Genomic DNA, 57671 nt, shown 5'->3' on the forward strand with positions numbered 1-57671 from the left:
GTAGCCAGAGTTCTTTGGGATTGTAAACCAGATCTTGAAGTTGCTGCTACAGCATGGATTTTAGCTGGTGGGGCTCATCATACTGTTTATACGCAGGCGTTAACTACTGAATATATGGAAGATTTTGCCGATATTGCAGGAGTAGAGCTTCTTGTTATAGATGAAGATACCAAAGTAAGATCTTTTAAAGATACAATTAATGCCAATGAGGCATATTATCATCTCTTTCAACATAAAATGTAATAGTACACTTAAATTATGAAAAAAATAAAGCATACGGTATACTTCCTATGTCTTTTCAGTTTTCTGTTTTCCCTTACAAATTGTAAGGGAGACGGAAAGTCTGACAAGGAAAAAGAAGAGTTAACCACAACAGTATCCGAAATCGATTTCTTAACCAAGGAAGATTACGGAACTACCGCCGATGGTGAAAAGGTAGAACAGTATACCTTAACCAACGAAGCAGGTATGGAAGTAAAAATTATTACTTATGGTGGGCGTATAACTTCACTAAAAGTTCCCAATAAAAATAACGAATTTGAGGATGTAGTTTTAGGATTTGATTCTATTAGCCAATACACTTCAGATCATCCATATTTTGGAGCTTTAATTGGTCGTTATGGAAACAGAATTGCCGGCGGTAAATTCAGTTTAGATGGTGAAGATTATCAACTTCCGCAAAATGATGGCGAAAATTCGCTTCATGGTGGGGATAAAGGCTTCGATAAAGTAATCTGGACGGCAAAATTACCTTCTGATAGTACTTCTTTAGTTCTAAATTATAAAAGCAAAGATGGTGAAATGGGGTATCCAGGAAATCTGGATGTAACAGTTACTTATACTCTAAATGACGATAATTCTTTAGATGTAGCTTATGAAGCTGAAACAGATAAGAAAACCATCGTAAATCTTACACAACATGCTTATTTTAATTTAACTGGAGATTTTAATAAAACTATTTTAGACCATGAAGTGGTTTTAAATGCAGATGAATTTTTACCTGTGGATGAAACTTTAATTCCTACTGGAGAATTGAGAAGTGTTGAAGGAACTCCGTTTGATTTTACTGAAGCCAAAAAAGTAGGTAAAGAAATTGAAGCCGAAAATGAACAATTAGAACTCGGTTTAGGTTATGATCATTGTTGGGTGTTAAACGATCAATCTGATGATATGCATTTTGCAGCTTCAGCTTATGATCCAGAGAGTGGACGTTTTCTTGAAGTTTCTACTACAGAGCCAGGCATTCAGTTTTATACCGGTAATTTCCTAGACGGCACTTTGCCACAACAGGGAGGTGAAGGAACTTATGCACAGCGTTCAGGATTTTGTCTAGAAACTCAGCATTATCCAGATTCTCCAAATCAGGAAAAATTTCCCTCAGTAGTATTAAATCCTGGAGAGAAATATAGCACGAAAACAAGTTTTAAATTTTCAGTAAAATAAGAATATGCAAACATTCGATACTTTAGACTGGATCGTTATAGGTGTTTTTTGTCTTATGCTTATTGGTGTAATTCTTTATGTAGTAAGACAAAAATCTAACGATTCTGCAGATTATTTTCTTGGAGGTAAAGATGCTGGCTGGATTGCCATTGGTACATCGATATTTGCTTCTAACATAGGATCTGAACATTTAATTGGTCTGGCAGGCGCAGGAGCTTCAAGCGGTATGGCCATGGCGCACTGGGAAATCCAGGGATGGATGATCCTTATTTTGGGTTGGGTTTTCGTACCTTTTTATAGTAGAAGTATGGTTTATACCATGCCCGAATTTTTGGAAAGAAGGTATAATAAACAATCAAGAACCATACTTTCAGTTATTTCTCTTATAAGCTATGTTCTAACCAAAGTAGCCGTAACGGTTTATGCTGGTGGACTTGTTTTTCAGGAAGTTTTTGGAATAGAAAAATTATGGGGAATCGATTTCTTCTGGATTGCAGCGATTGGTTTAGTATTAATAACTGCTCTTTATACCATTTTTGGAGGTATGAAATCGGTTTTATATACTTCAATTCTACAAACACCAATCTTACTTTTAGGATCTGCCATTATTGTGGTTTTAGGTCTTAAAGAATTAGGAGGATGGGATGAGATGATCGCCATTACAAGTGCTGTAGAAGTTAATGATTATGGTGATTCTATGGTTAATCTTATAAGAAGTAATAATGATCCAGATTTTCCCTGGCTGGGGGCTTTAATTGGTTCTTCTATTATTGGATTTTGGTACTGGTGTACAGATCAATATATCGTTCAGCGTGTACTTTCAGGAAAGAACTTAAAGGAGTCACGTAGAGGTACCATTTTTGGTGCTTACTTAAAATTATTACCAGTATTTCTATTCTTAATTCCTGGTATGATTGCTTTCTCAATTCATTATCAAGATATTTCAGCAGGAGGTGAAGGATTCTTACCATTTTTAGACAATGGAGTTGCAAATGCAGATGCTGCCTTCCCAACCTTAGTGGCAAAATTATTACCTGCAGGGGTAAAAGGTTTAGTGGTTTGCGGAATTTTAGCGGCTTTAATGAGTTCTTTAGCGTCGTTGTTTAATTCTTCAGCAATGCTGTTTACAATAGATTTTTATAAAAAATTAAAACCAGAGACACCAGAGAAGAAACTTGTTAAGATAGGACAGGTTGCTACCCTTGTAATCGTGGTTTTAGGTATTTTATGGATCCCAATTATGCGAAGTGTGGGTGATGTACTTTATACCTATTTACAAGATGTACAATCTGTACTTGCACCGGGTATTGCTTCAGCATTTTTATTAGGGATTACCTGGAAGCGTACCAGTGCTAAAGGAGGTATGTGGGGATTAATTTCTGGATTAATTATAGGATTAACCCGTCTTGGAGCAAAAGTTTATTATAGTAATTTTGCTGATGCTTCAGATTCTTTATTTAAATACTTATTCTATGATCTTAACTGGTTATATTTCTGTGGTTGGATGTTCTTATTCTGTATTCTTGTAGTAATTGCAGTAAGCTTAGCTACTGAAGCTCCTGAAGCTTCAAAAATTAAAGGATTAGTTTTTGGAACAACCTCTAAAGAAGATCATGAAGAAGATCGTAAAAGTTGGAATAAATGGGATGTTGTGCATTCTGTGATCATTTTAGGTCTTACAGGTGCTTTTTACTGGTATTTTTGGTAATAAACTAAAGAACAGTTTTTATATAGGGCCGATAATTTTAATTATCGGCTTTTTTTATAATAAGAAACAATATTAGCTAAAAGGATTAACTTAAAATTTTATATTTTGTCTTGAAATTATAGAATATCAATATTTGATAATTTTTTATCCTTTTAGTTTAGAGTTGTTTAAGTTGAAAAAATATAGTTGCTAAATTGATAAATTTAAATGAAGTAAAAATGACTATATTGCAACGCGTCAAAAATATGAATTAATCGTAGGCGACTGTATTTTATATTGATTCATCTGCTAATAATAAATGATTAGCATTGGATGAATTTAATTAATATTATAAAGAAAACTTAGATTTTTTTTAAATGTGAGTTTTGTAATAGGAGAGAATAGCTTTGGCATTTTCCCTGATCTAAGAAAAATAGAATTTTGTGTAATGGCTTAAAAATGTTTACTTTTAATAAGTAGGCTAGACATTTTTGAGCTCACTGGCGGAGTGAGAAAATATTGTAATTTTTAAATGAAAAAAAAGCGTTATTCTTTAAAAGATATAGCCAAAGAATTTGGTGTTTCTTCAACAACTATTTCCTTCATATTAAACGGAAAAGCAAAAGAGAAAAGAATTTCAGAAGAATTAACTAATAAGGTTTTAGAGTTTACTACTAAGATAAATTACCGTCCAAACCAACTGGCACAAAGTTTAAGGACGGGAAAAAGCAAGATTATCGTTGTGATGCTTGAAGATATTTACTCTAGAATAGCCAGAATTATTGAAGATCAGGCGTACAAAAAAGGATACAGGGTTTTGTTTTGTAGTAATGATAATGAGGATAAAAGATCTATAGAATTAATTAACCTTTTTAGAAACAGGCAGGTAGATGGTTACATTATTGTGCCTTCACCTGGTATAGAAAAGGAGGTGAAATCTCTTGTAGACGAGGGTGTTCCTGTTATTCTATTCGATAGATATTTTCCTAATTTAAATGCCTGCCATGTGACCTCTGCGAATATGCAGGCAACCTATACAGGTGTGAATAATCTTATTCAAAATGGATATAAGAACATTTTGTTTGTTAGTACAGATGTTAAACAAACACAGATGCTTGATAGGAAACAGGGTTACGAATCTGCCATAGCTGAGAATGGATTAACTCCCAATATCCTGGAAATTCCATACAGAGAAAAAGATATGTCTAAGAGGAAACAAATGTTTAGACAAAAAGTTGAGAATTCGGCTAGTTTTGATGCTATTTTCTTTGCAACAAATTATTTGGCAGTTAATGGCTTAGAATTTTTGCAAGATGAATTCCCAGATTATATTGATACCAAAGGTTTCTTTTCATTTGATGATGTTCCACTTTTTAAATTATTCAAACCATCTATTTCAGCAATATATCAACCGTTGGAAAAAATTGGTGAGCAGATCATGTCTTTGATGTTAGAAAAACTGAAGTCTAAAAATGGAGAAGAAATTATAAGAAAAATAGAACTTGATTGCGATATAAGGTATAGAAGCAGTTCTTTACCAAAAACTTAAACCAACTAACTACTACAATAGATACTAACTAAACAACCAAACCAACTAACATGAAAAACAAAAGACATTCTATAAAGGATATTGCGGCTGCCCTTAATGTCTCGGTAACTACAGTTTCTTTCGTATTAAACGGAAAGGCGAAAGAGAAAAGAATTTCAGAAGAAGTTACAAAAAAGGTTTTGGAGTATGCAAGATCCATTAATTACAAACCCAATCAACTTGCACAAAGTTTAAGAACTGGTAGAAGTAAGATTATTGTAGTAATGGTAGAAGATATTTCTAACTATTTCTTCTCTAAGTTGGCCAGGATTATAGAGGATATTGCTTATGATAAAGGCTATAAAGTGCTATTTTGTAGTAATGAAAATAAGGACGAACGTTCTAGAGAATTAATTAACTTATTTAGAGAACGCCAGGTAGATGGTTATATCATCGTGCCTTCACCAGGAATTCAGGAGGATATTTCTGAATTAGTTACAGATGATATTCCTGTGATTTTGTTTGACCGTTATTTTCCTGAAATCGATACCAATTATGTGATTATAGATAATTCTGAAGCAGTTCATAATGCTAGTCAGCATCTGGTAGATAATTCTTATAAAAAAATAGGCTTTATAACTATTGCTTCTAATCAAACACAGATGGAAGCCAGGCAACGTGGGTATCGTGATGCGATGAAAGAAAACAACCTGGAAGAATTTGTTTTAGAAGTACCTTTTTACGAAAAAAATACAGGTAAAGTAAAAGCGCTAATTGCAGAGTACCTGTCAAATAATGATTTGGATTCTATCTTTTTTGCAACCAATTATCTTACTCAAATAGGTTTAGAAGTAATTAGAGAATCTTTTCCTGATAAAATAAACGAATTAGGTATCATCACCTTTGATGATAATGATCTATTCAAGATTTATTTTCCACCAATAACCGCGGTTTCTCAACCATTAGAAGAAATAGGAAAGGAATTAATGAATACTGTACTTAAAATGTTAAAAAGTACACCAGAGAAACCTTATAGAAATCAAAAAATACTTCCTGCTTCATTAATTAAAAGAAATTCATCATTTCCAAATAAAAGGCCTTGAGGCAAGGCAAATCCTGACTTTTATGTCTGAATTAATATTTATTTAATAATTAATTCGGAATAAAATAACATTTTTATTTTTTAGCTAAATCGTTTTATTTATATTCGCATAGTAATAAAGTGTGAATTCTAACTAAAAATTAGCATTAATGAAAAAACAAAAACTACATTATGCTAAATCGATTTACGGAAAACGATTTAGTAAATTATCCTTTGTTTTAAAATCTTTACAAATGCTTCTGTTGGTTGTTCTTTTTTCAGCTTTTAGCACAAAAGCTGTTGCACAAACAACTGTAGAAGGAAATGTAACGGATAGCGATGGATTGCCTTTACCCGGGGTGACCGTAAGGGTAGAAGGTACAAGTATTGGTACACAAACAGATTTCGATGGAAATTATGCTATCGATGTACCAGAAGATGATTCGGTTTTAATATTCTCTTTTGTGGGGATGACGACCGTTAAAAGAACTTTTAATGGTAATACTACCATTAATGTGACTTTAGAAAACGACCAACAGGCTTTAGATGAAGTTGTAGTTGTTGGATATGGTACACAAACAAGAAAATCTGTAACTACGGCAGTAGCTAAAGTTTCTGAAAAGGATTTTAATCAAGGTGTAGTAACATCTCCTTTAGACCTCGTACAGGGTAAAATTGCTGGTTTATCTGTAACAAGAACTGGTGGCAATAACCCTAATAGTAGTGCTTCCATTCAATTACGTGGATTAACTTCTATTACTGGAAATACAGATCCTTTAATTGTAATAGATGGTATTCCTGGTGGTAATCTTGATCTTATTCAGCAAAATGACATTGAATCTTTTGATGTCTTAAAAGATGGAGCGGCTTCTGCAATTTATGGTACTCGTGGTAATAATGGAGTTATCTTGATAACTACCAAAAAAGGTAAAAAGGGAGTTTCTCAATTTGAATATTCTTCTTATGTTTCAAGAGATTATGTTCAAAATAAGCCTAATTTTCTATCTGCCGCGCAATATCGCAAAGCTATTGAGGATGGCGTGTCATCTAAATTAACAGATGCTAGCGATTTCGGGTATACAACAGATATTTATGACGAATTAGTAGATGATACAAACCTAAGTCAATACCATAATTTTGTAGCTGCTGGTGGTGGTGAAAAAAGTAATTACCGAGCTTCCTTATATTATCAGAAATTAGATGGTATAGCCTTAGAAAACGATCGTGAAGAGTATGGTTTTAGAATTAACTTTAATCAGTCCGCTTTTGATGATAAATTCAACTTCCAATCGAGTGTTGCCACTAACTTTAACAATGCTAATCTGCAAGGGGGTGGTCAATTTGGAATTATTACAGATTGGAATCCTACAACTCCTATTTATGCTGAACCTGGAGGAGATTTAAATAATCAAGGTCAATTTGGGTATTATCAACCAAGTAATTTATATAATCCTTTTTCAGAGTATGCTAATCGTTTCAACCTAAGGAAACAATATACTTTTTCTGGAGATGCAAAAGCTACTTACGAAATTGTAGAAGGATTAAAGATAGCAGCTTTTGGTTCATACCAAAGAAATGTATGGAATGATAGATATTACGAGTCTACTGAAGATTGGGGAAACATAAATGGTGATTATCAAGGTACAGGATATGCTAGAAAAGGAAATCATGTAGATTTCACTAAAACTTTTGAACCAACAATTACATTCGAAAGGAATATAAATGATCATTCTTTCAATTTATTGGGAGGTTATAGTTATCAATATAGTACAACAGAAGAATATTCTATGAGTAATAGTGGATTTAACACAGATTCATTTTTGGATTGGAATATGGGATGGGGTAATGCTATAATTGATACAAACTTACCTAGACCAGGTCTTAGTAGTTTTAAAGAAGATAATACATTAATAGCTTTTTTTTCAAGAATTAATTATTCTTACCTAGATAGATATTTCCTAACGGCTTCTATAAGGCGTGAAGGTAGTTCTAAGTTTGGGGAAAATAACAAATGGGGTAATTTCCCCGCAATATCGGGTGCTTGGGTAATTTCTGATGAAGCATTTATGGATAGGCAAAATATTTTCTCTAATCTAAAACTTAGAGTAGGTTATGGTATAACAGGAAATCAAGGAATTCCAAATTATCAATCGCTTGTAACTTTAGGTACAGGAGGGAAGTATCCAATTTTTCTAAATAACTCGTCAGAGCCTACATATTATCAAACTTTAGGTGCAGCTAAAAATCCAAATCCAGATCTAAGATGGGAGCGTAAAAAAGAATTAAACCTTGGTATTGATTTTGGTTTCTTGTCTAATAGAATTACGGGTTCTTTGGATATTTATAGAAGAACAACTGAAGATCTACTTTATAACTACACTGTTCCTCAGCCACCTTATGTTCGTAGTAATATTTATACAAATGTAGGAACCATTAGAAATAGCGGAGTAGAACTTGCTTTAAGTGCAGCCGTTATTAATAAAGGAGATTTTAAATGGAATGTTGATGCTACAGGTAATTATCAAAAAAATACCTTAGTAAAGCTTTCTAATGAGCAATTTATAGTGGCACAAATTGATGGAGGAAATATTGGAAATCCTGGTAATTTGGGAAATGCTATTAGAAATACTGAAGGTGGCACTATCGGGAATTTTTATGGTAAGCGTTTTGCAGGTTTCACTCGCGATGGGGACTGGTTATTCTATAAAGCAGATGGTTCTGTAGGCACTTCAGATCAAATGGCTGAAGAAGACAAAACTATTATAGGAAATGGAATGCCGAAATATTATGCTTCTTTAACAAATACATTTACTTATAAAAATTTTGATTTAACAATATTTTTGAGAGGTAAATTCGACTATGATATTCTCAATACTGTAGATCTCTTCTACGGCAACCAAGAGTTATTGCCAGCAAATGTATTAACATCAGCCCTTGGACAATATAGTCAAATTAAAGAGGCTCCTCAATATTCAGATTATTATTTGGAAAGCGGAGATTTTATAAAGCTGGATAACTTAACATTAGGGTATAATGTTAATCTTCCGAAAGAAGGAAACTTTAAAAGATTAAGGTTATATGCGAGTGCTAGAAATTTAGCTACAATAACCGGATATAATGATGGTAATAGAGATCCAGAAGTTCAGGATACTGGATTATTTCCTGGTATTGATTATAGAGATTTTTATCCTAGAACAACAACTGTTTCTGTAGGGATGAATGTTAATTTTTAAAAAATAGAATTATGAAAAAAATAATATATAATAAATTCTTTATATCTTTTTTCGTTTTTATTGGTATTGTTAGCTGTACGGATCTAGATGAGACAACATATTCTGAACTTTCTAAATCTAATTTTTACAATAATAAATTAGAGATTATTCAAGCAACCTTACGCCCTTTTACACATATGCAGGCATGGCTTGCATTTACTGGGCAAAATGGTTATTATTATCATAATGAACTTTCTGCAGATCAAGTTGCTTGGCCTCAAAAAGGACGTCACGCTTATGATAATGGGGATCATATTAGACAACATTATCATACCTGGACCACAGAGGAAAGTAGACTGTTAAATACTTGGTCTTTGATGTGGACTGGGTTAGGATATGTTAATGCAGCTATTGAGGATATCCAAAGTGTGGATCCAGAAGCCGCAGGTATCACTCAGGAAGAACTAGAGTCTTTTATAGCTGAATCTAAAGTATTAAGAGCGTATCACTATATGAAGATTATGGATCTTTGGGGTAACGTACCGATCGTAACTCAGGTCGGTATGCCAGAAAATCCTGAAACGCAAAATAGAGAAGAAGTTTTTGCTTTTGTAGAAAAGGAGCTATTGGAAAATGTTGAAAAACTTCAGCCTTTATCACCTCAATTATTAGGACGTGTTTCTAAAGCTGTTGGTTATGCAATGCTTTCAGAGTTATATTTAAATGCGCAAGTATGGTCAGGAGAGGCTAGATGGGCAGATTGTGTTGAATATTCTAATAAAGTAATTAATGGTGATGGTGGTGCTCTAGCAGGTTCTATGATGTTAGATCAGGATCCATTAGGTCCATACAATAACACAAATGAAAATTCTCCCGAAAATATTTTTCAATTTCCATTTAGTAGACAAAATGACTTCGGTTATAGTTGGGCTTCATTTTACATGGGTTTCAGTAATATGAGAGATGCTCTTAATGTAACTTATTCCGGAAATAATGCATTTGTAGTAATTCCTTCCGCATTTGATGCTTATCAGGAAAGTGATATTCGTAAGCAGGAATGGTTTTTATTCGGTCCTCAATATGAATATGGTACTACAGTGCCTATATTAGGAACAGAGGAATATCGCGGACAGCCCTTAGTTTATGTGAACAATATTCGCAGAAATACTGAAGGTCAGACAGGAGAAGGAAGCATGACAGATGGTGAAGAAAATAGTGGTGCACGATTTCATAAATATCGTTCAGGAACTCAGGATGATGAAAACTATCTTGAAAATGACTTTGTGATCTATCGCTTAACAGAAATGTATTTTAACAAAGCAGAAGCTTTAATGAGACAAAATGGTGGAGTAGCAACTTCAGAAGCGGTAGAACTTATTAACGAAAGTAAAAGCAGATATTTCACTGAAGAAGACTGGCCAACTGAGATGTACACTGCTGCTAGTTTAACTTTAGATGAATTATTAGCTGAAAGAGGTAGAGAATTTATTTTTGAAGGAAAACGAAGAACCGATTTAATACGTTTTGGGAAATTTACCACAGGTTCATGGTGGGATAAAATACCAGATTCAGATGATCATGTTACCATTTATCCAATTCCTTACAGGCAGGTTCAAACGAATCCAAACCTTGAACAAAATCCAGGATATTAATTTCAATATTATGAGAATAATGAAACTTTTAAATATAAAACCTTTGTTATTTGCTCTTGGCCTATTGTTGTTAGGAGCTTGTGACGGAAGAAGAGAATTTCCATCACTTACAGAAACGGGTGTAACTATCGATCAGGATATTATCTTATTAATATCTGGCGAAACCTTAGATGTGAATGCTCGATTTATTCCAGATATCTTCCCAGCGCGTGATTATACCTGGGAAGTAGACGATCCAAGTGTGGCAGATGTAATTACAAACGAAGATCAATCTGTATCTTTAACAGCAACAGGCTCTGGTGAAACTTTATTAAGAATTACATCTTTAGATGATGATGCTTTAACTGCATCTGTGCGTCTTCAGGTAATTTCTTCAGCACCAATCGATATTACAGATCAGGCTACCTTAACTGTTAATAGAGAAAATAATGGCGGACCAGACGCAGGAGAAGGATCTCCAAAACTTGTAGATGGTGATACTTCTACAAAATACCTTTCAGGATACTTAACTCCTTTCTATTTAACGTTAGAGTTTGATTCCCCTAGGGTAATCAACATTTATAGATTTACTTCAGCTAATGATGCTGCAAGTAGAGATCCTAGAGACTGGCAAATTTCAGGATCTAATGATGGTGAGAATTGGGAAGTATTAGACGAAAGAACAAATGAATTTTTTAATGATCGTGCTATGACAAGAGAGTTCTATTTCGATAATAATACTGCTTATACTCATTATAGATTAGATATCATCAGCAATAATGGAGCATCATTATTCCAGATGGCTGAATGGGGAGTTTTCGAATTCCCAGAAGATTAGAAGAATCAAAATCCGATCCTAACTAAATCCTGTGGAAACAGTTAATTTCTAAAGGTTCAAATTGTATAAATTTGAGCCTTTTTTTAAATTAATTTGCTAAAACGATTTAACTTTACTATTTTCATTGAAATTATAACTATTTTAACAAATTAGCAGTCTCATGCTAGAAATAGCGATAACGATTGCATTTTATTCTTATCCGAAAAAATGAATATTCAAAAATTAAGTTTAATCGCTTTATTTTTTACAGGATTGCTACACGCCACCACAGATCCTGTAAAAGATCCTGTAGAGTATGTAAATACTTTGCAGGGAACAAATTCGAAATTCGAATTAACAAGAGGAAATACTTATCCCACAACAGCATTACCTTTTGGGATGAATACCTGGACACCGCAAACTGGAGTTAATGGTGATGGTTGGAAATATCAATATTTTAAAGAAGAAATTAGAGGCTTTCAACAGGCACATCAGTGCAGTTCGTGGTCTAATGATTACGCCGTATTTTCCTTAATGCCGGTAACTGAAGATTTAAAGCTAAATGATAAAGAGAGAGCCAGTAAATTTAGCCACGATAATGAGACAGCAAAGCCATATTATTATCAGGTTCAATCAGAAAATGGAGTGAATACTGAAATTTCACCCAGTGACCGTGGTGCACATTTAAGGTTTAGTTTCCCTAAAAATAAAAATGCCTGGATTGTTTTAGATGGATATACAGGAACCAGCGAGGTAAAGATCGATAAAAAGAATCGAAGAATTACAGGTTTTGTACGCAATGGAAGAGGTATGGATCGTATTGAAGGTATGAAGAATTATTTTGTTATTCAGTTTGACAAAGACTTTCAGGCGTCCGGCATCTGGGAAAATAGAGAAAACAAAAAATGGGAGAATAGTAATCATAAAACAGGTGAAGGTATTGGAGCCTTTATTCAGTTTAAACCAGGACAGGTAGTTCAGGCTAAAGTCGCTTCATCTTACATAAGCGTATCACAGGCTGAACGAAATCTGGAAACAGAACTTGGTAAAGACAGAAAACTTGAGGTTACTAAAAATAAAGCTAAGAAGATCTGGAATGAACATTTAAGCAAAATACAGGTAGAAGGAGGTTCAGAAGAGCAGTTAAAAACCTTTTATTCTTGTTTTTTTAGGGCAAGTTTGTTCTCAAGAAAGTTCTATGAAATTAACGAAAATGGAGATCCATTTTATTATAGTCCGTATGATGGGAAAGTCCATGATGGTTATATGTACACCGATACTGGATTTTGGGACACTTTTAGAGCACAGTTTCCTTTAAATATCTTGCTTTATCCAGAAATGCAGGGACGTTATGTATCGGCGCTATTGGATGCTTATGAACAATGTGGATGGTTACCTTCCTGGTCATTCCCTAGTGAAGCCGGTAGTATGGTAGGGAATCATGCTATTTCTTTGCTTGCAGATGCATGGGCAAAAGGTATTAAAACTTTCGATCCTAAAAAGGCTTTAGATGCCTATTGGCACGAAGCCACGAATAAAGGACCATGGGGACCTGCTAATGGAAGAGATGGATGGAAAGATTATTATACCCTTGGTTATGTGTCGTATCCATCAACAAGAGAAGCTACAGCAAAAACGCTAGAATACGCCTATGATGATTTCTGCGGATATACTTTAGCCAATATGACCGGTAACACATTCTATAAGGAACGTTTTGAAGGTTCAATGTATAATTATAAAAATGTCTTTAATCCTGAAACAGGTTTTATGCAGGGAAAAGATAAGTCTGGAAATTGGAACGATAATTTTGATCCTTACGAATGGGGAGGACCATTTACTGAAGGTAACGCGTGGCATTACTTATGGTCTGTTTTTCAGGATCCTCAGGGATTGATCGATCTTATGGGAGGAAGCGAAAACTTCAATAAAAAATTAGATTCGGTTTTTAGTGTTTCTAATAAAGTAAACGTAGGAACTTATGGCGGAAAGATTCATGAAATGACTGAAATGCAAATGGCCAATATGGGGCAATATGCACACGGTAATCAGCCAATTCAACATATGATCTATCTTTATAATTATGCAGAACAGCCCTGGAAAGCCCAATATCACGCCAGAAATGTAATGGAAAAATTATACGATTTTACTGAAAATGGTTATCCAGGAGACGAAGACCAGGGGCAAACCTCTTCATGGTATGTGTTAAGTGCACTTGGTTTTTATAGTGTATGTCCGGGGACAGATCAATATGTTCTAGGAAGTCCTGTTTTTAATAAGGCAACCATAAACTTAGAAAATGGAAATAAGTTTATAATTAATGCTCCAGATAATGATATGGATAATGTCTATATTCAATCGGCTTCATTAAATGGAGAGACTTATACCAAAAACTTCATCACTTATGCAGATATACTAAACGGCGGAAGCTTTGATCTAAAAATGAGTGATTCCCCCAATAAAAATAGAGGAATAAACGAAAGTGATAAACCCTTTTCACTTTCAGCAAATAAATAATAAACCCCAATAATTAAAATGAAAAAAATTGTAATTGCAGCCGGCTTACTAATAAGTACAATGGGATTTTCTCAGCAACAAGAAACGTTCAAGAAAAAAGGAAAGGTATTAATTTTTACCAATCACGATCCTAATTTAAATCAGGATACTAAAGACGGTTTGGTAAAGACCTTCTTTAAAGTATATCCAAAATTAATAAAGGATTTTAATCCTGAATCTATGGATACCATCAGGGTGAAAATCGATACTGAATATGATGGTGTTGCTTATGCACACAATGGTCGTATAACGATTAGTTCAGATTGGTTAGAGAAAAAACCGGGAGATATCGATGTGATCACTCACGAGGTAATGCACATTGTACAATCGTACCCGCCAAATAGTGGCCCGGGATGGTTAACCGAAGGTATCGCAGATTATGTTCGGTTTAAATACGGTGTAGATAACGAAGGCGCAGGATGGAGCCTACCAGATTATAAACCAGAAAATTCATATAAAAACAGTTATAGAATTACAGCAAGATTCCTGTATTGGTTAACTAAAAAATATGATAAAAAAATTGTTCAGAAATTAGATAAAAACATGCGAAATAAAACCTATTCTGCAGATCTATGGAATCAATATACAGGGAAGTCTTTAGATGAACTGTGGGCAGAATATAGTGAGTCACCGCAAATAAGTTAAGAAACTATGCAAAGAAGAAAATTTATCCAAAACTCGGCTTTATTTGGGTCGTTAGCAATGATCAGTCCAAAAGTATCATTCGCATCCAGCTTAGAAAAATATCCTGTGGTTAGAACACCAAAAGGACAGCGAAATTTTGAGAGTAAAGCAATCGAAAAAGCCATAAAAGAATTTGGCAAAAAAGTAGATGATGAAGAACTGGCCTGGTTATTTAATAACTGTTTTCCTAATACTTTAGATACTACAGTCACCTATACTACAAAAAACGGAAGACCAGATACCTATGTGATTACAGGAGATATCGATGCCATGTGGTTAAGGGATAGTTCTGCACAGGTATGGCCTTATATGGCATTTGCAGATGAGGATAAAGATCTTCAGCATTTAATTGCGGGAGTGATCAATCGCCAAACGCAGTACATTCTTAAAGATCCTTATGCGAACGCTTTTTATGATGATCCTTCAAAAAAAGGGGAGTGGACAACAGATCATACAGATATGAAACCTGGTGTACACGAGCGTAAATGGGAAATAGATTCTTTATGTTATCCTATTCGCTTAGGTTATAATTACTGGAAAACTACTGGAGATACGGCACCTTTTGATGCGGAATGGCAAAAAGCGATAAAAGAAATTTTAAAGGTTTTTAAAGATCAGCAAAAAAAGAAGGATCGTGGTTCTTACCATTTTCAAAGAGAAACGGCAAAAGCCACAGATACTCGTGCATTACATGGTTATGGTTACCCGGTAAATCCTGTAGGATTAATTTGTTCGGCTTTTAGACCTTCAGATGATGCAACAGTATTTTCATTTTTAATTCCGTCTAACTTTTTTGCAGTAGTGAGTTTAAAACAGGCTGCAGAAATGATGACCGAATTGGCAAATGATAGCCAAACTGCCTCAGAATTATTAAGTCTGGCAAAAGAAGTAGATAGCGCCTTAAAAAAGCATGCTATCGTAGATCATCCAAAATACGGTAAGATCTATGCATTCGAAATCGATGGTTTTGGCAATCATTTATTAATGGACGATGCCAATGTACCTAGCTTACTTTCCCTTCCTTATTTAGATGCCATGCCGGTAGATGATGAGATTTATCAAAATACCAGAGCATTTATCTGGTCTACAGATAATCCGTTTTTCTTTAAAGGAAGCGCTGCAGAAGGTGTTGGTGGGCCACACGTAGGGATGGATATGGTTTGGCCAATGTCTATTACCATGCGAGGTTTAACCAGTACCAGTGATAAAGAAATTAAAGACTGTATTAAAATGCTTAAAGCTACGCATGGCGATACCGGATTTATGCACGAAACTTTTCATAAAGACGATCCTACAAATTTCTCAAGATCATGGTTTGCATGGGCAAATACACTTTTTGGCGAATTTATCTGGAAAACCTATAAAGAAAGTCCAGAGCTTTTAGGATAATACTTAAAATTTATACTGAATGAAAGTCTCCCAAAACACCTCAGTACAACTGATAAAATATAGCCTGATATTATCGATTTTGGCCGTGCAATTTGGTTGTAAATCCAGAACAGGAAAAACTGAAGAGAAAGCAAATCTTACCAGTTATGTAAATCCTTTTTTGGGTACGGCACCACTAACCGATACTAGTATTATTGGATATACTCCACCAGAAGGCTGGCGTGTTTGGGCAGGCTTAACTTATCCTGGTTCGTCTCTGCCCAATGCAATGGTGCAACTTAGCCCAATTACAGAATTTGGGAGTGGTGCCGGCTATGAGTACGAGGATAACGAGATCTATGGTTTTACCCACACCAATAAAGGACATTGGAATCTTTGTAATTTGCCTATTTTACCTGTTTCTGCGGAAGCAAAATTTCCGTTTAAGTCGAAGTTTTCTCACGCAAATGAAGAGGCCTCGCCAGGATTTTACCAGGTGTTTTTAGAAGATTACGGAGTAAATGTAAGATTAACTTCAACCTTAAGAGGAGCCATTCACGAATATACCTTCAATAATAATAAAGATCGAAGCATTGTTTTTAAACTTGGTAAAGCTAATAACGGAGTGTCAGATTGGGATATTAGTACCAGTAACCGAAACCAAATTTCAGGATATCAACGAGTAGGCGGAGACAAGGTTCATTTTTTTGCGAAACTGAGTCATGATATTAAAAACATAGCGATCGAGAATCAGGGAGCGCCAGAGGGATATGCAAAAATTGAACTCGAAAATGGCAAATCTGAGGAAGTGATCTTAAAAGTTGGTATTTCTTATGTGAGTATAGAAAATGCTAAGAATAATCTTGAAAAAGAGATCGCAAATAGAAGTTTCGATGAGGTTCACGAACAAGCGATCGAAACCTGGGAATCTTTACTGGGTTCCATAAAAGTTAAAGGAGGAACCAAAAAACAAAAGCAAATTTTCTATTCTTCTTTGTATCGCGCCTTTCTGTGGCCAGCTTTACGAAGTGATCTTAATGGCGAGTTTAGCGATGCTAAGGGCAATATTAAAAAAGCCGATTTTCGATATTATACGCTACCATCTTTTTGGGATACCTATCGTAATAAACTGGTGTTGTTAAATATGCTTCAGCCAGATGTTGCTAAAGATGTGATAAGCTCGGTAATCGATAGAGGTAAAAATAACGGATTTATGCCTACATTTTTTCATGGCGATCACGCTGCTTCATTTATTTCCGCAGCATACAATATGGGAATTCAGGATTTTGATGTTCAAAAAGCTTATCAATTATTACTGAATAACGCTTACAAAGAGGGCGGAACACGACCTTATATTTCAGAATATATCGAAAAAGGATACATCGCTACTCCGCAAATCGAAAATCCGCATGTAGAAAGTAAAGCAAAAGCTGGAGTGTCTAAAACCTTAGAATATGCGCATGACGATTATTCTTTGGCACTATTGGCAGAAGCACTTGGTGATAATAGCCATTTTGAAGATCTTATGAAACGTTCTAAAAATTACCAGAATGTGTTTGATAAGAAGACCAATTTTATGCGAGGAAAATTAGAAGATGGCAGCTGGGTAAGCCCTTTTGATGCAGAATATCCCTACTACGAATATATGTATCGCGAGGCTAATGCATGGCAGTTATCTTTTTACGTTCCGCATGATATGCCGGGATTGGTTAATCTCTACGGAAGGGAAAAATTTGAGGAAAAATTGGATTCACTTTTTACTACACCGTGGAATCCTAAGCATATTGCCAGAAATGTGTCTGGTTTTATGGGCTTATACAGCCAGGGAAATCAACCCGATCACGAGACACCTTTTGCCTATTATTTTATTGATAAGCCAGAAAAATCACAGGCGATTTTAGATAATTTGATGCAAAATTATTTTGGTATTGAAGAAGGCGGGAATGCATTATCTGGAATGGACGATGCCGGGGAAATGTCTTCCTGGTACGTTTTTGCTGCCAGTGGAGTGTATCCATTATCACCAGCAGATGCCGAATTTCTGGTGACTGTGCCTATTTTTGATAAAGTTACCTGGACGATGCCCAATCGTAGTACACTAAACTTTACCCAAAGCGGTAAAGGCAGAAATCTTGAAGGAATCAATGTAAATTCAGATGTTTTGGAGGATTATTTTATTCCTTTTCAGTTATTTAAATCTGGAGGGAACGTAGTGATCCAAACTACTAAAGAATAATTTCGGAGAAAATCATCCTAACCAATCAATCTTCGAAATAACAGGGAACGTCTTGCGTTCCCTGTTTCATTTTATTGGCACAGCCAAAGGGTATATTACTCTTAGGCTTGCCTCGAAATTAAAAAATTGTTTCTAGTGAATGCCACGTGGGCTTGCCCCGAGGTAGTTTACTAAAATTATAACCGATTTTATATAATTTCAGCACATATTTTTAAGTGGATATTCATTATCTTTTCTGTCTAAATTCAGAAAATCAAAATTAAGTTAAAGCCAGGTTTATTAATGTATGTAAACGAAGCAATGATTTATATTTGTCTTTCAAGCTTAGTCATTTTTAAATGAATTTTCATGATCTGCCAAAACAACCAAGTATTTTTCTATCGTACTGGAATGTAGGAAAGCTGTTGTATGGCGCATTACTTCTTTTTATTATCGAAACCTTGTTTTATTACGCAAAGTTTAATGAATCGCTTGTAGCCAATGATTTGCTTATCATTGGCTTTTGGCTTTGGTGTTTACTTTTCTCTTTTATTCACATGTTTTTGGTAATGGCCGATGTTTGGTCGCGATTTCAGAATTATAAAAGAGCTAAAGATCAAATGTTTCAGCATGGATTTAAAACAAAGATCGCTATAAATTATACCGGTAGTAAATGCCAGCGAATGGCGTTTATGGCCGCAGCCAAAGAGTTGGGAATCGATAAAGATGTGCAGCGATTTTATCAGAAAATGGGAATTAGCTGGTATCATTTTATTCCGACTTTTATGATAAAAGATCCATTATTTCTCTTCCGTAATTATTTTTGGTCACGTACTTTTTTAGAGCGCTACTATGCGCCAAAATTCGATTTTAGAAATCAGCAAAAGCTACTTTCGTGATCTTAGAGGCCAATAATTTAACCAAAAGCTACAAATCTGGTAAAGCAGTAGATCATATTTCTATGCAGCTTAAAGCCGGTAAAATTTACGGGCTACTAGGTAAAAATGGTGCGGGTAAAACCACCTTGTTTAAGATATTGTGCAATTTGGTAACGCCAGATTCTGGTACGCTAAAAATTTATTCAGAGAAACGAAAGTCTATAGGTGCGATTATCGAAAATCCCGGATTGTATGGCTATTTAAATGCCTACGAGAATCTAAAGATTTTTGCTGAAATTCAGAATGCACCCCGGGATAGAAAAAGTCTTCAGGAATATTTGAAAAATGTAGGACTTCCGTTAGAGCGAAAAGATGCAGTACGTAATTTCTCGATGGGAATGAAACAACGCCTGGCTATCGCGATTGCCTTGCTAAACGATCCTGAAATTATCATTCTGGACGAACCATTTTCAGGATTAGATCCTACGGGTGTTTCAGCATTAATTCAGCTTATAAAATCATTAGCGGTTCAGCATAAATCCATTTTAATTTCCTCACATTTAATGACCGAATTGCAGAATTGCTGCGATTATTTATACGTAATCGATAGTGGGAAATTGGTAAATCAGGGCGAAACCAATGCGCTTTTTAATAAGCATATTTCCAGGTTTACAATAAAAGGAATCGGAGTAGGGCAGGCGAAAAACGAATTTCCAAATATCATTTTTGCTGAAGATCATAGGATCGATATTCAATGTAATTCTACTGAAATCTCTAATGTTTTAGAAAAATTGGTTCAAAAAGGATACAAAATCACTGCCTGCGTTCCCCAGCTTACGTTGAACGAACTTTTAAGTCCGCTACCACATGATGTATAAAATTTTAAAGGTAGAGCTATTTAAGTTGTTTCGAGAAGCAAAAACCTGGTATGCGATCGCGGCAGTTCTAATAATCGAATTTATCATTTTGTTTGCCGCATATTACCAGGGAAAAACCATTTTAGAGCTATTATTGGATAATTTAAGGCAATCTTTTTATTTCGAAGGAAACCTGCTTAACGGTAATTTATTGTTATACATTGTTTTAAACTCACTTTGGTTTAATTTACCTTTAATTTTAATGATCGTAAGTTCAGCTTTAATTACTGAAGAATACAAAACCGGAACTTTAAAAACTCTGATGTTGCAAGCGGTAAGCAAAAAGAAATTGATCACCGCAAAATATATTACGTCTGTAATTTTTACAATATCGATCTTAGCGCTTTTAATGCTTAGTAGTTTTTTATTGGCTTACGGTATTTTTGGAGATGGCGATTTGGTAGTGTATTTGGGAACTTTAAATTTTTTCCCTGCGGAAGAAGCCTTCTGCAGGATTTTATGGGCCTTTGCGTCTGGCACTTTAAGCATGATCTTTTTTACAACAGTAAGCGTAACTTTAGGAATTATCCTGAAAGAACCTACCAAAACCTGGATTGCTTCAGCTTTGTTTCTAATTTTAAGTTCGTTATTTATAAAAGCCGATTTTGGTAATTTTGGCGACTATTTTTTTCCGAAGTTAACTAATTCATGGCAGCGATTTTTTGCGTACGATCTGGATCATTATAGTATTTGTCAAGACAACATAATGCTTTTAGGATATACTGTTTTATTTGCTTTTATTGGAATTTATAAATTCAGTAAAACCGATATTGGATGAAATTAAGGATCATTTTTTTGCTGATTTTAATGCTAAGCGTGAGCTTACAGGCGCAGGAGATCGATAAAGATTTATTGCGAATTAAAGAGAGAATGGAAGAGGTTTCACATTTCACCGCAGATATTGTGGTAGATGTGGAAGCGCCCTTTATAAATATGCCTCCAAAAACGGCCTCGATGGAATATAATCGAGGCGAGAAAATAAAGTTTAAGAGTAAAGATTTTTTAATCTTTCCAAAACGCGGACTAGATTTTACGTTTTCTGAACTTTTTGAGCATCCTTTTATCAGTGTAGATCGTGGTTTTAAGACGATCGATAATCAAAATTTGAAAGTTTTAAGCGTGATTCCAAAAGATGAAAAAGCCGATATGGCGATGGCGACTCTTTATCTGGATATTGAAAATGATCATATTATAATTTCTGAAATTACCACTAAAAATCAGGGAAGCTATACTTTACAAATGCAGTATAATGCTACTGAAATATTACCAGAATATATTGAAGTTTCTTTTGCGATCGAAAATCTAAAAATTCCACTTAATTTTATGGGAAGCGATACCAAGATCGATCGTAAAGCGATGAAAAGCAATGAAACCAACACCGGCACGGTGAAATTACAAATTAAAAATTACGATATAAGCATTGCACGCTAAGGCGAATAAAAAATTAATGATGAGAATATTGACTTTTTTGCTGCTTTTAATTTTATCTATTTTTAAAAATCACCGATAAAGAATGCGACGGAATTATGATTATTCAACTAAAGAAGGAAGAATCATTTTAAAAAGGTGAGGTTTATCTAAATCCGCTTGAATAAAAAAAGCGATCCAGATACTATCCAGATCGCTTTTTTGATAAATATATTGAACGATATTAGTTCAGTTTTTCAACTAAAATTTCAGCAACCAGTTCAGATGATGCTGGATTTTGCCCGGTGATCAATAAACCGTCTTCAACAGCATAAGGAGCCCAGTTTTCTTTTTTAGAATAAATACCACCATTCTTTTTAAGCATATCTTCCACTAAAAAAGGAACTACATTGGTAAGTTGAACCGCTTCTTCCTCTTCGTTAGTAAAACCGGTCACTTTTTTACCTTCCACTAAAGAATTTCCTTCAGCATTTTTAGTGTTCTTAAATACACCTGGGGCGTGACAAACGGCAGCAACTGGTTTGTTATGCTTATAAAAATCTTCAATAAGGGCAATAGAATGTTTATCTTCAGCTAAATCCCATAAGGGTCCGTGACCACCAGGATAGAAAATCGCATCAAAATCTTCCTGATTTGCATTTTCTAACTTCATAGTGTTTGCCAAAACCTTCTGCGTTTCTTCATCATTATAAAAACGTTCTGTCGCTGGAGTTTGCGCATCTTCGCTTTCACTTTTGGGATCTATAGGAGGCTGCCCACCTTTTGGAGAAGCTAAAGTGATCTCAAAACCTTTATCTTTTAAAAAATAGTAGGGAGCTGCAAATTCTTCGATCCAAAAACCTGTTTTTTCTCCGGTTTCGCCTAGATCTTCATGACTTGTTAATACAAATAATACCTTTTTCATTTCGTTGTTTTTTTTAAGGTTCTCACTATTTGTTGGTTCTACTTGTGCTTCTTTTTTAGCGTTTTGCCCACAAGATGACAATAAAACCATAGTGAAAATCGCTGTTAATACTCTTTTCATTTAAGCAATTGAATTAATTTATATAGGCAAATGTAGCGTGAAGAAAGCCCTTAAAAATTGATGTATGATAAGAAATTACTTCTTGGCATTCTCTCGTCTTATCCTACTTAAACTCTCGGTTGTGATTCCAAGATAAGAGGCAATATGATAATTCTTTACACTTTGTTCGATATTAGGATATGTAGTAATAAATGCTAAATATCTTTTTTTAGCTGGTTGCGCCAGGCTTGCTAAAATTCTTTTCTGAAAACTGGCAAAAGCTCCTTCCATTTTTTTCCTGAAGAAAGTTTCTAGTTGTGGTATTTTCAGAAATAAGTCTTCCATACCTTTTTTAGAGATTTTATATAGAATGGCATCCTGAATACATTCAATATTCATGATCGCCTGGGTGCTACTAAAAAATGCAGTATAGTCACTTATCCACCAATCATTAATAGCAAATTGCAGCGTATGTTCTTTACCAGCTTGATCTATAAAATATGTGCGTAAACATCCCTGGGTTACGTAATATTGGTAAAGTACTGTTTCATTAGCTTCTAATAAATGTTCACCCTTTTTTAATTCTAGTTTTTTAAGATGAGGGATGATTAAAAGAATTTCTTCAGAAGAAAGGGATGTACCTTTAAAAATATTTGTGACTACAGAATTTTCGATAAGTTATAAGTTTTAAGTAGCGAGGAATGTGATGTATTTACAATTTATAATATAGGTATTAAAACCTCCGATCTTACAAGGATCTAAATTCATTTTAATGAAAAATTAATGTTTGTAAATATAGTGATAAGTGATATTTAAAATAAACTCCTTTAAGCTAAATTTTCAATAACTAAAGATTTGATAAATAACTGAAATAGAGTTGTTTTTAACTCAAAAATAAAAACAGAATCTGATGATAACTCTAATATTGTAAAGTATTTAAGTCAATTATTGCAGCACTTTTTAAGCATTAATGCCCAAACCTGATAACCAGTTTACTTAATCCCAAATCGGTTATTTACCAAATCGATCACAATGGTATTATTCATAAAAAGATCGCTGCCAATCACCGCTTTTAGGTTTTCAGATTTCAGGGTTTTACTAACTTTTTCAGCTTCAGTAAAAAAGGCTTTTTTATTATTAATCGGCAGGTTAACATCTGCAATTCTAATTTTGGTAATAATATTACTTCCGGTAAAACTAATTTCTTCGCCCCAAGATTTCAATTTCTTTATTTCTGTATTATTTTCTTCGGTAATACTTTTAAATAAGTCGGCATCGATTGTAGCCAAAGGGAACATGCTGGCCTGAGTGTTATAAACCACGGCATTTTTACTTCCATTCGCAATTAGATCTAAATACAGCTGATTATTTTTAAATCGTAGTGGCGTATAACTAAAAGAATCTGCTTCCCAATCTTCTAATTTCTCAGTAATCACTAATTGCTGAGATTTAAAATCTATAAGTAAAATTTTGTTTTTGATCTCGTTAGCTCCCAATGTCCCAATGATATCAAAATCTTTTAAGTTTTCAGATTTTCCAAAATTCTTCTGAACCATTAAGCTATCCTGAGCGATTGGTTGCTGATTTCCAAAATGGATTTGGTTATAAAAAACATCGTAACCTTCTCTATGCTGAATATTATTTTGTAAGGCCGGATAAGCCGAAGTAATCGCCCTTAAAGTATCGCCGTAGATCACATTATGATCGATACCAAGATCCAACTGCATTTTAAAAGTCTTGTCTATTCCTTCTAATTTCACCGGAATAAGAATTGCGCCGTGATTAATGGTAAAGCCACCCTGTTTTAATTTTTGCCATTGAAAATTGATCGTATCTGAAGCTATTTCATATTCATTTTGTACAATTTTCGCATCATTTTTACAGGCGAAAACCAATGATATAAAAATACTGTATACAAAAATTCTGAAAGGTAAATGTTTAATCATAGCATTGGTATTGGATTGAAAAAGCAATAATTTATGAAATATAAAACATTTATAGAAACTCAAATATTACCATAAAAGTATAAGCGATCAGGAATTATTCTTCTTCAATATTTTAATGATGCGGTTATAGATGATTTCGTGCAGGCTCCAGTTATAACCTTCAAAATCTACGGTATTGGTAAACTGAATAACGACCGTGTCGATATCTTTATGATATTTGGCAATGCTTTGATATCCTGGAATCAAACCCGTATGCTCATAGCGGTAAATCGAAGAATAAATCTCTTGTTCTTTTTCATCTTTAAAAACAGAGCCATCATTTAGTGCTCTAATAAATTTTCCCAAATCTTCTGCTGTAGCCAGCATCACATCGATATTATCGTATTTAAGATCGCCTTCGTAGCCTACATAATAGCCACTCATTACATCATCTATGTCTACATCTTGAATGGACGCATAAGTATTTTTAAGCTGAAGTGGATCTAGGATTTTTGCCTGAATATAATCGAAAGTATCGTAACCTAAAACACGCTGAATGATCCTGTCGATAAGCAGATAATTGGTGTTTGAATATTCGTAATCTGTACCTGGTGCAAAATTAGCAGGCTGGTCTAATACCAAAGCCAAATTTTCTTCAGCGGTTTCTTTTGGTGCTGCCCAGTACATATATGTATCGGTAAAATTGGGAATCCCACTGCGATGTTGTACCATCATTCGCAGTGTAATTGTTTCAGCATTTTCGATCCTTTCCTTTAATTCTGGTAAATAATCAGCAAGACTTTTATCTAAAGAAAGCTGGTCTTCTCGTACTAATTTCGCAATCGCAACAGCATGATAAAGTTTACTTACACTTGCTATTTTAAAAATGGAATGTGGATCTGCCGGAATTTTCTCTTCCTTATTTTTATATCCTGCCGCATAGAATTCAGGTTCATTACCTTTCTTATCTACATACACAATAATACCATCAAAGCCAAGACCTGTAGCCCGATTTACCTGTTCCTGTACTGTATCTGGTAAAGGCATTAACGAGGCTTTTAAAATGATCCACGGAACAAAAAAAAGAGAAGTAATTGTGCCGATAGCCAAAACTACCCGAATAATCGTTTTAGATTTTTTAGAACTCATATTTTAATACAAGCCTATAGAGTTTTGGGGCAGTTTAAGGCTTAATTTTATTATTAATATGAGGCTAATTTAGTTAAAATAAATGTTTTCGGAAATGACGAATATTGATATTCAGGATTTTCCGAAGCAATTTATTAGAAGGATTGTTGTAAGCAGTTTTTTATTTATAATAATAATACCAATTACTCTTATAATTATCATCAAAATTTTGCTTTGAGTCTATTTCGATTCCAAAGTTTTTTCTTTTCCAATAATTGAATTCATCGTACTCTTTTAACAGGTCGAAATATTTCTCTTCAATCAGCTTAAATTCAGTTGAATTTTTGATTTTATCCTTTTGTTCGTCTTTAAAAACGAACAAAGTTGCACTTCCTTGGGAACGAGAAATTGTCCATATTTCAGGAAGTTTTAAATCCTTATATAATTTCTCAATTTTACTGTCAGGTATAAGTTCATTAACTTCATCTCTGGCTATTGGTTCAAATGCAGAATACGAAACAAATATCTCATTTACTTCGGGATTTCTTTTAACAAGCTTTCCCCAAATTCCGCTAGCAGGTATTTTTAGCAATTTGCCATTTTGGATATATTTTTCCGCAATTTCATTCTGTTTTGTAATGTCAAAGTCAGACCACCGATCATTTCCATTTTTAAATTCCATTACTTCTTGATGAGTTTCTAAATGAACAGCAATTTCCACTTTGCCATTATGTTTCATAAACTCTTCTTGAATATCAAGAACATTCACTTCATATTTATCTGAAATCCATTTGGCAAGGTTTTCAAATTTTTCAGCAATACGCTTTTTTCCTTGCTTAATGAGTTTCGTCTTTTTGTATTCAATGTCTGATGGTGCTACCAATTTTTGTTTCGGTTAAATTGATTACAACTTTTGAAAATAAAATATTCCTACCGAAAATTAACCAGGGAACCAGCCAACTTCTCGATCTTCGATAAGTAAACGATCTATGGTTCTTTGCTCCTCGTTTATTTCATTCTGGAATACTACATTTTCTAGCAATAAGTCTATTGTGTAATAAGTTGTATTTCCCTGTTGTGCTGTAACTATGGCAGAAATACTTATAGTTCCAGAAACAGCTTGCCAATTTCTTAGTAAGGCTACATCTCTAGAATCTGTATCATTACAGTTATATCCCATCATGGATTGATCCCATACGCCAATAGCCATTTCGATTTCAAGATCGGGTAATTCAAAAGTCTGAAATTCTTCAGTAAGATTTAAACGCTCTCTGGAAGAACCATTGATGCTTAAAACCACATTAGGATGTTCGATATCTAAAACCTGGTAAACATTAAAATCACTACAGCTGGAAATAAGTCCGATAAAATTTAGTTCTTCAGGTAAATTTGTGTCTATTGTTTCTTCATTATTATCATCATCATCATCACTACAGCTGGTAAAAAAGCATAGTGCTAAAAACAGGCTTAAAAATATTTTTTTCATTATATCTGATTAAGATTAGGTTGTTTTTAAGGCCATTATTGGGACGTAATGATCTAAAACACGTGATAAATATAGTAAAAAAAGATCCTGATTTTATCTAAAATCAACACTAACTTTTCCGTATAAAATAAGAAGGGATAGTGATTCAATAAATGTAAACTATCTATAGGCAAGCCCATAAGGTAGTTGTTTGAAAACCTTCTTTATTTCTAGGCAAACGTCGGATCTTTTCATCTCGATTATCAAGTAAAAAGGCACCGGAAATTTCCCGTGCCTTTTCTTAAAAGAAGCTAATTTATTTTTTAGGCTTATTCAGCAAGGCCAATTTGCTTCATAAAATCCAAATTATCATAGAAAAGATATTCTTCTGTCATTTTTCCATTTTCCCAGTGACCAATAGTAGCCATTCTAAGTTTAAATTTTTTGCCGGTAGGAGGGATGTTTTGTCCATTTCCAATTGGCATAGGCTCTGTAAAAGTACCTTGTAATTCACCTATGACGGCTGTATATTCCCCTTTTCCAAACTTTACCGGGTGCTTTTCGATTTTGGTATCTGGCGCAAAAACAAACATAGGTTTAAGATCGTCGATATGGTTTGGGTATAAGCCTTTGCTAATACTACCATCTGCATTATAAACAACGATATCACTGGCGTGGCTATGGCTAAAGTTTTCCCATTTTTGATCGCTATAAAATTCGAAATCTAAAGAATCAAAAGCTTTAAGACGTTCCTGGTTTATGGCTTCATCGTCTTTATAAACCTTTAGCTGTTTTTCTAATTGTTGTACTTTAGATTCTAATTGTGCTACTTTGTTATTGCTACAGCTTGAAAAAAGGGCTATAGAAACTAATAAAAGCAATATAGTATTGCTTAAATGTTTAATTTTTGGTTTCATCGTACTTCTGATAATTAATTAAATTATTACTGGTGCAAAGATGAAAACAAGAGATGCTTTAAAGATTATAGTTTTCGGAAAAGAGCAGTTAATTTTAGGAAATAAGTACAGATTAAAATATGGGCGATTGCTGCTTAAAATTCCTTTTCAGGTTTTTGTTTTCAGTATAAAACTGCAGGGAAAAGTGGTGTTTTTATAGAGTCGATTTTCTATAAAAATAGATTTAATTTTTTAAGATTGAATCCTGATTTGTCTTAAAGCAAAAAACTCGAGAGCTTTTGGCCCCCGAGTTTCTACTAAGCTAAAATCAAACTTAACTATCTAAATCAAGTTGTTTTTTTATGCGTTTAGCAAGCTCAGATAAATGAGTTCTTGTGGGATCATCTAACCTGGAGCTTTTGCTTAATTTTTCGAACATCTCTTTTTGCTTTCTCAACTCATTCAGGATAAGTGTTTGTATATCTGAATTTGTAGTGTTGTATTGAAAGTTACCAATAATCAAATTTGGTTGTTCTTCTCGCGTAACTTGCTGTATAAGCCTGTTTACATAAATCTTCTGAAGGTTTCTTCGATAAAAATCGACACTTTCTTTTTCGTGCAATTCCCTAAAGATCATCTGGTTTAAATCGTCGAACAAATTTTGAAGGGTATAAGCTTCTTCCTCGTACTCATATTGAGCATTTAGAAGGTTACTCATTTTTATTCTTGCGATTAATCTTTCGATATTCATTTTCTGAATACTACTTAATTCTATTCCAAAAGAAAAGTCTAGTTTGTTGAAAATCGATTTTTCATTTAACCAATTAGGTGTATCAAATAATTGATCTGAAATAAACTGAATAGCTCTTTGCTGTTTTTCTTTTTCTACCGGATGGTAAACAGGAGAATCATCTGATGCTAAATGAACATCGTGATAAACACCACCAATATTTTTTAAGGCATGTCCTAGATATCTGTTATACTGGGCAAAAACACCACCAAAAACATCTTTTACCTCGTTGTAGCCTTTATAGTCTACACTGTTCCAATCAATTATTTGCGGTACAATTCTCTTTAAATTTTTGATACCATAAGTACCGGCAAGAACAGCATCGTCACCTAAATCTTCATTTTGGCTTCTAGGATCAAAAGGCTCAGCCTCAGATCCAAACCATAATCTGTGATTTGCAGCCAGGCTATCTGTAACGATTTTAGTTAAGGCTTTTTGTTCCTCAAATTCGTTTTTAAACTCAGGGCGCCAACGATATCCCCAGGTAATTGCCCAGTTATCGTAATCGTTAATTCTTGGATAGATGCCTGCAGTACCAATATTATCTTCTGGTTGGGCTACATAATTAAACCGGGCATAATCCATAATAGATGGAGTGTGTCCATTTTTTTCTACCCATTCTTTATCTCTAAGCTTTTCTACAGGAACAGTAGAGCTAGCACCAAAATTGTGTAATAAACCTATGGCATGGCCAATTTCGTGAGAGGAAACAAAACGAATAAGTTCTCCCATTAGCTCATCATCTAATTCTGGTTTTCTGGCTCTTGGATCGATAGCTCCAGCCTGAATCATATACCATTCTTTAAGCACTTTCATTACGTTATGAAACCAGAAGACATGACTTTCTATAATCTCTCCGCTTCGTGGATCAGAAATACTTGGCCCCATTGCGTTAGCAATTTCAGAAGGCCTGTATATGATAGCCGAATAATTAGCATTTTCTAAACTCCACGTACTATCTTCTTCTGCCGTTGGAGCTTCTTTACCGAAAATAGCGTTTTTAAAGCCTGCTTTTTCAAAAGCTTTTTGCCAATCATTAACCCCCTGAATTAAATAAGGAACCCATTTCTTTGGAGTTGCAGGATCGATATAAAATACGATTGGTTTTTGTGGTTCTACCAATTCACCTCTTAGATATTTCTCTTCATCTTCAGGTTTTGGTTCTAATCGCCAGCGTTTTACCATCATTTTTGCAGTAACGCTTTGCGGATTAGTATTAAAGTCCCTATGGCCAACACTAAAATACCCAACACGCTCATCTACCAATCTTGGTTGCATTGGTTTTTCTGGCAATAAGATAAATGATGAGTTTAACTCTAAGGTGTAATTTGGTGCTGTAGGGTTTTGTCCTTTTGCGTAAGTTTTAACCGCTCTTATTTCTAAATTATTATCATAAGATCGCATATACTTCACAAAACTTTTCTCGTTTTGCTGGCCTGCAACCCCAGATCTATCTTTCATTTTTTGATTGGCGAAATAAAGAATGTCATTATCGCTATCTAAAAATTTAGTAACATCGATAATTACAGCGGTAGAATCTGTATTATAAGCTTCTATAGGAAAAGCTTCAGCAATGGCCTGTACATTATTTAATTTAATACCATCATACAGGGTTTGGGTACTATCTTTAGCATATTCTGTAAAGGAAATACGTCTAAGGAATAATTTTTTTCTTGGTCCTTCCTCAAACTTATAAACAGCTTCCCCAATTTTATCACCAACAAGACCAAAAGATCCATTTCTCATGTCTGTTGATGCTTTAGCGATACGGTTAACTACAAGAATGTCTTTATTAAAAACATCTTGTGGAATTTCCATGAAATATTTAAAATCTGTAGTATCTGTATAAGTTGTAATAAAACCATTGTATTTAATCATTTCTGGCTTTATAACATCCTCGTATTTTTTTAGCTTAAATTTTTCCTCTTTTTTAGCATTCGAAGTAGAATCTTTTTGTTCGGTTTTATTCTTTTCTTCGTTTTTATCTTGCTGAGCAAAAACTAAGCCCTGACTGCCAACAAGGATGCCGGCAATCAATAGCTTTTTTAAATTAATCATTTATTTTTCTTTTTCTGAATTTATCTTGGGTTACTTTCAATTTCAGGATTTCTCTGAATGTAGATAGGATTTATCTGAAAAACATATTCATTACTATTTGGCTCTAAAGTGTAAGTTTCGCCTCTAAATTCTCTAGTAATGGTTTTTGCAAATTCAGGTTCTTTGTTAAGACGTTTTAGATCTAACCATCTTAAGCCTGTACCAAAAGTTTCTCTTCTTCTTTCATCAAGAACTTCCTGAAGAACATTGCTAACATTCTCTAATTCCTGATAATCTTCTGCTCTAAAACGGTAACTTCTTAGGGTGTTAAGAACGCTTATCGCTTCATCAGGATTATTGGTTCTGGCAAGACATTCTGCTCTTATAAGCATCATTTCTGGGACAGATGGGCCAATGTGAATTCCCTGAGATCTTAATCTCGGTTTCCAGTATCCTCTGCCTTCAAAAGGACTCCAGGAATAATTAGTACCCGGTGCTGTAAATAACTCGTATCTTAGGTCGTTTTCGTCAAAAAGATCGATTAATTCCTGACTTAAAGGAAAATCCAAAACACTATTACCTAAAGTTTTGATTAGGATAATTTCCTGATCTTCGTATCTACCAGGATAAGAAGTAGGCGTTTCGATATAATTTTCCAGGTTATTTACACTGCTTTGTCTTGATAAAACTTCTTCAGCAAGGCTAAGTGCATTATTATAATTACCAATTTGTAATTGTACTCTTGCCAGCAAAGCAATAGTTCCTGTGCTTGAAGGTAAAAAAGCATTGGTTTGGGTTTCTGGAAGAAATTCAATTGCTTCTTCTAGATCTGTTATAATCTGCTCGTACACACGCGCAACACTAGCTCTTTCTAATGAAGCAAATAAATTAGGCGTTAATAAAAGCGGAACACCTAAATCTGTACTTGCCGTAGTGGCATCATATTGTTTTGCATATACGTTTACTAAAGAGAAATAGGCAAATGCACGGTGTACTTTTGCCTGTGCTAAAGCTTCTTCTTTTTCAGCTTCTGTACCACCTTCACTCTCCATAACGCCAGTGATCACCTCGTTAGCGGTATAGATTTGTTGGTAAAGCGCATTCCAATCTGTATCTTCAGCATCTCCAAAAATATTTTCAGTCCAGATATATGCATTGGCATTTTGCTCCATAAGATTATTTGCAAATGTTTCATCTGTTATATCGATATCATCTGAAGCTAATTCAGGATAAAAATAAGATCTTTCAAAACGGTACACATAGTTTAATAAGTATTGATAATCGCTAGTATACGTTAGTGTTCTTTGCATTGGTTGATCTATTTCAACATAATCCTGGCATCCAATATTGAGGAGTGAAATAAATACGAATAAGATATATATTATGCTTTTTCTCATGATCTTCTATAATTAAAAAGAAAGGTTAACAGTTAGAGAATAATTTTCTGAAGGAGCTAAGGAATTATAAGTTCCTGCAAAAACATATTGCGGATCGATTCCTTCGTCATTTCTAACCCAAATTGGCCCTAAATTGTTAGCCGATAGTGATAAAGACATCGATCTTAAAAAGTTAGTCTTAGAAACAATGCTGTTAGGCAGTGTATAACTAAGCGAAATTTGGTTAAGCCTAATGTTATCTCCGCTAATTACATTTAAATCTGAATTTGCGTAACGTTGTATACTGTTATAACTACTACCAACAATTCCAGGAACGTTAGTAGTCTTTTCGTCTCCAGGATTTTGCCATCTATTAACCAAAGTTTTACTGGTTCCTATGAAACCTGAGAAATAACTACTTGTTGGGTAGAATGAAGTTTGTATATCATTCTTTAAAACTTTATGACCAAATTCGTAAGTTATTCTTGTAGTTAATTTTAGGTTCTTGTAGCGTAATGAATTAATAAAACCTCCAAAATATTGTGGCGTTGTACGACCGGCATATTTTAAATCTTCAGGCTCAAGATCCATTGCACTTTGTGAAGGAGCGATAATTTCACCATCTCTTGTGTAAATTTGAGATTGTCCTGTTTCATCTAAACCAGCCCAACGATATACAAATAAGTTATCTACAGGATATCCAGTGATAATTCTGGTAGATCCCATATTTGGAGAGTTGGTATTATTTGGGAATCGATTATCTGTAACTTCGTTAGTATTGTAAGAAATATTGAAGCTGTTTTGCAATGTCCAATCTTCATTACGAACAGGATAAACATTAAGGTTTACTTCGTAACCTTTACTTTCTAGGTTTCCTGTGTTGTAATAAAGCGAAGTCCAACCATAAGTACTGTTGTATGGTACATTTACTAAAATACCTTCAGACCATTTTTTGTAAACATCTACGTTAAGACCAATACGCTGATTAAAAAATCCTATGTCTAAACCTGCATTTAATGTTTTAGTAGTTTCCCAACCTAGTTCCTGGTTCCCTGGCGTACCGATATATGCGTATGGTAAACCGCTTAAGTAATCAGATCCTCCTAAAGTAATGGTAGAAACCGAACTTGCGTTTGTAGGAACGCTACCTCCAGAACCATAAGTTAATCTTAAATTTAGGCTGCTAAGCCAATCTTTTTCAATTAAAAAGTTTTCGTTTTTAGCATTCCATTTTGCACCGGCAGACCATAATGGGATGGCACGATCTCTTCTTGAAACTCCAACGATATTAGCATCGTCATAACGAATACTACCAGATAGTGTATACTTGCTTAAAAGCGAGTAATTGGCGTTACTATAGTAAGAAAGATATCTTCTTCTGGATTTAAATAAAGCGCCATCTGTATTTCCTAAAGTCATTCCATAACCATAAATGGTTTGGTAAGGTGTTGTAGGGTTTACAGTAGCTGTGGTAGAAGCATCTTTGTCGTAACCATATCTTGTATGATTGTAACCTTCAGCTTTAGATTCTCTAAGTTCTGTACCAGCAATTATATCGAAGTGGTGAATGTCTTTCCAGTCTTTGTTAATATCTAGCTGAGCTCTAAAAGAGTAATCTTCACTTACGGTATTTCCTAATTGCATAACACCACCCATTGGCACACCGTATATAAGTTGACCGTTAGCGGTATTTACCGTAGTTCCTATATTAATAAGATCACGAACATAGTAACTATCTACATCATTGTAGTCTAATTTTTCGTTTGTTGTACGTTGCCAAATTCCAGATATAGCTAAATTAGCCCAAGAGGTTAATTTTGCATTGATTTTAGAATTTACTCGTGTAGCACCTTTGTTATAACCGGTATTAGATAAACTCAATTCATCTATTGCATTATATCTCCAAGGTAAATACCCCTGATTTTCATAATCGTCTGTTATATCTGGAGTAAAAGAAATAGCTCTATTTATGTGATTTCCATTTTCATCTAACAAAAGATCGTAAGGTCTTAAACCAAATTGTCCTGGGCTTAAAGCCTGTAAAGCAGCATTATTTACCGTTCTTTTGGAATAGGTGTGGTTAACTCCTAAATCAAAAGTTACCTTATCATTTAAAATATCAGATCTTACGTTTGCTGTAACCGAGTATTGCTCAGATTCGTTACCTCTAAAAACCGGAGTATCTTTAGAATAGTTTCCTGAAACAAAATAAGAACCTCTATCACCACCTCCGCTTACAGAAAGGTTATATTGGTTGGTTACCTGAGAGCGTAATAAATGGTCGTTAATTTGCCCAATATTACTTTGATTTCTTAACTGCTCTAATCTAGCATCTCTTTCAGCCTCGGTAATCGATCCATTTTGAGCTAAGAACATGGCATTAGTAGCTTCACTACCATTTGGGTATCTCCAATGTGAAAAAGGATCTGTTAAGAAGTTTTTATCAAAAAGTTCCTGTTCCAAATCGATATACTGGCTGCTGTTCATAGCGTTTAATTCAGTTAGATCTGAAGCAGCAGAAACACTTGTAATCGCAGATAAATTGAAAATAGGTTTCGATCTTTTACTCCCTTTTTTTGTTTCAATAACAATTACTCCGTTTGCAGCTCTAGAACCCCAAATAGAAGCAGCCGCGGCATCTTTTAAGAAAGAAATACTTTCAATATCATTCATATTAAAAGTACTAAGGATAGAATTATTTGTATCACCAGAAGTTCCTGAAAGCGCAGTTCCTGGAGCATTTGCCAGGTTTTGGTCGATCGCCGGGAAACCATCGATAACCACTAAAGGAGAGCTATCTCCATAAAATGTATTTGTTCCTCGAATAGAAATACTGTTATTAGCAACATCAAATCGAACCCCTGGTACAGTACCGTCCAAACGCTCCATAATGTTAATTGAAGGATTTTCCTGAATGTCTCTTGCGGTAATTAGCTCGTAAGCACCAGTTGCCGAAGACTTTTTCAATTTTTGGTAACCTGTAGAAACTACAGTAACTTCTTCAAGCGAGTTAAGATCTAACTTAAGAGATACACTAATTTCAGCTTTATCTGTTACTTCAATTTCCTGTGTTTTATACCCCAAATACTGGAAAACCATAATCTCACCTTCACTGGCAAAGATTTTATACCTTCCATCTTCATCTGTCATAATACCTCTACCTGTGTTTTTAATGTATACACTTACACCAAGTAACGGTACTTTATTTTCGTCTGTCACAATCCCTTGTATAAGCTGAGATTGTAAAGTTTTATCCTCATTTTTTCTAATAGAAATTGTTTGGGTTTCTTTAGAAAATGAAAACGAAAAATTAGGCTTTAAACTTTTTTCTAAAAGTTGTCCTACCTGAATCGTTCCTTTTTTTAATGCCACCTTAGGCTGATCTTTAAAGATGTCTTCCTGGTAGATAAAGTTATAATCTGTTTGTTCTTTAATAAGGGTAAAAATTTCGTCAATAGAAAAAGCATTATTTTCTAAAATCTGAATTTTGGAGTTCTGAGAGAATAAGCTTCCCGTATTAAAACTAAATACAGTAGAACAAAATAAAATAATAAATGTTCTCATAAGCAAAAGTAGTAGGGCCTTAACCCTTAAGGGTAAGGTACTTTTTAAATTAATTTCCATAAATTTGTTAATGAATTAGGATTAGTTTTTAATTAATTCTAAGAATAGAGGGGTAGGGTCTGTATACTGTAGGAGGTGAAGACCTTTCCCTTTTTCTTTTTTGTGTTCTTATTTAATAGTTATCTGTCTTTCTTTTATCTCATAGGCATTTATAAAATTTGTTTCCTTAATTATTTGTAATAGTTGTTCTAAGTTTTGCTCTTTACTAAAAGCACCTGTAAATCGTATATTTTCAAGTTCTTTATTTTCGAAAACTACATCTACATCGTACCATCTGGAGATTATTGTCATAATGTGTTTTAATTCATCTCCTTTAAAACTAAAGACGCCTTTTTTCCAGGAAATCGCATCGTAAACATTAATGGTATTAAGCTGCGTTTCTTTTGTGGTTTTATTAAAGCTTAGTTGTTCTGAAGGTGCTAATAAAAAAGTATCACCGGCTAAGTTCAGGTTTATTTTACCTTCTACAAGCGTTGTAGCAATAACCGGTTCTTCGCGATAAGCCTTAATATTAAATTCGGTTCCTAAGACCTGTACTGTTTGCTGGTTTGTTTTTACATGAAATCCATTTCCATTATTTTCTTCGCTTGGGCTAACGGCCAGATAAGCTTCCCCATAAAGTAGTTCGACTTCACGAGTTTTATCTTTGCTGAATTGAACAGGATATTTTATTTTGGAATCTGAGTTTAACCAAACCTCAGAACCATCTGAAAGTTTTATATGAAATTGCCCGCCTCTTGGTACGGCAAGTGTATTAAATTTGGTAGGCTCGTTATCTTTTGCACCGCCTGCAGTATATACAATATCTTCGCCGTTGCTTGTACTGTTTGCAGAAGTATAACCAGCTTCAGGATTTAAGATTACTTCTTCTCCATTATTCAGGATTAACACTGCTTTACTAGAACCTTTAGGAATAACAGGCTGCGATGTGCTTACTTGCGGAGTTTGATTAAAATCTACCTGCTGAAAAACAAATAAACTGGCAATAAATAAGATCGTGATTGAAGCTGCCGCATACATCACCCAGTTTTTACGTGGGATAAATGCTAAGATTGTAGGTTTTTGGTCTATTTTTTCTGAAACCTTTTGCCAGGCTGCATTCGAATCTATTAAAGAATAATTTTTAGTACGCTTTAATAAAGTCTTTGTTTTTAGACTTTTATAAAAACTATATTCTTTTTTTAAATTCGACAAAAGCCTTTTATCTTCTTTTGTTAAAAGATTTAATCTTTTCTTGATGAAAATCTTAGATAAAAGAAAGATATCATTCATTTAATTTGGGTTTATTGTTAAAACAACCCAAAATTTAAAGTGTAGTATAAAAAATTAAGATTTTTTTATAATAATTTTGTAAAGGTCTTATTTGTAGGTTATTAAAAGGTTAAGGAAATAGCCTAAATCCTTAATTTTTTCTTTAATAATCTTGTAAGCCTGTGCTTTAATGGCCCGAACCGTTTGTGCTTCGATCTTTAATTTTTTCGCAATTTCAGGTCCTTTCATTCCTTTCAAGCTCAGTAGAATAATTTCACGTTTTCTACCTTTTAACGTATTAATTATTTGGTACAACTGCCTGGTAATTTCTTCTTCCAAAACCTGTTTCTGGAAAAGGTTGTCATCTTCAGTATCAATATTCTGCGAAATCTCGAAGTCTTTTTTAACCTTATTGTGTTTTATCACATTTAGGCATTTGTTTCTAACAGTAGTATAGAGATAAGCTTTTAGGGCAGTGTGGTTAGGAAATTCCATTTTTTGCTTCCACAGGTATACAAATATGTCCTGTACGATATCTTCTCTCTCATCCAAATCAATACTATAATTACCTGCATAATTTACAAGTGCTTTATAGTAGGTTTTAAAGACTATATCTAGTTGATCCTTATTTTTTAGTTCAATCAAAAGTAACGTTAAGAAACAGTTAAATCACCGTGGCAAAGAAAATTAAAACATTGAACATATTAAAATTAATATTGGTAATAATTAAAGTGTATTTTATGAAAATAGATATCTAAAACGTTTGATATTAGAATTTTAACTTTAAGAATGTTTGTGAATGTTTCTTTTTTAAACTTTTTGTCTATTAATAAGAAGGGATTTCCTAATCTTAATCTTTTTACTAGATAATCAAAATTTAATCCTAGACTTCTGGTAGCTATTGGGATACCTCGATATAAAAACGATTTTCAAAAAAATGCATCATAGTTTGCCTTTAGGTAGCTTACTAAAAAGATAAACTCTAAGAATCCGATTTCTTAGAAATTATAAATATTTGGTAGTTCTTCCCAATATAATGTTAGGTAAAAGTGAAATTTAATGGCCTAGACATCTAAACTTTTATTTTTGTATTCAAACCCAACTATGATTAGAAAAAACTACCTCAAATTACTGATTTTCGGTTTACTGATATTTTTGCAACATGCATTGATGGCTCAGGATTCTATCGAAAAGCAACCCAAAAAGAATTTTATCTCTAGATATATCAATAATGTATTAAATGACACTGTTTCGCAAGAGCGCTCGCAATTTTTTGTATTTCCTACCGTGGGATATCGCCCTGAAACCGGAGTAGAATTCGGTTTAACTCCGCTTTACATTTATTACGCAAACGAAGATGTAAATAACAGGCTAAGCGAAATGAAGGCTTACAGTTTTTTTACGCTTAACGGGCAGTATGGGATAAGGATACCTGGTTTTTTCTGGGCGATATCGATTTTGAACAATTTCCGCTAAAATATTATGGTATAGGAGGTGATGTCCCCAATGAAAATATTGCTTTGGTAGATGCCACTCAAATTCGAATTAAAGAAAGAGTTTTACGTAAGCTGCTTGAAAATTTTTATATAGGTCTGGAAACCGATTTTAGAAGTTTAAGCAATGTTTCTTTTGATCCTGCTGAAGGTGAAGATGAAATAGATTTTGAATTACCCTTTGGTGCTGAAGGATCTACAAATTTTGGATTGGGAGTGGGGTTTGTATACGACGAACGCCATAATGTTTTAAACGAACGTGATGCCTTTTTTAGCGAGTTTGCCTATCTTAATTACAATCCTTTCTGGAAAAGTGATGTAGAATATCAATTAATAACTCTGGATAACCGAATTTATAAGAAAGTAAGTGAAAATAATGTTTTAGCTGCCCAGCTTTATGGCGAGTTCAATTTTGGCGGTGAAGTCCCCTTTAATCAATTATCATATATGGGTGGCGAAAGCCTTATGCGTGGTTATTTTAAAGGAAGATATAGAGATCGCAACCAGATTGCAGCACAGGTAGAATATCGATTTTTACCACTAAAACTAGGTTTTACAGATCGTTTAGGAGCTACTATTTTTACAGGAGTAGGAGAGGTGTTTAACGATTGGGACCAGTTGCAGGTAAATAATATTAAATGGTCTGCCGGGGCAGGAGCAAGGTTTTTAATTTTTCAGCAAAAAGATGTCTATTTACGCTTTGATTATGCTTTTACCAAAGACGATAGCAACTTTTACATTAGTATAGGAGAAGCTTTTTAGAAAATTCGAAAAATAAAAATATACCCATTTTTACCCAATATTGGGTATTGTAGGAAAAATTAAATAGTAATATACTTGCAAAGTAAGTTTTCTAAAATTGGGGTTTTTGAGAACTTATTTTAACCTAACCGTTACAGTACAGAATATTTTAAGTAAGCTAAGAGTCTTGAAATTTAATTTTGTAGTTCATAGCGGTAATATATAAAGTGGGGACAGCTATGTAGGGGTGCATTTGTCCCCATTTTTTATTGGCACCGCCAGAGGATATAATACCCTGAGGTAGTTTTCTTCTACTGTAAAAAACTTGATTATTTCTTACAATCTTGGCTTTTTGCAGTTATCACGATTAAGTGATTTTCAAACAAATGTTTCACTGGTTCACTCTAAGGTAGTTTATTGAAATTAGTTGTTTTTCACCAATATTTTTTAGGCTGAAATAATAATAAATAACCCAAGAACGATCCAGATTATGCCCCAAATACTTAGGGGCATAAAAAATAGATCGTGTTTTTTATCACTTTTTTGATGAAAGATAATTCCGCTGAATATATTAAGAACACCAGATATCATTAAACTGTAAGCTAATAATGGTTTTGTGGCATTGCCATCATTACTAAAAAAATAAATACCGATTAATATCACTAAAATGGGTAACAACAATCCTAATAAACCCCAACCTCTCGAAATTATCATAAATCTTAATTTATAGTTTTTTAAATATGTTCCAACATCATTTCTTCTTTAGGATTTGGCCCATATTGATTGTTTTGTGGATCACTATCTGTAATTAGTAGCACAAACATCCAAATTGCCCCAATTAACGGAATACATCCTACTAAAAGCATCCAGCCGCTTTTACCAATATCATGTAAACGTCTTACAGATACGGCAAGAGAAGGAACTAATGACGCCAAAATATATAACGCGTAAATACTAATAAATGCAGGAGCATCCAGCCAACTACTTAAGCCAACACTTATAAGCATGGTTAGTATCATAAATAAGGCATTAAACAGGCTAAACATAAAATACTCTTTTCTTCTTGCTCTGCCGTTAAAATCTGAATACTGACGGAAGGCTTTTAAATACCATTTCATAACTTTTTTTAAATTTTAATTATACTGTAAATAGAAAGGAAGCTGTAATGATCCAAATCCCTGAAATCACTCCCAGAATTCCAAGTTTTCCCTGAAGGGGAACAAGTTTTTCCCTTAATTTTTTACTTTTTTCCTGATAGTTGGATGCGTTTTTAGAAAGCATTTTAGTGATAATTGGGAAACCTAAAAGAAAACCCAAGGTAGCTTCAACAATACTTCCAATAAATAAAGTAAACCACCAGATAGGCGCACTGCTTAAAACATCCAGACTAAGCAGACTAGAAATAATTCCCCATATACCAAAAACCGAAAATATAACACCAATCCATCCCTGGTACGGCTCTACTTTATCCAGTAATTCTTTTGCATTTGGTTTCTTAGAAAGAATTAAAGAAGGAACAGCGATAATGCTGAGCAGAATTAAAGAAATTCCATAAATCATAGCACGATTATTTAAGATTAACTGGGTACAAATATCTATCCTTACCCGGCCTTATAGTAGCCTGTAACCAGTGAAATTAATATCCCTGAAAACAGGGAGCTTAAATCATATCATGTTCTATTGCGTAGCGGGTAAGTCCGGCTAGATTTCTTACTTCTAGTTTGTTTATTAAGTTTTTGCGATAACTTTCAATAGTGTGCTTGCTTAAAAATAACAGATCTGCTATTTCTTGTGTGGTATGTTCTTTAGCGATTAATTGCAAAACTTCTTTTTCTCTTTGGGTTAATCTAACTTCAGCAGTTTTTCTACTATTGGTAAGCATTTTTATCAATATAGACTGAATATGTACAGAAAAGTAATTTTCTCCTGAAAGTATACTTCTAATCGCCTTTAATAATTCAGTTTGTTCTGCATTTTTAGAAAGATAACCGTTAACTCCGTCTTCGGTTAAGCTTTTAATTTTAGCGCCGTCTTCAAGCATGCTAATCACCAGTGTTTTAATCGTGGGGAAATCTTTTTTAATACTTTGGTTAAGAGCAATACCATCTATGCCAGGCATATTAAGATCTGTAATAAGTAAATCTACAGGCTCATTTTGGTTGATTTTCAGGTATTTTAAAACTTCTTCGCCTTTAGAGGTAGTGTGTAAAATATGCAAATCTTCTTCTTGTTCTAAAATACTTCGTAGACCGTCTACAAACATTTTATGGTCATCTGCTATAATGATGTTATAAACTGTTTTCATCTTTTGGATACTTATACTTACTCTTGTTTTTTATTTCTTCGGAATACTAATGCTAATTACGGTTCCTTTGCCCGGGCTGCTATCTATGGATAAGCTTCCTTTAAGTTCGTCTATCCTTCTTTTTAGATTTTTTAAACCTATACCTTTAGATTTGTTGGTAGTAAAACCTATCCCATCATCTTCATACATTAAGACCAGATTTTCCTCTTCAGGGATATCATTTAGCTGAATCATTACCTGATTGGCTTTGGCGTGCTTAAAAGCGTTTGTTGTGAGTTCTTTAATGATACTGAATAGTGCAACTTGAAGTTTTTTAGGAAGTTTATTAATAGCTTCTTCAGGATAGGCATTAAAGAAATAGCGTTTATCTTCAGGATCGTTAAATCGATCGATATAGTTTTCTACAATGGGAACAAAAGCTTGTTCTTTAAATTCTTTTGGTAATAAACTATGCGAAATTTCCCTCACCTGGCTATAGGTGCTGTCTAACTGAGTTTTTAGATTATTAGCAGTTTCAGATTTAAGATCCAGCCGGTTCATTTGAAGTTTTATCGCAGCAAGATTCCCACCAATACTATCGTGAAGTTCTTGTGCGATGCGTTCACGTTCCTGGGTTTGTATTTTCATCGAAGTTCTGGCCAGTTTCAATTCCTGTTCCTGTTGTAGGCTTTGCATCTCTTGCCGATTTAAATCTTCCTGTTGCCGGTTTATTTCACTTTGCGCCTGTAACTTTTGGTAGTACACCACAAGCAATAAAATAATAGGAATTAAAATAATTAGGAAACCAATTAAAACGGCATTTTTTATGGTTCGCTGTCTATCAATTTCTATCTGGTCTTTTAGCTGAGATTCCTGTAGTTTCATAATCTCCCGCTCTTTTTGCAGGCTTTCGTACTTTTCTTCTAATTCTCTAACCTGCCGTTCGTTTTGTTGTGTTGTGATTGTTTTACTAACAGCCTCATACTGGGTCATTAGATTATAAGCATTCTTAAAATCTTCTTTGGCAACATAAAGATTTACCAGCGCTTTATTTACTTTTTTCTGTAATTCTAATCGGTTCCAGGAAACGGTATTTATATAAGCAGTACTTAGCGCAATTTCGGCAGCTTCATAAGCTTCCTCTTTTAAATATACATAGCCTTCATTGATAACAGCTTCGATATATAAACCATAAAATCCCTGGTTTAAAGACTCGTTTTTTAATTGCTGAAATTTATCCAGCCTTTGTTGATAGGTATCCTCTGATACCTTAAGTTTCGCTAAATTTAATTGTATGCGATAGGATAATTTTTTTAGCTTTTTTGTGGCTGGTAATGCTAAAGCTTTTTGGTACGCCGTTATCGCCTTTTCCCATTCATTATTTCTATAATAAAAATCGCCAAAAGCAGTAGTTAGAAATGTATTAAATGTTTCATTTGTTGTTGCTTGTGGTAAAAGCTGATTAAGAATTTCTTTGCTTTTAGGTAATTCCTCTTTTTGCAAATAGGTTTCTGCCAGGCCTAATTTTAGGTAGTTAGAAAATAATGTGTCTGTTTCAGTATTTAAGTTTTCAAGTCCCTTAATATAAGTTGCGATTGCTTCATCCAGTAATCCTGTTTTTCTTTTGGCAAGACCTTCGTAATATATTCCGCGGTAATAATAAAATGTATAATCGGGTAGAGTAGAAGATAAATTGTTTGCTGTTTTCTGAATATATTCAGCATACACCAATAAAGAATCTGCCAAATCTGTTTTATCAAATATCTGGGCGATGCTATCCAGGTAAGTAATTCGTTTTTCATGGGTATTTGCATTTTCCAGTTTTTCATATAAAACATGGTCTACAGAATTTGGAAGTTTAGGAAAAGCTTTAAAATTAGAATAGCTATCCTGCGCCTGCGCCGATACCACGATAAAATGAAAAATAAATACATATAAAAGCCTGCGGAAGGACATAAACCGAATCCTTTTTAGAGCCTTCAAAAATACGTTTTATAGAAAATGCTGAAGCTTTAATTTTTATAAAAAAACCTTAAAAATCACTGAATTCAGGGAGTTCAAGTAGAAGTATCCATGCTAACTTGCCATCATATTATAATCTAAAAAATAGTATGAACGGGCAATTTAAAGCAAAAGACTTTGATAAAGAACAACTTAAAAAGTTCGCGACAGATCTTAAAACAAGTGGATTATCATTTAATATGATCTGGAAGAAACGTAATAAAGTTGTAGAGGAATCCAATACTAAAACTAATTTGTGTTCTCTAGAGATCGAGGGCAAATGGTTTTTTAAGCAGATAGGGAATAAAGGAATTGTTCGTTTAAAATATCTGGACGATAAGCAAAAGAAGATCTTATTAAATGCCTTAGGTAATTATAAAATGTTTACCGAACCAAGATGGGAGCTTGGGCTTGGCCTTGTTATCTTATATTTTTTACTAGAATATTACATTAGCACCAATAGTGAAGTAAGTTGGTTAATGCCGGTGATCATGTCTTGCAGTTTTATTGTAGTCTTATTTCTAGGAATAGCCTACTTAAGAGCTGAGGAAAAAATCGACGAAAAATTATATAATATCAGTTTAATTTTTGGTATACCAGCTTATCTCTTTACAGCTATAGGTTCACTGCTGGCATTACCGCTTTACACTAGTATTTTACGTTATCATTTAAAGTTCAATATTTTGCATAACGCATAAGTCTAAAATTTTATACTGAAATTGTTGAATTTCAGCTTATGTTTTTAATACTTCAGTTATTTGTACTTCGAAGTAAAATATAGCCGAACACCTTTAATGAAAAATTGAAATCTAAAAGGTACAAATTCAATAGGTGTCCGGCTTCGGAAAAAACATCCAAACAAACAGTTCGACGCAATTGTAAATGAGTTAATGCTTTTTAAGCCCTTATTTAGGGTTTAATTATCTCTGAGATTGTTGAATTTCCTTAATTAATCAATGTTTAATGCTGAAAAAGCTATAGTTTTAGAAATTATCTGGTGCTTAAGGAGACTAATTTGTTTAAAGTGATCCTGAAGCCGATTTTTAAAAAGGGAATGTGCGTCTAGATAAATCTGTTCACAAGCCAGATCATCACATTCCCTGATTTTTGAAACTCTATTCTTATAAAACAAACAAGTACGCAGATGAAATTTATTCTGTTCTATTTGCTCACTAATATTTAAGATTAGCGAATTTAGCGTGTTTTTTTTACCTGGTGTTTTTGTTCTATCATACTCCTGTAAATAAGATTTATAAAAAAGAAGCTCAAAATCTATAATTTCAAGATTCACAAGCCAGTCATACGCATGTTTTTCAATAACAGCGATAGTACTTTCATCATTATTTTCAGGTTCATATTTCATGATACAGCTTTAAATTTCTAATTGCAGCATTTCATTTTTCAGCATTAATAACTAAGGGAAAATTCCGCGTTGTTGATAAGCCGTTTCAATTCTAGATATGGCTAGCATATATGCAGCGGTTCTCCAATCGATATTTTTTTCTTGTACTTCACGCTGTATACGTTTAAAGTTTTCTGAAAGTTTTTTCTCCAGTTTTCCCATACTTTCTTCCAGATCCCATAATTCGCCATTTCGGTTTTGTAACCATTCAAAATAGCTGGAAATAACTCCGCCTGAATTACAATATATATCGGGAATAATAGTAACATTATTTTTTAGCAAAATAGCTTCACCTTCACTATCTGTTGGTCCGTTAGCACCTTCTAAGATTAGCGGAGCTTTTATTTTTTCAGCAACAGTAGCGGTGATTTGATTTCCCAATGCTGCCGGAATAATTATATCGCACTCTAAACCAAAGAAATCTTCTGGTGGTATAGCAACCGCATCTGGATAATCTGCAATAGAGCCTTTTCTTGGGTTAGAATGTATTGCTAATGCTTCTACATCGATACCTTCTTTTTTATACAAAGTTGCATGAGCGTCTTGTACGGCTAACAAGCGCGCACCTTCTTTTAGCATAAAATGTGACGCCCAATAACCTACATTACCAAATCCCTGCACAATAAAGGTTTTTCCATCTAAAGTTTCACCTTTGCTTTCCAGGTAAAGTTTTGCTGAAAGGAATACGCCAAATCCGGTAGCACGATCTCTACCTTCTAATCCGCCTACTCCTAGAGGTTTACCAGTAACGATATGGCGGTTATGGGAACGCTCTGAAGTTGGAATGGTAGACATATAGGTATCTGCAATCCAAGCCATGGTTTGTGCGTTTGTATTAATATCTGGAGCGGGAATATCATGCTCTGGCCCTATATTTTCACCAAGGGCATAAGTAAATCGTCGGGTAATACGTTCTAATTCTCCAATAGAATATTTTCTTGGATCTATTTCTATTCCTCCTTTAGCGCCACCAAATGGCAGGCCTGCAAGAGATGTTTTCCAGGTCATCCACATAGCCAAAGCTCTTGCGGCATCGATATCTACGGTGTCGTGATACCGTAAACCACCTTTGTATGGTCCCAGGGCATTATTATGTTGCACCCGATAACCGGTAAAAACTTCTACACTGCCGTCGTCCATTTTTACGGGGAAGTGTACTATAATTTCGCTATTGGAGATTGAAAGAATCTTTCTAATATTAGTATTTAACTCCATACGGTCTGCCGTTTTATTAAACTGGCTCATTACCGTAGCGTGCATAGATTGTTTTTTTGTTTTTTCCTTTTTCATAAGATGTATTGGCACTGCCAAAGGTTATAATATCCCAAGACTTGCCTCGAAATTTAAAATTTGTTTACAACGAATGCCTCGGGGGCTTAACCCGAGGTAGTTTACTTAAAATGTTCACAAAACAACTTTCTGTGGTTTTGCCACGAACAATTTTTTTGATGATCGCAATTAAAGCAAAGTCCCTTAAGCATCTCCTGGGGTAAGAGGCTGCCTAAAGAACTTTTTGAAGCTGACTTATTTTTGGTACGATTAGTTTTCATAATTATTGAGGTTCGTCTATACCTAAAAGTCAAATGCTGTACCCAAAAAAGGAAATTTTTATCTTAAGTTTTTATAGTGTTGAAGTTGAGTTTTTTATGATTTTAAAAAATATTTATTTTTAAAAATTACCGGGCATTTTACCCCTACTAGGGAATTATGAACCACTTGCTATTTTAGTTTATTTCGAAGGGTTTTGCGATCTATGTTAAGAATTTCAGCTGCCTGTGTTTTGTTTTGATCTGTATAGGCTAAAACCCTTAGGATATATTCTTTTTCAACTTCAGCTAAAGATTTAAAAGTAGTATCGTTAGAACTAATATGATATTTAAAATGTTCTGGAAGCTGTTCCGAAGTAATTTCATCATCGCTTAAAATGAGGGTGCGCTGAATGATATTTTCTAATTCTCTCACATTTCCTGGCCAGTCGTAATTTTGTAATAATTCTAATGCTTTGTCACTAAGTGTAGCCTGTTTCCCATATTCTGAACCGTATTTTCGTAAAAAATTATTTGCCAGATATACAATATCACCTTTGTGTGAACGCAGTGGCGGTGTACTTATATTTACAACATTTAAACGGTAATAAAGATCTTCCCGAAACTTCCCGATCTTAACCATTTTATAAAGATCACTATTAGTTGCCGCTATAATGCGTATATCTATTTTCGAGGCATTCTGCTCTCCAATTCGCTGTACTTCTTTTTCCTGAAGGACTCTTAGCAGCCTTGTTTGAACTTTCATTGGAGCATTACCAATTTCATCTAGGAAAATTGTGCCTTTATCTGCCGCCTGAAAAAATCCCTGCCTATTTTCTGAAGCTCCGGTAAATGAACCTTTGGTGTAACCAAATAATTCAGCTTCCAGTAGATCTTCAGGAATACCGCCACAATTCACGGCGATAAAAGCTTGTGCAGCAAATCTGCCTTTGTAATGAATCGCCCTGGCGATAAGCTCTTTTCCCGTGCCGCTTTCACCTTGTATAAGTACCGTTGCTTTATTGTCTTTAACCCGTTCTATAAGATCGATAAGCTTTTGCATTGGTTCAGAATTACCAATAATCCCAGCATAAGAAATACTGTTATTAGCCAACGAATCTCGTGTAGTTTCCTGTAATTTTTGAGGTAAAGCTTTTGCTACGGCATTTTTTAATTCTTCTTTGGTAAAAGGTTTAATAAGATAATCTACAGCTCCAGATTTCATCGCTTCTAAAGCTCCATCTATAGAGGGGAAACCAGTAATAACCAATGTTGGTAATTTAGGATAGTGATCTGATACATATTTTATTAATGCGATCCCATCTACCTGTGGCATTTGCAAATCTGTAATGAGTAGATCAATGCGACTATATTTTAGAATATTTATAGCTTCTAATACATTGGAAGCTTTATAGGCATGAAAGTTTTGATCGTGGAGTTGCCTTTGCAGTAATTCTAACATATCAAAATCGTCATCAACTATTAGAATATTGGCCTTTTTATATGTCATTTTTTAAGCTTATAGTGGTAATGAAATTTGAAAATTACTTCCGTTAGGAACATTGTCTACAATTTTAATTTCGCCCTGATGTGCCTTTACAATCCCGTGCACCACACTTAATCCTAAGCCTGAACCTTCGCCCAGTGGTTTTGTACTGTAAAAAGGATGAAAGACTTTTTTTCGAAGAGATTTTGGAATCCCTGGCCCCTGATCTTTTACTTCCATAAGCAGTGTATCTTTAGTATGGCTAACTAAAATTTCTATATAAGATTTAGGAGAAGAGACGTAAATAGCATTAATAACCAGATTAAAAATTATCTGAGTAAATTGTATAATATCAAGTGGAATAACCAGATTTTCTTCATCAATTGTAAACTGGCAGCTAATTCCTGCTTTTTTAAGGTTTGGTCCTAAAAGCGAAAGCGCCTGTTCTATAATAGGTTTTATTTGCTGAGCTTGTTTTTGGTGTGGCATCTCACAGGCAAAAAACATCAATTTCTTTACGATCTCTCTAGAATATATGCTGGCTTTAATGATCTTGTCTAAATCATTTTTAGTCTGTTCATCATTATTATTAGCGTGGATAAGTTCAGCAAAACCAAGAATATTGCCCAAAGGAGTATTTAACTCGTGCGCTATTCCGGCAGTGATTTCACCAAGTATGGCCAGCCTATCGTTATGTTCCGCTTTTCTGCGTAATAATTCTTCTCGCTGCTTTACACTTTCACGCTCAAAAAAGTCGCTAATTTCTATTGAAATTTGATCTAATAACTGTTGCTCTTCCTCTAAGAAATCGGTAGTATCGAAATAAGTCGAATCATAATAAACCCTAATGTTTCCAATTTTTTCCTGATGGTCTGATAGCTTACCTTCCTGAAAAATATAAGCAGAAGGGATATCGCCTATTTTTATATCAAAGCTAGTATATTTTAGATGAACTATGGCAGCTTCAGGATATCTCCATGCGTTTTTGGTAATTTCACATATCTCTTTTAGTGTGGCCTGCACATCTTCTTGATGTTTTCGCAACGCACTAGATATGCTATAAAGGCAGGTTAATTCTTTAACTCTTTCCTTTAGGCGATCTTCTACTGTAAACTCTTTATTCATTATCTAAATTTCTATGGCTTTTACAGCTATAATTGGGCAATATTCAATATGATTTTATATAAAGTTTAAAATCAAACTCTAGTCGATTCATTATCAGTTTGCTACTATTTTTATCTTTAAAAACATGCCGGGGTGTTTTTACTCAGTGGTTCAATTATACTCAAATTTATTGTTTTTTTCTGAAATAAAATGTGAAGTATAATGCTGTAAATCAGTTTTCTATGAAATCTTAAACAGTTCAGTTAATATATCGGTATGGGCTTTGTCTTTATGCTTTTGTGTCTAACATATTTAAGATAAGTATTGAATATCAATTTTTTTGAACAGGTATATTCCTATAGAGAACTCTGTATTAAAAAGGATTTAAGAGAAATCGCCATGTGGGGACGCCTTCTTGAAGATATAAATGAAGAATTAGGAGATCTTATTAAACTAGAAAAGCAGATGATAAACAATCTAAAACTGGCCGGTACCTTACAGGCATTGCGTAGAGATGTGATTTTATGTACAGCTGGGTTTTGCAAGTTTGAACAGGAACTTCAGAAGGAATTAGAATATGGGAAAAATGAATACGGGGATCTTCATATTCAACTAATAGAAAAGCATCGTATGCGTTATCTCAAGATTGTTGAAAATCTGGCCATGTTAAAAAGAAATGTACACCAAAGATTACTAGAAAAGAGAATAAAATAAGCACTAAAATTATACATTTTGAGACGATTCAAATTTCTTATTATCATCACATTTGTTGCCCTTTTAAGTATTCTGTTATTATGCTGGTTATTTCCTGCACCGGTATTTCAGAATAGTTAATTTAGTGAATGAGCAATCGATTAGCGAGATAAAGAATGCTGGTTTTTTGTTGCCTTACATTTTCAATGGGAAACCAATTTTAAACCAATGATAGAGCCAATAAGTGTAGTAATAAAAAACAATCGCCAAAATGTTGCAGGTTCTTTAAAAACAAATATTCCTAAAAGTACGGTACCGGCCGCACCAATTCCCGTCCAAACTGCGTAAGCTGTACCAATAGGAAGTACCTTTGTTACTTTTACAAGCAGAGTCATGCTAAGAAAAAGACAGATTAAAAACCCGCCAAACCAAAGTTTAGAGATTATTCCTTCAGTATGATTTGCCTTACCAAGACATATAGCAAAAAGCATTTCAAACAAGCCGGCAATAATTAGAAGTATCCAGTTCATAGCTTAAAAATTTCAGCAAAAATAGAAAGAATTAGAGACAGAATATTAATAAGTATCCTGATCCTTTTTACTAAAAGTATTTTAAAATTCGATTCGTAGATCTTTTTTTAAAGGTGCCAAATTTTTTAGCCGGCCAGTAAAGCAACATGCTCAATGCAATAGCTATGAGCCATACATATGCAATATGATTTACACCAAAGTATGCACCTTGATTAGCACCAAATGTTGTGTTCAATATTTGATAAGCGATAAGTAGGATGTATAAATGAGATACGTATACAAACATAGGAACACTACCAAAAGTTTTAAATACGAGCATCCATGGTCGCTCAAAGCGTTCGATGAAGTAAAGAACAAAACAACCAATTCCAAGTGTTAACAATAAAAAATCTAGTGACGGAGGGTACTTTGTAAAATTAATGAAAGACATTATACTTTCTATTGGCGAGGAATGAATTTGCCAGTGGTTAGTTTCTCCGTAGAGATTGAAACCACGTAGTAGGCCTAGAAATGTTAATGATGTAAATGCGCTGGCTAGAAGATATTTATGTCGGATTTTGGTAAATTTTGTATTCGTATACAGTACCCCAGCGTAGTAGCCCATAAAAATAACTCCTATCCACGGAAGTACCGGATAAGAAACTTTAATATTTAAAATATCAGATTGGAGAAGGTACCCACGATCATGTAGTATAGTCCATAACGGGAAGGCTATTTCATTGGGCTGTAAGTTTATAGAGGCTAATAGATTATGTCCAAAAATGATCAACAGACCTAAACCACCTATTAAATATCTTGGTAATTTAATTACTAAAGCCAATGAGATCATGCTTAGACCAATGGCCCAAATGACCTGAAGGTATAAATTTTGATAGTTTCCGAACCATGAAAAATTTATAAGTGTGATTTCTAAAACAATCAAGAATAAGCCCCGTTTCAATAAAAAGGGCTGAAGATCACGTTTTGGTTTCTGAATTGGATTTTGGTATAAATATGCAGAGAGCCCGGTTAGAAATACAAATATAGGTGCACAAAAATGAGCACTTAATCGTGTAAAGAATAAAGAGGGATCTGTATGTTGAATATTCATGGGATCTGTTACCTGATGATGATAAAAGAAACGTTCTCGAACGTGGTCTACTATCATTAGTAAAATAACCAGGCCACGAAGAATATCAATAGAATGAATTCGTTTTGAGGTACTTTTTATTTTGTGGGACATTTTTAAAGAGTGCTGAGTTGTAAAATCACTGAACCAAAAGCTAAGCTTATAGTACTTTTACAATTAGTTTAGAAGTTCTACTAGTACGATAAGTACGTAATTATCTTTACGATTGAGGGATAGGTTCACTGTTTTAATTTTGTATTGTCCCTCGAGATGATTCAACATTTTTTCCTTTATAATGGAATCTATTTTAAAGGGATTTTCAAAATCAATGGGAGCAATGAGCTCATGATTAAAAACTTTTGTATTCATGAATCTTTTTTGAGTCTCTAATTAAACTTTGTTGCAATAACGTAATTTTTTATTAAATTATTTCCAGGCTAAGTCATAAAATAAGATTAGATAGAATTACCATGATTCTGAATTTATATAACTGACTGATTCAGTATTTGCTAAGTATTAATTTTCACTATTTAAAAAGTTAACATCTAAATAATGTGAAACTTGTCTAATTAAATTAATTTTAACGCAACTAATATGCGTTAAATGAAAAGAAGAGATTTTTTTAAGAATGGTAGTCTTTTTGCCTTTGGAGGTCTAGTAAGTGATTTTCATTCTAATTTATGGCTTGATAATAAAGACGAATTTGGCTCTAAGAAAGCTAAAAATATCATATTTATGGTAAGTGATGGTATGAGTACCGGAACACTGAATATGGCAGATCGACTCTTGTATTTGAAAAATGGCAAAGGTAGTCACTGGTTAGAATTATATCGGGAAGGCAAAATAAACAGGGCGCTTATGGACACAGCCTCTGCAGATTCAATGGTTACCGATTCGGCCGCCGCCAGTTCCTCATGGGGTGGTGGAAAGCGTGTCCCTAATGGGTCATTAAATGTTTCTGCAAGCGGAGAGAAGCACCTACCCATATGGCAAAAATTTAAACAATCTGGTAAAAAGGTAGGATGTGTCACTACGGTTCCGATCACCCACGCTACTCCGGCTGGTTTTTGTGTTATGCAGAAAGATCGAGGCGATCAGGATCAAATCGCTCTAGATTATTTAGATATTGAATTTGATGTGATGATGGGTGGCGGTAATGAGAATTTTGCTGCTGACAAGCGAGGAGATGGTCGTGATCTTTATAGTGCGTTTGAATCCAAAAATTATAAGGTTTTTAAGAACCGAGGTGAACTAATGAATTACAGGGGCAAACAACCTATGTTAGGAGTTTTTTCAGATGACGGGCTACCCTACGCTCTAGATCGAGCTCATGATAGCGATTTAAGTGAAAATACACCCTCGCTTGCAGAAATGTCCAAAAAAGCAATAGACTATCTTTCTACAAATAGCGATGATGGTTTCGTTTTACAAATTGAGGGAGGAAAAGTAGATTGGGCTGCCCATGCAAATGACGCTTCAGCATTACTTTACGATCAGATAGCTTTTGACGAAGCGATCAAAGAGGTTATCGATTTTGCAGAGAGTGATCAGGAAACTTTAGTAATTATTACTACTGATCATGGAAATGCTAATCCAGGCTTAATAAAAAGTCATGAGGTTGATGAAAATTTTAATCATTTAAGTCACTTCACTCATACCAATGCCTGGCTATTAAATAAGATTAAAACGGAGGCCAACTCTTTTGCGTCAATAAGGGAATTGATTGCAGACGTTAATGGGAATCAAACCATTACAAAAGACCAGGCTAAAACCTTAATGAATTATTATACAAAAAGTAATGAGGGATTATATAATACTAACAATTTACCATTTGGTCCACTTGCTGAAATGCAAAAGGATTATACTTCTATAGGTTGGATTAGTATGAATCATTCCGGAGATTATGTAGAACTTGCAGCTTATGGTCCTGGGAGTGATCAGCTTAATCCTTTTGTGAAGAATTACGAACTGCATAATTTTATGTTGAAGGTAGCAGAAGTAGAAAATAAATTTTAGACAGATTTTTTGTAGAAAAATGTATAAACAAAGAGGGGATTGAAAAATCCCCTCTTTGTTTATAAAATAACCGGTAAAGATGGCTGTAAAAAGTGATTAATTGTAAAACCAACCATTATGAAACTTTACCGGCTTGTTAAAATTTATTTATTGGCACCGCCAAAGGGTATAAAGCCCCGAGGTAGTTTACTATTTGAGCTTAACGCTCCTTTTAACATCATTATACTCTCCGTCTATTGGGTTTCCTTCAGAATCTAAAAGTTGCAACCTAATATTTACTTCTCCTTTTGGAAGTCCTTTGATGATGTATGGTTGCCATTTTTTGATTTCAAAAACATTCCCATTGATCGTTGCTTTTACATAGTTTCCATTTTCAGAGAGTGTTGTATTCAATAAGAAAAAATCCAGCATTAGATTTTTAGTATCTTCTCCTGAGTATTCTCCTTTTGGTCGGCTATAAATCAAGGTAGGCTTGTTAAAGTCTACATTGGTTTGTGCTGCGGTTGATTCTCCCACTTTGATCGTCTTAGCGACATAAGAATTTTCATTTTTTACCGATTCGTGATACGATCTACTTAAAAATGCTACGATATGGTGGGTGCCTTCGGTGAATTCTTTTGAAAAATCAGAATTGTAGTGTGCCGAATAAGGTTTATTGTCCACAATAAAATGAATATGCTGTCCTTTTCCTGAATTAGCCAATGAAGAGGTGATACTGTTTTTGGTAGTTTGAGCTCCCAGTTCATAATTTTCTACTTCAAACTGAAAATCCAAAGTGTTTTCGCTGAATTGATTATCAACCGGCACAGTTAATTTGAGTTTAGCGTCCTTGTAGGCTGGAGAATCTGTTAAGGCTACAATACTTATTTTTGAAACCTCATTTTCTTGCGAAGCAACTTCTTCATCAGAATCGTGTGTTTCTTGTTTATTTTGATTTTTACAAGCTGTAAAGCTTAGTAGGGCTATAAGACCATAAATTGATAATTTTCTATATTTCATTTTTTGGATACTTTTACAGTTATACTTTAATTTTAAACGGGCCAGTTATCTTCTAAGGTTAGGTTTCCATTACGCCATTTTTCGAGTTCTAAATTATTGAGTAAGCAGGCATTTAGTTGATTTCTTAGTTGTTGCTTATCGTAATCTATTCCAATAAAGACTAATTCATTCTTACGATCGCCTAGTTCAGGATCCCATTGAAGTTCTATAGTGTCTTGATTCTCTAAAAAAACTGGATGATCGATGCGTTCATTAAAGGGCATTGACGCCCACCATACTCCGGCGGGATCTGTTTTAAAAGATCCACCTGCGCTACTCCAAATGAGTGCCTGATCGGGACGAGAGGCTAGCCAGAATAATCCCTTACTTCTAATTATCCCGTGAGGGAAGTTTGCCATTAGGAATTGAAATAAACGTTCAGGATGAAATGGAAGTTTTTCTTTAAAAGTAATTGAACTAATGCCATATTCTTCTGTTTCTGGGGTATGTTTATTTTCCAATTCTTTGATCCATCCTGCAGATGCTTCAGCTTTTTGGAAATCAAAATAACCCGTGTTGATTACTTCCTTATAATCAACTTTAGAATGCTGAGTCTCTAGAATTTTAGCTTCAGGGTTCAAAGCTTTTATTATCCTCTGAACATGTTGCAATTCCTGTTTTGATACCAGATCAGTTTTATTCAGGACGATAACATTAGCAAATTCAATTTGGTCTGTAAGTAAATTAACTATACTTCGATGATCTTCCTTATCACTAGCCATTTCACGATCCTCAAGAAGTTCTGCACTAGAAAAATCATTCAAAAAATTAAACGCGTCGACTACAGTTAACATACAGTCGATATAGCTAAAATCTTTGAGATTATACAGACCTTCGTAATCTTCAAAGCTAAAGGTTTGTGCTACGGGTATGGGTTCAGAAATCCCAGTACTTTCAATAATTAGATAATCGAAGCGATTCTCTTTTGCAAGTCGTTGTACCTCTATCATGAGGTCTTCACGTAATGTGCAACAGATGCAACCATTGCTCATTTCGACTAATTTCTCTTCTGTTTTTGAAAGGGTATGTTGATTTTCTACAAATTGCGCATCGATATTAATTTCGCTCATATCGTTTACAATGACAGCTAGTTTCATTCCTTCTCTGTTATGAAGAAGGTGATTAAGCAAGGTCGTTTTTCCTGCTCCTAGAAAACCACTAAGTACGGTAACCGGAAGTTTGCGCATATCTTTATATTTTGATATACGTCAAAAGTATGAAAAGCTTTTTAATAAAAGCAACAAAGTTGCGTTAAAAATAAAAAATTATGGCTAAGCTTATGGTTTAGATTTAATTAGTTGAGCTGATGCAACGCTTACAAGTCCCGATGATAAGCAGTTGTGTTTCTCTAATATTATATCCGGGCAGTTGAGGAACTTTTACAGTATTTGGTAAACACTCTACATTACCACATACTTCACATTGAAAATGTAAGTGATTATGAATATGCTGTGGAGGCTCTTCATTACAAGTTTTACAAAGCGCGTAAAAAGATTTGCCGTTTTGTCCCGTAACAAAATGAATTTTACCGGCTTCAACGAATCGATCTAACATTCGATACACTGTTGTTTTATTGATATGATCTTCTAATTGCTCTCTAATTTCATCAGCAGTTAAAGCCTTTTCAGCATTTTTCAAGAGGTCTAAAACCGCTTTTTGATGTTTTGTGTTTCTTGTTTTTTTACTCTCCGTAGTTTTCATAATCCTCCCTTTTATTACGTAAATGTAAGCTTTATCAAAAAAACTAAAAAATCACCTATTTTTCGTTTAAAACTAAAAGCAGGCCATTAAAGCCTGCTTTCGAATCAAAATTTGAAAAATGAAAAATATAAAAAATAAAACTACTTATTAGTGTTCATGAGCATCTTCCGAGGCCGGCGACATTACAAGAGTAATATCGGTTTCAAAAGTTAAACCTACAGTGGTTTCCGCTTGTACTTTAATTAAATATTCTCCTGCTGTAAGATTATGGTTATGAGCCACAGTTATTTGTCCTGTTTCCTGGTCGATACTTATAATACCGGCTTCATTCGCAAAGGCTGCACCATCTTTTTGTATATTCAGAATTGAAAATGATTGTTTGTATTGAGCAGGGTAGACGTTAGGAGCTGGTGATTGATAGTTTTCATGTAGTGCGATATGCAAACGGTTTGTTAGAATAGTAAGGTCAAGATCAGGATAAAAGGTGCCATACAGAAATTTGATTTCAGGGATAAATCGCACACGAAATTGTCTTGTTGCCAAAGTGAAACCATCTCTGCTTAAGGAGGCTATAAGATCATAGGTCCATTCTGCCTCCTGATCGGGATCACCTGCATTTTCATCAAATGAAATTTGGTTATTTTCTACGAAAACCTTCCCGTCCGGTCGTCCGTTTTGGTGTAAATCCCACTGAGTGTTTTCAAGATCCAATTCGTAGGTAGAAAGATGGTAGGTTATGCTATCACTTGTTCCGTACATTTGATATGCAAATGGAATACGTAATTCATTATCCATTTCGTCTATATCAATTTCTGCAGGAGCAATTTTTACAAAGAATGTTTTACTTACCGGTAAGAATGTTGGATAGGCACTTGCTGTAAGTGTAATTTTGTAAGCTTCCGGTAGTCTTTTTCCAGTTATGGACGAGTTAAAATTATTGGGATATAGTTCCTGACTTTGAATTGAAAATTGGTTATTCAATGTGTCTATAACAATTCCTGTGTCTAAAACATCTTCTAAGCTTTTATTATCAGTGATATTTATATTCTCATGGTTAAATAGCATTTCAAAACTTACATTTTGATCTTTATAATCTTCGGGCAGTTCCGCATAGAAGTCTTCCCCATAAGTTAGCTTAATCGTATCTGGTAAAGTGATAGGGGCCAGGTAACCCGTGGGCTCGATTTCTGGTGGAGGTTCAGGTGTTTCTTCTACATCAGTGTCAATCATGAAATCATCAGAGCTATCGCAGGCGCTAAATAAAAATAGAAATATGGCTAGTTGCCATAATCTGGTAAAATAAAATTTGGTCATTGTTTTTTTGTGCAAGAATAGCAGTTTTTATAATTAAAAGCAACATTGTTGCATTAAATATATTTTACCGATTAATCTTCCACTGCTTGTACGATCTCGTTCAGGATTTTATAGTTCCCAAATCATTTTTTAAGTCATAAAAAAATAAGAATTAGAAACAGAAACTTAAGAAGCTTCACTATTAAAATTGAATGATATTTTATCTAATTTCTAAAGCCTTCGCTTAAAATTTTAATAATTTTGTACATCGCCCAACTAATCAACATGCAACTTTCTTTAAGGACAATATTAGTGCTT

49 protein-coding genes (2 of these 49 running past the window's edge) are annotated in these 57671 nt (G+C 34.2%); 23 read left to right on the forward strand and 26 right to left on the reverse strand.

The window, feature by feature from the left end; translation table 11 throughout:
* The 16 genes from araA to IIF7_RS13100 all read left to right on the forward strand — a co-directional run.
* Window positions 1-243, forward strand: the end of a protein-coding gene (araA, locus tag IIF7_RS13025; protein ID WP_084842129.1) for an L-arabinose isomerase. Its footprint begins 1266 nt before the window's first position; only the last 243 of its 1509 coding nucleotides appear in the window; its start codon lies beyond the left edge, outside the window; its stop codon occupies window positions 241-243.
* Between the two features lie 15 nt (window positions 244-258).
* Window positions 259-1443: an aldose epimerase family protein gene (locus IIF7_RS13030; RefSeq protein ID WP_084842130.1), complete on the forward strand. Its 1185-nt coding sequence runs from the start codon at window positions 259-261 to the stop codon at window positions 1441-1443.
* A gap of 4 nt (window positions 1444-1447) precedes the next feature.
* The gene (locus IIF7_RS13035) at window positions 1448-3151 is read left to right on the forward strand and encodes a sodium:solute symporter (RefSeq protein WP_084842131.1); all 1704 of its coding nucleotides are present in this window, start codon (window positions 1448-1450) and stop codon (window positions 3149-3151) included.
* Between the two features lie 511 nt (window positions 3152-3662).
* Entirely contained in the window at window positions 3663-4679 is a 1017-nt protein-coding gene (locus IIF7_RS13040) for a LacI family DNA-binding transcriptional regulator (RefSeq protein WP_084842132.1), read from the forward strand.
* Window positions 4680-4729: 50 nt separating this feature from the next.
* Complete coding sequence (locus tag IIF7_RS13045) at window positions 4730-5761, forward strand: LacI family DNA-binding transcriptional regulator (RefSeq protein WP_084842133.1); 1032 nt, start codon at window positions 4730-4732, stop codon at window positions 5759-5761.
* A 148-nt stretch (window positions 5762-5909) separates the two neighbouring features.
* Complete coding sequence (locus IIF7_RS13050; RefSeq protein ID WP_084842134.1) at window positions 5910-8972, forward strand: SusC/RagA family TonB-linked outer membrane protein; 3063 nt, start codon at window positions 5910-5912, stop codon at window positions 8970-8972.
* Between the two features lie 11 nt (window positions 8973-8983).
* Entirely contained in the window at window positions 8984-10603 is a 1620-nt protein-coding gene (locus tag IIF7_RS13055) for a RagB/SusD family nutrient uptake outer membrane protein (protein WP_084842135.1), read from the forward strand.
* A 19-nt stretch (window positions 10604-10622) separates the two neighbouring features.
* Window positions 10623-11420 (forward strand): discoidin domain-containing protein, encoded by a 798-nt coding sequence (locus tag IIF7_RS13060; RefSeq protein WP_084842136.1) that lies wholly within the window; start codon window positions 10623-10625, stop codon window positions 11418-11420.
* A gap of 207 nt (window positions 11421-11627) precedes the next feature.
* A complete protein-coding gene (locus tag IIF7_RS13065; RefSeq protein ID WP_084842137.1) occupies window positions 11628-13913 on the forward strand; it encodes a GH92 family glycosyl hydrolase in 2286 nt (761 codons plus the stop codon).
* Window positions 13914-13931: 18 nt separating this feature from the next.
* On the forward strand, window positions 13932-14597 hold the full coding sequence (locus IIF7_RS13070; protein WP_084842138.1) for a basic secretory protein-like protein: 666 nt from the start codon (window positions 13932-13934) through the stop codon (window positions 14595-14597).
* Between the two features lie 6 nt (window positions 14598-14603).
* The gene (locus tag IIF7_RS13075; protein ID WP_084842139.1) at window positions 14604-16025 is read left to right on the forward strand and encodes a glycoside hydrolase family 125 protein; all 1422 of its coding nucleotides are present in this window, start codon (window positions 14604-14606) and stop codon (window positions 16023-16025) included.
* Window positions 16026-16044: 19 nt separating this feature from the next.
* Window positions 16045-18240 (forward strand): GH92 family glycosyl hydrolase, encoded by a 2196-nt coding sequence (locus tag IIF7_RS13080; RefSeq protein WP_139801328.1) that lies wholly within the window; start codon window positions 16045-16047, stop codon window positions 18238-18240.
* Between the two features lie 338 nt (window positions 18241-18578).
* Window positions 18579-19118 (forward strand): hypothetical protein, encoded by a 540-nt coding sequence (locus IIF7_RS13085; RefSeq protein WP_084842140.1) that lies wholly within the window; start codon window positions 18579-18581, stop codon window positions 19116-19118.
* Window positions 19115-19975, forward strand: coding sequence for an ABC transporter ATP-binding protein (locus IIF7_RS13090; protein WP_084842141.1), 861 nt, complete (start codon window positions 19115-19117; stop codon window positions 19973-19975). The genes IIF7_RS13085 and IIF7_RS13090 overlap by 4 nt, the downstream gene beginning before the upstream one ends.
* Window positions 19965-20792: an ABC transporter permease gene (locus tag IIF7_RS13095; protein WP_245801632.1), complete on the forward strand. Its 828-nt coding sequence runs from the start codon at window positions 19965-19967 to the stop codon at window positions 20790-20792. Before IIF7_RS13090 ends, IIF7_RS13095 begins: the two co-directional genes overlap by 11 nt.
* A complete protein-coding gene (locus IIF7_RS13100; RefSeq protein ID WP_245801633.1) occupies window positions 20789-21445 on the forward strand; it encodes a hypothetical protein in 657 nt (218 codons plus the stop codon). The genes IIF7_RS13095 and IIF7_RS13100 overlap by 4 nt, the downstream gene beginning before the upstream one ends.
* Before the next feature lie 220 nt (window positions 21446-21665).
* Here IIF7_RS13100 and IIF7_RS13105 read toward each other — a convergent pair whose 3' ends face one another.
* From IIF7_RS13105 to IIF7_RS13135, 7 genes are all read right to left on the reverse strand, one after another.
* Window positions 21666-22466 carry a type 1 glutamine amidotransferase domain-containing protein gene (locus IIF7_RS13105; protein ID WP_084842142.1) on the reverse strand — a complete coding sequence of 267 codons (801 nt, stop codon included), beginning with the start codon at window positions 22464-22466 and terminating at the stop codon, window positions 21666-21668.
* Window positions 22467-22541: 75 nt separating this feature from the next.
* Window positions 22542-23120 carry a Crp/Fnr family transcriptional regulator gene (locus tag IIF7_RS13110; protein ID WP_176218959.1) on the reverse strand — a complete coding sequence of 193 codons (579 nt, stop codon included), beginning with the start codon at window positions 23118-23120 and terminating at the stop codon, window positions 22542-22544.
* A gap of 317 nt (window positions 23121-23437) precedes the next feature.
* Window positions 23438-24391, reverse strand: a complete 954-nt coding sequence (locus tag IIF7_RS13115) for a hypothetical protein (protein ID WP_084842144.1) — start codon at window positions 24389-24391, stop codon at window positions 23438-23440.
* An 87-nt stretch (window positions 24392-24478) separates the two neighbouring features.
* Window positions 24479-25519: a serine hydrolase domain-containing protein gene (locus IIF7_RS13120; RefSeq protein WP_084842145.1), complete on the reverse strand. Its 1041-nt coding sequence runs from the start codon at window positions 25517-25519 to the stop codon at window positions 24479-24481.
* Window positions 25520-25679: 160 nt separating this feature from the next.
* Window positions 25680-26381, reverse strand: coding sequence for a hypothetical protein (locus tag IIF7_RS13125; RefSeq protein ID WP_084842146.1), 702 nt, complete (start codon window positions 26379-26381; stop codon window positions 25680-25682).
* Window positions 26382-26438: 57 nt separating this feature from the next.
* Complete coding sequence (locus IIF7_RS13130) at window positions 26439-26984, reverse strand: hypothetical protein (RefSeq protein WP_084842147.1); 546 nt, start codon at window positions 26982-26984, stop codon at window positions 26439-26441.
* Window positions 26985-27292: 308 nt separating this feature from the next.
* A complete protein-coding gene (locus tag IIF7_RS13135) occupies window positions 27293-27880 on the reverse strand; it encodes an ester cyclase (protein WP_245801634.1) in 588 nt (195 codons plus the stop codon).
* Between the two features lie 40 nt (window positions 27881-27920).
* On the opposite strand from IIF7_RS13135, the gene IIF7_RS20855 reads away from it, so the two are divergent.
* On the forward strand, window positions 27921-28079 hold the full coding sequence (locus IIF7_RS20855; RefSeq protein WP_176218956.1) for a hypothetical protein: 159 nt from the start codon (window positions 27921-27923) through the stop codon (window positions 28077-28079).
* Between the two features lie 114 nt (window positions 28080-28193).
* Here the strand turns inward: IIF7_RS20855 and IIF7_RS13140 are convergent, their stop codons facing one another.
* The 5 genes from IIF7_RS13140 to IIF7_RS13160 all read right to left on the reverse strand — a co-directional run bounded on the left by IIF7_RS13140 (window position 28194) and on the right by IIF7_RS13160 (window position 37582).
* Window positions 28194-30707, reverse strand: a complete 2514-nt coding sequence (locus IIF7_RS13140; RefSeq protein WP_084842148.1) for a zinc-dependent metalloprotease — start codon at window positions 30705-30707, stop codon at window positions 28194-28196.
* A gap of 20 nt (window positions 30708-30727) precedes the next feature.
* On the reverse strand, window positions 30728-32083 hold the full coding sequence (locus IIF7_RS13145) for a RagB/SusD family nutrient uptake outer membrane protein (RefSeq protein WP_084842149.1): 1356 nt from the start codon (window positions 32081-32083) through the stop codon (window positions 30728-30730).
* A 12-nt stretch (window positions 32084-32095) separates the two neighbouring features.
* Window positions 32096-35626 carry a SusC/RagA family TonB-linked outer membrane protein gene (locus tag IIF7_RS13150; protein WP_176218957.1) on the reverse strand — a complete coding sequence of 1177 codons (3531 nt, stop codon included), beginning with the start codon at window positions 35624-35626 and terminating at the stop codon, window positions 32096-32098.
* Between the two features lie 168 nt (window positions 35627-35794).
* Complete coding sequence (locus IIF7_RS13155; RefSeq protein ID WP_084842151.1) at window positions 35795-36958, reverse strand: FecR family protein; 1164 nt, start codon at window positions 36956-36958, stop codon at window positions 35795-35797.
* An 87-nt stretch (window positions 36959-37045) separates the two neighbouring features.
* Complete coding sequence (locus tag IIF7_RS13160) at window positions 37046-37582, reverse strand: sigma-70 family RNA polymerase sigma factor (RefSeq protein ID WP_084842152.1); 537 nt, start codon at window positions 37580-37582, stop codon at window positions 37046-37048.
* Between the two features lie 459 nt (window positions 37583-38041).
* Here IIF7_RS13160 and IIF7_RS21080 point away from each other — a divergent pair, with 459 nt between their 5' ends.
* Window positions 38042-38413, forward strand: coding sequence for a hypothetical protein (locus IIF7_RS21080; RefSeq protein ID WP_245801635.1), 372 nt, complete (start codon window positions 38042-38044; stop codon window positions 38411-38413).
* A 44-nt stretch (window positions 38414-38457) separates the two neighbouring features.
* Window positions 38458-39192, forward strand: a complete 735-nt coding sequence (locus IIF7_RS21085; protein WP_245801636.1) for a BamA/TamA family outer membrane protein — start codon at window positions 38458-38460, stop codon at window positions 39190-39192.
* Between the two features lie 713 nt (window positions 39193-39905).
* Here IIF7_RS21085 and IIF7_RS13175 read toward each other — a convergent pair.
* The 4 genes from IIF7_RS13175 to IIF7_RS13190 form a co-directional block, all read right to left on the reverse strand.
* Window positions 39906-40289 (reverse strand): DUF805 domain-containing protein, encoded by a 384-nt coding sequence (locus IIF7_RS13175; RefSeq protein ID WP_084842154.1) that lies wholly within the window; start codon window positions 40287-40289, stop codon window positions 39906-39908.
* A gap of 19 nt (window positions 40290-40308) precedes the next feature.
* Window positions 40309-40731, reverse strand: a complete 423-nt coding sequence (locus tag IIF7_RS13180; RefSeq protein ID WP_084842155.1) for a hypothetical protein — start codon at window positions 40729-40731, stop codon at window positions 40309-40311.
* A gap of 100 nt (window positions 40732-40831) precedes the next feature.
* Window positions 40832-41476 (reverse strand): response regulator transcription factor, encoded by a 645-nt coding sequence (locus IIF7_RS13185; protein WP_084842156.1) that lies wholly within the window; start codon window positions 41474-41476, stop codon window positions 40832-40834.
* A gap of 30 nt (window positions 41477-41506) precedes the next feature.
* Window positions 41507-43411, reverse strand: a complete 1905-nt coding sequence (locus tag IIF7_RS13190) for a sensor histidine kinase (protein WP_084842157.1) — start codon at window positions 43409-43411, stop codon at window positions 41507-41509.
* Window positions 43412-43566: 155 nt separating this feature from the next.
* Between IIF7_RS13190 and IIF7_RS13195 the strand changes: the two genes are divergently transcribed.
* Window positions 43567-44154: an SNARE domain-containing protein gene (locus IIF7_RS13195; RefSeq protein ID WP_084842158.1), complete on the forward strand. Its 588-nt coding sequence runs from the start codon at window positions 43567-43569 to the stop codon at window positions 44152-44154.
* 251 nt (window positions 44155-44405) lie between these two features.
* Here the strand turns inward: IIF7_RS13195 and IIF7_RS13200 are convergent, their stop codons facing one another.
* From IIF7_RS13200 to IIF7_RS13215, 4 genes are all read right to left on the reverse strand, one after another.
* A complete protein-coding gene (locus IIF7_RS13200) occupies window positions 44406-44819 on the reverse strand; it encodes a hypothetical protein (protein WP_084842159.1) in 414 nt (137 codons plus the stop codon).
* A 51-nt stretch (window positions 44820-44870) separates the two neighbouring features.
* Complete coding sequence (locus IIF7_RS13205) at window positions 44871-46148, reverse strand: Glu/Leu/Phe/Val family dehydrogenase (RefSeq protein WP_084842194.1); 1278 nt, start codon at window positions 46146-46148, stop codon at window positions 44871-44873.
* 429 nt (window positions 46149-46577) lie between these two features.
* The gene (locus tag IIF7_RS13210) at window positions 46578-47894 is read right to left on the reverse strand and encodes a sigma-54-dependent transcriptional regulator (protein WP_084842160.1); all 1317 of its coding nucleotides are present in this window, start codon (window positions 47892-47894) and stop codon (window positions 46578-46580) included.
* A gap of 9 nt (window positions 47895-47903) precedes the next feature.
* The gene (locus IIF7_RS13215; RefSeq protein WP_084842161.1) at window positions 47904-48995 is read right to left on the reverse strand and encodes a sensor histidine kinase; all 1092 of its coding nucleotides are present in this window, start codon (window positions 48993-48995) and stop codon (window positions 47904-47906) included.
* A 303-nt stretch (window positions 48996-49298) separates the two neighbouring features.
* On the opposite strand from IIF7_RS13215, the gene IIF7_RS13220 reads away from it, so the two are divergent.
* Window positions 49299-49688, forward strand: coding sequence for a hypothetical protein (locus IIF7_RS13220; RefSeq protein WP_139801329.1), 390 nt, complete (start codon window positions 49299-49301; stop codon window positions 49686-49688).
* A gap of 182 nt (window positions 49689-49870) precedes the next feature.
* On the opposite strand, the gene IIF7_RS13225 is transcribed toward IIF7_RS13220, so the two are convergent.
* Complete coding sequence (locus IIF7_RS13225; protein ID WP_084842163.1) at window positions 49871-50197, reverse strand: DMT family transporter; 327 nt, start codon at window positions 50195-50197, stop codon at window positions 49871-49873.
* Between the two features lie 70 nt (window positions 50198-50267).
* Entirely contained in the window at window positions 50268-51419 is a 1152-nt protein-coding gene (locus IIF7_RS13230; protein ID WP_084842164.1) for a DUF1624 domain-containing protein, read from the reverse strand.
* Between the two features lie 489 nt (window positions 51420-51908).
* On the opposite strand from IIF7_RS13230, the gene IIF7_RS13240 reads away from it, so the two are divergent.
* Window positions 51909-53321, forward strand: a complete 1413-nt coding sequence (locus IIF7_RS13240) for an alkaline phosphatase (protein ID WP_084842166.1) — start codon at window positions 51909-51911, stop codon at window positions 53319-53321.
* A 189-nt stretch (window positions 53322-53510) separates the two neighbouring features.
* On the opposite strand, the gene IIF7_RS13245 is transcribed toward IIF7_RS13240, so the two are convergent.
* From IIF7_RS13245 to IIF7_RS13260, 4 genes are all read right to left on the reverse strand, one after another.
* Entirely contained in the window at window positions 53511-54320 is an 810-nt protein-coding gene (locus IIF7_RS13245) for a hypothetical protein (protein ID WP_084842167.1), read from the reverse strand.
* Window positions 54321-54352: 32 nt separating this feature from the next.
* Window positions 54353-55546 (reverse strand): GTP-binding protein, encoded by a 1194-nt coding sequence (locus tag IIF7_RS13250; RefSeq protein ID WP_084842168.1) that lies wholly within the window; start codon window positions 55544-55546, stop codon window positions 54353-54355.
* A gap of 103 nt (window positions 55547-55649) precedes the next feature.
* Entirely contained in the window at window positions 55650-56060 is a 411-nt protein-coding gene (locus IIF7_RS13255) for a Fur family transcriptional regulator (RefSeq protein ID WP_084842169.1), read from the reverse strand.
* A 147-nt stretch (window positions 56061-56207) separates the two neighbouring features.
* Complete coding sequence (locus tag IIF7_RS13260) at window positions 56208-57374, reverse strand: hypothetical protein (protein WP_084842170.1); 1167 nt, start codon at window positions 57372-57374, stop codon at window positions 56208-56210.
* 264 nt (window positions 57375-57638) lie between these two features.
* On the opposite strand from IIF7_RS13260, the gene IIF7_RS13265 reads away from it, so the two are divergent.
* Window positions 57639-57671: the 5' end (the start) of a tetratricopeptide repeat-containing sensor histidine kinase gene (locus IIF7_RS13265; protein ID WP_084842171.1), read on the forward strand. The gene runs 1686 nt beyond the window's last position; only the first 33 of its 1719 coding nucleotides appear in the window; it begins with the start codon at window positions 57639-57641; its stop codon lies beyond the right edge, outside the window.

It is taken from the genome of Zunongwangia atlantica 22II14-10F7, assembly GCF_002094855.1.
GTDB classification, from domain to species: Bacteria; Bacteroidota; Bacteroidia; order Flavobacteriales; family Flavobacteriaceae; genus Zunongwangia; species Zunongwangia atlantica.

Excerpts from the sequence above, each read along its gene's own strand:
- IIF7_RS13030 (WP_084842130.1), top strand. The coding sequence starts at position 259 with ATGAAAAAAATAAAGCATACGGTATACTTCCTATGTCTTTTCAGTTTT.
- IIF7_RS13035 (WP_084842131.1), top strand. The coding sequence starts at position 1,448 with ATGCAAACATTCGATACTTTAGACTGGATCGTTATAGGTGTTTTTTGT.
- IIF7_RS13040 (WP_084842132.1), top strand. The coding sequence starts at position 3,663 with ATGAAAAAAAAGCGTTATTCTTTAAAAGATATAGCCAAAGAATTTGGT.
- IIF7_RS13045 (WP_084842133.1), top strand. The coding sequence starts at position 4,730 with ATGAAAAACAAAAGACATTCTATAAAGGATATTGCGGCTGCCCTTAAT.
- IIF7_RS13050 (WP_084842134.1), top strand. The coding sequence starts at position 5,910 with ATGAAAAAACAAAAACTACATTATGCTAAATCGATTTACGGAAAACGA.
- IIF7_RS13055 (WP_084842135.1), top strand. The coding sequence starts at position 8,984 with ATGAAAAAAATAATATATAATAAATTCTTTATATCTTTTTTCGTTTTT.
- IIF7_RS13060 (WP_084842136.1), top strand. The coding sequence starts at position 10,623 with ATGAAACTTTTAAATATAAAACCTTTGTTATTTGCTCTTGGCCTATTG.
- IIF7_RS13065 (WP_084842137.1), top strand. The coding sequence starts at position 11,628 with ATGAATATTCAAAAATTAAGTTTAATCGCTTTATTTTTTACAGGATTG.
- IIF7_RS13070 (WP_084842138.1), top strand. The coding sequence starts at position 13,932 with ATGAAAAAAATTGTAATTGCAGCCGGCTTACTAATAAGTACAATGGGA.
- IIF7_RS13075 (WP_084842139.1), top strand. The coding sequence starts at position 14,604 with ATGCAAAGAAGAAAATTTATCCAAAACTCGGCTTTATTTGGGTCGTTA.
- IIF7_RS13080 (WP_139801328.1), top strand. The coding sequence starts at position 16,045 with ATGAAAGTCTCCCAAAACACCTCAGTACAACTGATAAAATATAGCCTG.
- IIF7_RS13085 (WP_084842140.1), top strand. The coding sequence starts at position 18,579 with ATGAATTTTCATGATCTGCCAAAACAACCAAGTATTTTTCTATCGTAC.
- IIF7_RS13095 (WP_245801632.1), top strand. The coding sequence starts at position 19,965 with ATGATGTATAAAATTTTAAAGGTAGAGCTATTTAAGTTGTTTCGAGAA.
- IIF7_RS13100 (WP_245801633.1), top strand. The coding sequence starts at position 20,789 with ATGAAATTAAGGATCATTTTTTTGCTGATTTTAATGCTAAGCGTGAGC.
- IIF7_RS13105 (WP_084842142.1), bottom strand. The coding sequence starts at position 22,466 with ATGAAAAGAGTATTAACAGCGATTTTCACTATGGTTTTATTGTCATCT.
- IIF7_RS13115 (WP_084842144.1), bottom strand. The coding sequence starts at position 24,391 with ATGATTAAACATTTACCTTTCAGAATTTTTGTATACAGTATTTTTATA.
- IIF7_RS13120 (WP_084842145.1), bottom strand. The coding sequence starts at position 25,519 with ATGAGTTCTAAAAAATCTAAAACGATTATTCGGGTAGTTTTGGCTATC.
- IIF7_RS13130 (WP_084842147.1), bottom strand. The coding sequence starts at position 26,984 with ATGAAAAAAATATTTTTAAGCCTGTTTTTAGCACTATGCTTTTTTACC.
- IIF7_RS13135 (WP_245801634.1), bottom strand. The coding sequence starts at position 27,880 with ATGAAACCAAAAATTAAACATTTAAGCAATACTATATTGCTTTTATTA.
- IIF7_RS20855 (WP_176218956.1), top strand. The coding sequence starts at position 27,921 with ATGAAAACAAGAGATGCTTTAAAGATTATAGTTTTCGGAAAAGAGCAG.
- IIF7_RS13140 (WP_084842148.1), bottom strand. The coding sequence starts at position 30,707 with ATGATTAATTTAAAAAAGCTATTGATTGCCGGCATCCTTGTTGGCAGT.
- IIF7_RS13145 (WP_084842149.1), bottom strand. The coding sequence starts at position 32,083 with ATGAGAAAAAGCATAATATATATCTTATTCGTATTTATTTCACTCCTC.
- IIF7_RS13150 (WP_176218957.1), bottom strand. The coding sequence starts at position 35,626 with ATGAGAACATTTATTATTTTATTTTGTTCTACTGTATTTAGTTTTAAT.
- IIF7_RS13155 (WP_084842151.1), bottom strand. The coding sequence starts at position 36,958 with ATGAATGATATCTTTCTTTTATCTAAGATTTTCATCAAGAAAAGATTA.
- IIF7_RS21080 (WP_245801635.1), top strand. The coding sequence starts at position 38,042 with ATGATTAGAAAAAACTACCTCAAATTACTGATTTTCGGTTTACTGATA.
- IIF7_RS13175 (WP_084842154.1), bottom strand. The coding sequence starts at position 40,289 with ATGAAATGGTATTTAAAAGCCTTCCGTCAGTATTCAGATTTTAACGGC.
- IIF7_RS13180 (WP_084842155.1), bottom strand. The coding sequence starts at position 40,731 with ATGATTTATGGAATTTCTTTAATTCTGCTCAGCATTATCGCTGTTCCT.
- IIF7_RS13185 (WP_084842156.1), bottom strand. The coding sequence starts at position 41,476 with ATGAAAACAGTTTATAACATCATTATAGCAGATGACCATAAAATGTTT.
- IIF7_RS13190 (WP_084842157.1), bottom strand. The coding sequence starts at position 43,411 with ATGTCCTTCCGCAGGCTTTTATATGTATTTATTTTTCATTTTATCGTG.
- IIF7_RS13195 (WP_084842158.1), top strand. The coding sequence starts at position 43,567 with ATGAACGGGCAATTTAAAGCAAAAGACTTTGATAAAGAACAACTTAAA.
- IIF7_RS13200 (WP_084842159.1), bottom strand. The coding sequence starts at position 44,819 with ATGAAATATGAACCTGAAAATAATGATGAAAGTACTATCGCTGTTATT.
- IIF7_RS13205 (WP_084842194.1), bottom strand. The coding sequence starts at position 46,148 with ATGAAAAAGGAAAAAACAAAAAAACAATCTATGCACGCTACGGTAATG.
- IIF7_RS13210 (WP_084842160.1), bottom strand. The coding sequence starts at position 47,894 with ATGACATATAAAAAGGCCAATATTCTAATAGTTGATGACGATTTTGAT.
- IIF7_RS13215 (WP_084842161.1), bottom strand. The coding sequence starts at position 48,995 with ATGAATAAAGAGTTTACAGTAGAAGATCGCCTAAAGGAAAGAGTTAAA.
- IIF7_RS13225 (WP_084842163.1), bottom strand. The coding sequence starts at position 50,197 with ATGAACTGGATACTTCTAATTATTGCCGGCTTGTTTGAAATGCTTTTT.
- IIF7_RS13230 (WP_084842164.1), bottom strand. The coding sequence starts at position 51,419 with ATGTCCCACAAAATAAAAAGTACCTCAAAACGAATTCATTCTATTGAT.
- IIF7_RS13240 (WP_084842166.1), top strand. The coding sequence starts at position 51,909 with ATGAAAAGAAGAGATTTTTTTAAGAATGGTAGTCTTTTTGCCTTTGGA.
- IIF7_RS13245 (WP_084842167.1), bottom strand. The coding sequence starts at position 54,320 with ATGAAATATAGAAAATTATCAATTTATGGTCTTATAGCCCTACTAAGC.
- IIF7_RS13250 (WP_084842168.1), bottom strand. The coding sequence starts at position 55,546 with ATGCGCAAACTTCCGGTTACCGTACTTAGTGGTTTTCTAGGAGCAGGA.
- IIF7_RS13255 (WP_084842169.1), bottom strand. The coding sequence starts at position 56,060 with ATGAAAACTACGGAGAGTAAAAAAACAAGAAACACAAAACATCAAAAA.
- IIF7_RS13260 (WP_084842170.1), bottom strand. The coding sequence starts at position 57,374 with ATGACCAAATTTTATTTTACCAGATTATGGCAACTAGCCATATTTCTA.